Here is a 56,838-nt window from a genome sequence, read left to right as displayed (position 1 = left end):
CGACGGCCGGCAAGGTCACGTCGGCGGCGAACGGTCAGGGCGCGATCGCCGAACGAAGAAGGCGACCACTCCAGAAGCGGCCGAGTCAGAAGCGACGGGGCCAGTAACGGCCGGGCCAGAAACAGCGGGGCCAGAAGCGACGGGGCCAGGCCAGGAGCAGGTCATACGAGCAGCACGACCTGGCGCCGCGAGTCGTCGGTCAGCCGATAGCAGGCACTGCCCACGGTCAGGACCAGCGCCTCCAGCCGGGTGGCCCACACGACGTTGCCCACCTTCATCGGGCCGGCGGCGGCGTTCGAGAGCCAATCGGCGAAGATCCGCCGCGGCATCACGGCGACCTCCACCAATTCGTGCCGGACATGCACACTTTCGCGCCGGACCTCGACCTCGGCGGGTGGCGCGGGCCAGCCTCGACCGTTCACCAGGTCGATGCGGAAACGGCCCACCCATTCCCCGGCACCGTCCGACGCAGACCCGAGAATTCTCGGGATCAACGTCGAGACAACCGAATTGGCGCCGGAAACGGTGACACCGTTGACACCTCGACGGGTTACGGAGGCACGCGCCGCCTGAAGCGGAAGATCACGAACAGCGCTCGTTTCACCACCGGGATCACGGAGCAGCCGTTCACGCCCCACGACAATCCCAGCCTTCACATCAGGAACAGATCCCCCTGAATTCTCCACCACCGCGCCTCTCTCGCAGTTGGAGCTCGCAGCACGAGCGAAGATCAATCAACCCCGCACTTCTCGAGATGACGGCATCTAACTCCTTCCCCGGCGAATTGACAACTATCAGAAGCGGTTTGCTGAAAAACTGTCGGCAAATCACTGCAACCTAATCAGACTCGCTGGTAGATGGTGTTCAATTGCCTGACAAGATGAATCAGATGGAAAGGTCAAGCACCATGGCTGAACCTGCCGGGGCCATCGGAATCGCCTTGCTACGCCGCCACATCGGCCGCCAGTTCGAACGGTTGCGCGTACAGGCCGGGCTCACCCAGGACCAGGCCGCGGAACGGGTCGAGCTGAGCAAGTCCACTCTCATCCGCATGGAGAACGGCACCGACGGCGTGAAGTTCCGCGACGTCCAGGTGCGCCACATGCTGGAGCAGTACCGGGCCACCGACACCGACCGCGAGGTGCTCATGGCCCTCACCGCGGAGACGCGCCTCGGACCTCGCAAGTCCTGGTGGCACGACTACACCGAGACGTCACTGCCTCCGTGGTTCGCGATGTACGTCTCGCTCGAAGACTCCGCCGCCGTCATCCAGTACTACGAGCAGGAGCTGGTTCCCGGCCTGCTGCAGACCAAATCGTACGCGGAGCGGGTCATGCAGGTCCCTCCGGGCTTCGTCGCCGCCGACGAGGCCGCCCGCCGCGTTCAGGCCCGGCTCGAACGCCAGTCCCTGCTCACCCGCCCCATGGCTCCCCGTCTCGAGGTCGCCATGGGCGAGGCCGTGCTGCACCGCCTGCTCGGCATGGGCCGCGCCATCGCGGAGGAACAGCTCCAGCACCTGCTCGACGTGACCCAGCGCCTCAACGTCGAACTAAGCATCGTTCCCTGGGCGGCGGGAATGCACGGAGGCGTCGCGAGCGGCGCATTCATTCTGCTGCATTTCCCCCGCGACCCGATCACCGACGAACCGCTGGAACCACCAATGGCGTACTCTGACTTGCTGACTGGCGCCATGTATCTGACCAAACCCGCCGAGGTAGACAGTTACCGACTGGTCTGGTCGGACGTCCAGAAGAATTGCCTGGACCCGGACGCGAGTCGTCTGCTGATCATCACCTTCCTGGAAGGACTGCATAGTGACGGAGAACCTCACTCCCGAATGGTTCAAGAGCAGCCGCAGCGGTAATGGCAACGCGTGCGTCGAGGTAGCCACGAACCTGCTGCCAAGCACGGGGAACGTTCTCTTGCGTGACAGCAAGAACCCAGATGTCACACCGTTCACCTTCACTCGCGCAGAGTGGGAGGCGTTCGTCGGTGGCGCCAGGGACGGCGAGTTCGACATCTAGAGCAGCTCTTCAGACAGCGGAGAGTGAGCGGTGAAACCGGGGGCCGGTGAATGCACCGGAAAGTTCACCGGCCCCCGGCCCAGCCGGTTAAAGCGGCAAATATTCAAGCCTCAAGAAACAACGCACGAAAGCAGCCGCAATAACGATCGGCGCCGGTCAGCGAGCGGTTTCGACCTCGGCCCGAGCCTGTTTACGCACGTCACCCGACAACCGGTCGAGATAGACCTTGCCGATCAGATGGTCGGTCTCGTGCTGCAGGCAGCGCGCGACCTCACCCTCACCGGTGATCTCGATCTCCGCGCCGGTCTCGTCCTGCCCCACCACCGTGGCCCGCACCGCACGTGACGTGGGGTACTGGTGCCCGGACACCGACAGGCACCCCTCGGGCCCCGTCTCCCGTTCCTCGGACACGAAGGTCAGCCGGGGATTGGCCACGACCGCCACGACCCCCTCGCAGTCCATGACGAACAGCGAGTGACTCAGCCCGATCTGGTTCGCCGCCAGCCCGACCCCCTGGGCCTCGTACATGCTCGCGAACATCAGATCGACCGTCTCGGCCAGCGCCGCGTCGAACACTCTGACCGGGTCGGCCTTGGTGCGCAGCACCGGGTCACCGAGCTGACGGATCGAGGCCGGCCGTTTCGTCGTCTTCCGCTTCGCCACCCACCCAATCTAGATCACGATCGCTTGCTCAGTGCCTCCGCCCTGTGCGCCGCCCGGGCCCCGCTCTTCTCGCTCTCGACGATGAACATGGGCTCGTCCTCGTCGGCCGTGAACTTCTGCTTCGCGAGCTGGAAGTCCTTGGTGCGCACCTCCACCACCGTGCCGTGCGTCGGTCCCTGGGGCGTCTTCCAGGTGACCTTGTCCCCCACCGTGATCTGCGACATCGCACCAGGCTCGGACCCCGGCGAAACACCTGCCAGTCGAGGTTGCTCCTTCGTCCGGTGCAGCAACCAGTCCCGATCGGTACGGATCAACGCGTACCGCACCACCCCGACCCGGCCGTGCAGTGTGAACACGAATCGCTTCTCGTTGCGGTCGTTCTCCTCCCACCATCCGATGTCGGCGATGAACTTGTTCTCGTCCGTGTAGGTGAGATGGTCGAGCCCGTGATCGGGCACGGCCACCGCCAGGCGGTTGCGCCCGGGCGAGTCGGGCAGTCCTCTCGGCACCGCCCACGAGCGCAGCACGCCGTCCTGCTCGAGCCTCAGGTCGAAGTGGGGCCGGGGGACGCGGTGGTCATGGAGCACGAAGGCCGGCCGGTGAGATTCCACGGCTCATTTTGGGACGACGAACACCCCGGCGGCATCATGGCCCTGTGCCAGAAGTCGAGATCAGTGACGAGTACATCCCCCTCGGTTCCTTCCTCAAGCTCGCCGGGGCCATCGACACCGGTGGTGACGCCAAGCTCATGATCGCCTCCGGCGACGTGGACGTGAACGGCGAGCCGGAGACCCGCCGGGGCCGCAAGCTCCGCCCGGGTGACGTCGTCACCACCGCCAGCGGCAGCTGGACCGTGACCCAGGCCTGAGAGCTCAAGCCCCCGCCCCGCCGGGCCGATGGTCGCTCGACGGGGAGGGGGCATCCGGCGTGAGCGTCGACACTGACACCAGCGACACCGACCGACACACGAAACTCAGCCGGACGGACACGTCCCCCACCGCGTCCCCCATTCGCGTCACCATCACCTTCGTCTTCACCATCGCCCTGGTCCTGGCCGAGTTCGGTCTCCTGGTGGGCGTGTACACGCGGGACGAACCGGTGCAGCGCCAGCAGTTGCTCCAGGCCCGGCTCGAGCAGCAGGTCATCGACAACGGCCAGATCCCGGACATCACCCGCGAACTCGACGCTCTCGAGAGGGCGGGCGTCCCCCGCGAAGACCTCGAAGGCGTCCGTCAGGCCGGCCAGAACACCCTCGCCTCCCAGGTCCACGCCCTCGGCGTCACCCTCGCCGACCGCCAGCGCTCCCTCGACCGCCAGGCGAAACTGATCTACGCGTCCCTGCTGGTCATCGTCTCGATCGGCTGGTTCGCCTGGTTCCGCCGTCTGGTCCAGCGTCACCGCACCCTGCAGCAGGCCGTCACCGAGCAGGAAGCCGTGACCGCCAGCGAACAGCGTCTTCTCGCCCTGGTGCAGAACGGCACCGACGTCGTCACCGTCTTCGACCTCGACACCCGCACCAGCTTCGTCAGCCCCTCGGCCCGCACCGTTCTCGGCATCCCCGCCGACGACCTGCTCGGCACCCGCCTCGCCACCCTGCTCCAGCCCGAGGACGTCAACCGCCTCGTGCACCTCCTGGCCACCCTCAAGGCCGGTGAGGACGCCGCGGTCAAGTTCTGGATGCGCCACGCCGACGGACGCCTGCTCGTGGTCGAGGGGATGCTCGCGAACCTGCTGCACGAGGAGGTCGTGGGCGGATTCGTGCTGACCTTCCGCGACGTCACCGAACGCCACGCCCTCGAGGAACGCCTCACCCACCAGGCCTTTCACGACTCCCTCACCGGCCTCGCCAACCGCCAGCTCTTCGCCGACCGCCTCTCCCACGCCCTGGTGCGCCGGGCGGGAGCCACGCGTCCCCTCGTCGTCATGTTCATCGACCTCGACGACTTCAAGAACATCAACGACCGTCTCGGCCACGGCATGGGCGACCAGGTGCTGGAAGTCGTGGGCCGGCGCATCCGCCGTCACACCCGTCCCGGCGACACCGCAGCCCGCCTCGGCGGCGACGAGTTCGCCATCCTGCTCGAATCCGCCGGCCTGGCTGAGGCCGAGACCCTGGCCAACCAGCTCGTCGACGTGATCGCCGAGCCGGTCGTCATCGACGGCACCCGCATGCCGGTCACCGCCAGTGTCGGCCTGGCCGAGGCCGTCCCCGGTGAGATCAGCAGCGAGGAGGCCCTGCGCAACGCCGACGTGGCGATGTACTCGGCCAAGGACCGCGGCAAGTCGACGGTCGCGGCCTACGACTCCCGCCTGCACGCCGAGGCCCTCGACCGCCTGGAACTGCGCGCCGATCTGCAGCGCGCCATCTTCAGCAACGAACTGCTCCTGCACTACCAGCCGACCGTGGAGCTGGAGACCGGCAAGATCGTCGGCTTCGAGGCCCTGGTGCGCTGGCAGCACCCGGTGCGAGGCCTGCTCTCCCCCGCCGCCTTCGTGCCGATGGCCGAGGAGACCGGCCTGGTGGTGCAGCTCAACACCTGGGTGCTCTTCGAGGCCACCCGCTTCGCCGTGGTGCTGCAGAACGACTGGCGCCGCCCCACCATGGCCGTCAACATCTCGGCCCAGCAGCTGGTGCGGCCCGACTTCGTCGAGCAGGTCAACCGGGCGCTCGCCGAGTCCGGCCTGCCCGCCGACCGCCTCACCCTGGAGATCACCGAGAGCGTGGTGCTGCAGGATCTTGAGGACGTCATCCCGCGGCTCGCGCAGTTGCGCTCACGAGGGGTTCGGGTCGCCATCGACGACTTCGGCACCGGGTACAGCTCCCTGGCCTATCTGACCGAGCTGCCCATCGACGTGCTCAAGGTGGACAAGTCGTTCATCGACCGGGTCGCCTCCGACGCCCAGGGCGCCAGCGTGACCGAGGCGATCATCGCGATGAGCCACACGATGAACCTCTCCACCGTGGCCGAGGGGGTGGAGGTGGCCGAGCAGGCGGCCTGGCTGCGACAGGTGCGCTGCCCGATCGGCCAGGGCTACTACTGGTCACGCCCGGTGGACGAGGCCGGCGTGCACGAGCTCCTCTCCCGCCCGACGAACGAGCTGGGCGGCTCCGCCGACCTCGTCAGTTACCGCACGGTGGCGCCGTTCTGAGGGACTGTCCTGTGGTTGAGGTCCGACCTGCGGAGGTGCCAGGACTGCGGCTGGGGCGTCTGGAACACAGAGACACCCCCTATACCCGATCGGTATAGGGGGTGTCTCTGTCGTCGAGCGCACACCGGGTGGCCCGGGTGTCCCTCGTCAGGCAATGATCCGCAGGGAAGCCCTCAGTACTTCTCGACCTGCGGGAACGGCACGGTGAGCAGCTGGCGCCGCACCTGCACGTGGTAGCGCGTGCGGCCGATCTTGACCACCTTGCCCACGCTGTCGGCGTACTTGCCCGGGCAGATCAGCCGCACCCGGGTGCCGATCGGGAAGAGTGCGGCATCGCGGCCGGTGACCGGCGGCTCGGGCAGCGCACCCCGCGCCGCGACCGCCGGGGCGGCCCGCCGGTGCACCCGCTGCAGCACCCAGCGCCGCTCGGCCACGTAGCTCGGGTGCATCGGCACGACCTCGCCGTGACGCGTCCACTCCAGCAGCGTGGCCGGGTCGAACGACCGCGAGCACTCACCGCACGACTGCACCCGGATCGGCTGCCGGTGCCGCGTGATCGAGTGCCCGCTCGGGCAGGTGCCCTTCCACGGCCCGGGCGGGCGCGGCGCGTCTTGCGGCAGGCACCGGGTGCCCGAGCAGCCGATGGCCCGGGCCTGGGCCTGCCAGACCTCGTCGTGCCCGTGCGCCGGGCCGACCAGCGCGTGTGCGATCTCGTGCAGCACCGTCTCGGTCACCTCGGCCCGGGTGTGCAGCTGGATCAGCACCCGGCTGAGGCCGATCTCCCGGGGTACCGCCCGGCAGATGCCGGCCCGTGTCTTGGCGTTGTCGAACACGAGACGCCAGTCGGACAGCCCGTAGCGCCTCATGAGCCCGACAGCGAGCGCTCGCGCCTGGATGAGCTCCACCCTTGCCGCTCCCTCACCAAACGATCCGTAGGTGAGGATGAGAGTAGGCGCCCCCACCGACAACTTGGCACCACGGCACCGTATCTGCGGAAAAGTTCTTCCAGCGGCGAACATCACTGTCCGCTAGCACTTTTCAACGGGAGGCGACAGGCGCACAATGCGCTGCGAAGAGACTGCCGAGAGCTACGGGAGGGCTACTTGGAGGCCTTCGCCAGCCGGATCGCCGACTTGACCTGTTTGCGGTACTCCGCACGGCCCCGGGGGTTGAGGCTGAGCGCTCCGGCGTGCGCCGGATCGGTGTCGTTGAAGTACGCCTCGTAGGCCATGTTGCCGCGCTTCGACCGGAAGAACGAGAACATCTTCGCCATGTAGTTGGCATTGTCACCCCCGCCGTTGCCCTTCCAGGCATAGCCCGGGTAGAGCCCCCACTCGGGAACGCTGAGCCGCTTGCCCTTGCGCTTGGCGAACGCGGCCCAGTAGTTCAGCCCCTGGTTGCCGTTGAGCTGCTTCTCCCAGGCGGCCTTGGTCTTGACGGCGGGATACCCGTCGTAGCTGTCGACCCCGACGTAGTCCACGTACTTCTTGCCGGGCCAGGCCTTGGTCGCGTCACTGAGCGCGTCGCCGATGCCGCGGTTGACGGTCCAGTCCCAGCGCAGCCGCGGGGCCTTGCTCTCGGCCGCGTTGAAGATCCGGCGCCAGCACTTGACGAAGGTGTTCGGGTTGTACGCCGCCCACTCCACCCAGGTGCCGTTGAACTCCCAGGCCAGGCGCACGACGGTGCGGTCGGACATCCCCGCCTTGACGGCGTTGGCGCCGAACTCCTTCCAGTACTTGTCGTACTTGCCGTTGGCGCAGGCGGCCAGGGTGTTGCCCTGGTTCTCCGGGAACGGCGCGCTGCTGATGACCAGCGTCTGCGGCGCGTCTTTCCACTGGTGCCAGAGCCAGGCCGGGTTCTTGATGTCGTTCCAGGTCACGCGGCCCGAATAGGTCACCGCGACGTCGGACTTGGCCCCGCGCTGGGTGCCGAAGTCGACCTGGGCCGAGGGCACGAAGCTGGGCATGAACGAGCCACTGGCCCAGGGCATGCCGGACTGCTTCGACGAGATCCTGGGAGTCACCGCCGTGGCGGGCGCGGCGCCGGTCAGGGTGGTGACGGCCAGGACCGCGGCCACGCCGAGGCTGATGGACGAGACGACTCCGAACGAGAGCCAGCGTCTGTTTTTCACGACATCCTCGGGGGCACGAAGATCAGGAAGGGTTACCAGACGTGACGGTAGCACTCCACTCCGTAACCACAGAGGCTCCCGAGACCTCCGCGCGAAAAGACGTCTGATGAGACGTGCGAACCCTGCCCGAAGACCCGACTCAAGTACTCCTACGCCAGATCTCGGAGTCGTCCGGCCGTCATCACCACGACCGCGTCCGACCACGCCAGCGGCGCCGGACCAGCCGGCGCCCCGGTGCTGAGCACCTTCTCCGGAATCGCTCCGTAACCGGTGCGGTGGTCACGCAGCCAGTCCATCCACCCCCGCGCCGTCCCCTTCTCCCCCACCGACGCCGCGGTCAGCGCGAACAGCGAGGTCTGCGGGCTCCAGCTGATGCCGTCGTCGCGCCAGCCCACGCCCGGCGCCAGACCGCCCGCGGCCCGGCGCATCCCACGCGCCGCCCGGTGCCAGGCCCGCAGCACCGACGGTGCCGCCCGGTCGGTGAAGGGGGGCAGCAGGAAGGCGACGGACGCGTCCGGCACGTCACCACCCAGCTCGCGCGGATACCCGTGCACGCCGAACTCCGCGGTGATGCTCTCCTGCAGCTTGCGGGCCCGGCCCTCGGCCGAGCGGGACGTCGTGCGCTCGCCGAGCATCCCCTGCAGCCGTGCCGCCGAGCGCAGCCCCAGCGCGATCGGCGCGGCCGTGCCCAGACTCAGCCGGTACATCGGCACCTCCCAGTAGTCCTGGGAGGCGGGCGGCAGGGCGTCGGCGGTGTCGGTCAGGCGCAGGGCGGCATCGGTGGACGCGTCGATCATCGGTTCCAGCGTGGCCAGCACCTCGGCCGCCTCGGCCGTGGGCAGCGAGTCCACGAGCCGGAGGGTCGCCCACAGAACCCAGCCCACCCCGTCCGTCTGCTTGCCCCGGGCGTCCGGAACCCCGTCCTCCTCCGGCCGGTAGCGCGCCTCGAAAACCCCGTCGGAGGGCTGTTGTCGCTGCAGGAACTGCAGCACCCGCCGGGCGTCGTCCGGATGCCCGGACTCCACCAGCGCGACCGCCACGAACGCGGCGTCCCGGGGCCAGACGTACCGCCAGGCGGCCGGCCAGGCCGCCAGCGAGGCGCCGTTCGCGTAGAGCAGTGTGTGCATGTCGAGCAGCGCGGTCTCGACCATCTCCGCGTACGGCCCGTCCTCGCCGCCCGGGATCGTGCCCGCCTCGATCCACTGACGCTGGGCGCGAGCCTGCTCGGTCACCGACCGTGTGCTCTCCGGGGTGACCGTGGTGCGGGTCAGTGCGGCAGCCGAATCCGGTGTCAGCACCCGGGTTCCCGGGAAGAACTCCACCACCGAGGGGTCGGTGTCCGGCCCGATCGCGATCCGTGCACCATCCGGCCCGATCGCCACCACCGCGGTCATCAGCGGCACGGTCGCGTTCTCGAAGCGCTCGCGGTGCTGGCTGATGCGCGTCACCAGCCCCGTGATCAGCAGCAGCACGCCCACGATCGCCAGGGCCCGCAGAACCCGTTTGACGGTGGACGTTCCGGTTGACCGGGCGGGCACCTCGCCGGCCTGGGTGGAGACGTGCGTCGAGGGGGCGACGTCGAGCATCAGCCCTGTCGCCAGTCGTCCGACGTCAGGTGCGACCCGCCCTGCGGCCCCATCTGCAGCATGCCGCCGTCCACCGCGTAGGAGGCCCCGGTGACGTAGCCGGCCGCCGGGGAGGCCAGGAAGGCGATGACCGCGGCCACCTCCCGCGGATCACCGGGCCGGCCCAGCGGGATACCGGGCCGGTGCAGACCGTGCGGGTCCACGCCCTCCATCTTGTTCATCGCGGTCGCGATCTCGCCCGGGGCGACGCTGTTCACGGTGATGCCGTGCGACGCCAGCTCGAGCGCCGCGGTCTTCACCAGCGCGCCCAGCCCGGCCTTGGCCGCGTCGTAGGCCGACGCCCCGACCCGCGGCTGGTGCTCGTGCACGCTCGTCACCGCGACGATGCGGCCCCCGGCGCCGGCCGCGACCACGAGCCGCGCCGCGGCCTGCACGCAGGCGAACGCCCCGTCCAGGTCGACGGCCACGATCCGCCGCCACTCGCCCAGGCCCATCTCGAGAAACGGTGTGGCCTGGCCGGTCCCGGCGTTGTTGACGAAGACGTGCAGCCCGCCGAGCTCGGCGGCCAGCTCCTCGACCACCGCGGCGCAGGTCTCCGGAGCCCCGGTGTCGAGCCGGGCCACGGCCACCCGGCGGCCGAGCGCGGTGATGTCATCGGCGGTGCGGCGAGCGGCGGCCTCGTCGTCGAACCAGGTGATACCCACGTCGAGCCCGGCCTCGGCCAGGGTCAGCGCGGTGGCCCGGCCGATCCCCGACTGGGCCCCGGTGACGACGGCGGTGACCGGCTGGAACGGCATGGCGGGACCTCCACATTCCACGTGCGGCTGAGGGAACGGACCGGGCGTGATCACGAACAGCAAACCACCCTGCCGTGATCATGCCCGATCCGCCCCCTCGCACGAGGACCCGCTCAGATCGTCAGGAGCGGGTCTCCCGCACCCGGTCCTTCGCCTGCACGCCCTGCTCCTTCACGTCCTGCCCGGCCTCGACGGCCTCCTCCTTCACCGTCCGGGTGGCATCGAGGGCGGTCGACCTCACCGTCTCGGCCGCCTCCTGCGCGTCGCCCTGCAGGTGCTCGCCGATCTCCCTGGCGACCTCGGTGGCCGGGGCGGTCAGGGTGGACGCGTTCTCCTTCAGCGCCACCGCGGCCCGCTCCTCCGGGCGGGTGGCCGGCAGCAGTGACCCGAGCAGCCAGCCCGCGCCGAACGCGATCAGCCCGGCGGCCAGCGGGCTCCCCTCGGTGCGTGCCCTGACCGCCCCGGGAGCCGCGGCCACGGCCTGCTGCGACGACGAGGCCGCCGACGCCACGGCCTGCTGCGACGCCGAAGCCGCCTCGCCCACGGCCGATCTCGCGTCGCCGAGGGTGGAGGACGTGCCCTGCCCGGCGCTCGTGGCGGTACCCATGACCTTCTCCTTCGCGGTGCCTGCGGTTCCCATCACCCGGTCGCGGACGCTCCCGGCCCGGTCCTTCGCCCGGTCCACCTGGCGCCGGGCGACGTTCCCGGGCCGGACCGTCTCGGCCAGCGTGTTCACGTCGGTGCTCAGTTCCTGGCGGGTGTTCTCGATCTCCGCCCGGATCTCCTCCGGCGTCCGCGCCGGTGTGACACCACTCGTCGGCTGGCTCATCGGATGCTCCCCTCGTTGCCCTTCACGGCGTCCGGGATGTGTTTCACGCTCTCGGTCGTGCGCGGCAGGCCCGGCGCCGCCCTCACCTGGTTACGGCCGAGAACGCCCAGCCCGGCGGCGATCACGGCCAGCACGACCGCCACCACCAGACCGGACCAGCCGCGGCCGATCTCGTTGCCCAGCCCCCACCAGACGGCGATGAGCCCGAAGACGACCGCGAGATGGCCGACGACCCCGGCGGCGCCGAGCATCCCGGCCCCCCTGCCGGACTGCCTGGCCGACTGGCGCAGTTCGGCCTTGGCCAGCTCGACCTCCTGCCGCATCAGCGTGGAGAGGTCGCGAGTGACGTCACCGAGGAGCTCACCGACGGACGGCGACTCCCCCGAGGGGGTCGGTTGCGGTACCGGCGCGCCCGACGGGGTGGTCACAGTCCCTGCCTCCGGTCGGCCGGGAACCCGCTGCCGGGAACGGTTTCCTCGTAGCGCGGGATCTCGTCCTCGTCCTCGTACCGCTCGTAGGTGGGGTAGGTGACGGGCTCGGCCGGCACCGCCGGGACCGGCTGGGCGTAACCGCCCACCGGGGTGCCCGAGCTGCCCGCCACCGGTGCAGCGGCAGTTCCCGCAACCACCGGCGACCCGGCGCCCGAGTCGCTGCCGGAGTCGCTGCCGGAGGAGTCGTTGCGGGCCTCGCTGATCGCGCCCCGGGTGAGCCGGCCCACCACCAGGCCGGCCCCGGCGGCGATGGCCAGGAAGGTGCCCGGGCGGCGCCGCGCGAAGTCCTTGACCTCCTGTGCGACCGCGCCGGGATCGCGCTGCTCGAGCCATCCGGCCACGTCCTGGGCCCGTCCCGAGGCCTCGCGCACCAGGTCGGTGGCGATGCCGGACTCGGAGCGGTCGGCCATCGACCCCAGCTGGGTGCTCAGCGAGCGGACACTCCCGGCCAGGCGCTGCTGCTGCGAGGACGCTTGCGTGCCCAGCTCCTGGCGGGTCTGCGTGTAGAAGTTCCTCGCCTGGTCAGCGGCCTCCGAGGCGACCCCGGCAGCCTGTTCACCGGCCACTCCGGCCACGCGCCGGCCCGCGTCGGCGGCACCGTGCCCGACCCCGGCGGCCTGTTCCCTGGCCGCCTCCGTGGTGGTCGTGGAGGTGGAGTTCGAGGTGGAAGCGTTCGTGGCGTGCGTCGGCACACCGAATTCGTCGGCCATACAAGCCTCGCAAGGAATGTGATGCGCGATAAGCCGAGCGGCTGTCTGCACTCGCGCCGAGCCTTGCACCCGACAGGGATCATGCAACCGGACAAATTCCCCCCGCCGCACCGGATCAGCCGGGCGACGAGCCGGTGGATCAGCTGCCGAGCGTCCCCGCCAGCCGGTCGTGGAACGCCTCGCTGTTCGGGTTCATCCCCACGATCGTGACCTCCTTGCCGCGCCCGGCGTACTTGGTCTGGATCGCGTCCATCGCCGCGACCGACGACGCGTCCCAGATGTGCGCCGTGGACAGGTCGACCACGACCCGCTCCGGGTCGTTCGCGTAGTCGAACTGGTGCACGATGTCGTTGCTGGAGGCGAAGAACAGCTGCCCGTGCACCTGGTAGGTCTTCACCGACCCGTCCGGGCTCGTCTGCGACGTGACCGACACCAGGTGGGCCACCCGGCGCGCGAAGAGCACCATGGCGGCGACGACCCCGATGATCACGCCGTAGGCCAGGTTGTTCGTGGCCACCGTGACGGCCACGGTCACGACCATCACCGCGGTCTCGCTGCGCGGCATCCGCCTCAGGGTGGCCGGCCGCACACTGTGCCAGTCGAAGGTGGTGGCCGCGACCACGACCATCACCGCGACGAGTGCCACCATCGGCATCCGCGACACCACCGGCCCGAGCACGAGAACCAGCACGAGCAGCCAGAAACCGGCCAGGAAGGTGCTGAGCCGGTGCCGCCCGCCGCTCTTCACGTTGATCATGGTCTGGCCGATCATCGCGCAGCCGCCCATGCCGCCGAAGAACCCGGCCGCCAGGTTGGCCACGCCGAGACCCCACGACTCCCGGGTCTTGTCCGAGCCGGTGTCGGTGATGTCGTCGACCAGCTTGGCCGTCAGCAGCGTCTCGAGCAGACCGACCAGGGCCAGGCCGAGCGCGTAGGGCAGGATCGTGGTCAGGGTGTCGAGCGTCCACGGCACGTCGGGCAGACCGGGCAGCGGCAGGCCGTCGGGCAGGGCCCCCTCGTCCCCCACGGTCGGCACCTTCAGGCTGAAGCCGATGCCCAGCGCCGTCACCACGACGATCGAGATCAGCTGCGCCGGAACGGCGGTGAAGACCCGCGGCACGAACACGATGATCACGATCGAGAGCACCAGCAGCGGGTAGACCAGGAACGGCACGTCGACGAGATGCCGCAGTTGGGCGCTGAAGATCAGGATCGCGAGCGCGTTGACGAAGCCGATCATCACGCTGCGCGGGATGAACCGCATCAGCTTGGCCACCCCGAGCACCGCCAGCACGAACTGGATCGCGCCGCCCAGCAGCACGGCCGCGATGACGTACTGCAGCCCGTGCTCCTTCGACAGCGGCGCGATCACCAGCGCCACCGACCCGGCCGCGGCCGTCACCATGCCCGGGCGACCGCCGGTGAAGGCGATGACGACGGCCATGACGAACGACGTGAACAGCCCGACGCGCGGGTCGAGCCCGGCCACGATCGAGAACGAGATCACCTCGGGGATCAGCGCGAGCGCGGTGACCAGGCCGGCGAGGATCTCGATGCGCAGCACCGTCCACGAGCGCAGCCACTCGGGACGGCGAGGTCGTCCCGCCCCCGAACCGGTGGCCGACGGATCGGCGAGAACGGCGCTCATGGCCCTACCTTTCAGCGAAGTCCGCAGAACTCTAACGTCGCGGAAGTGTTGTCCGAACCAAATTCTAGAGCTCGGGCCCGGTGGCCTGAGTCACACGCGCCGGAGGAGGATTCCCCAGAGCGTGACGGCGCCCACCGCGTGCGCCACGACCAGCCCCACCGCCGCACCGCTCACCCCGCCGAGGTCAGCCCCGATCATGCCGAGCGCGAGCAGCAGAACGGCCCGCACCAGCGACGCGCGGCGCACCCGGTCACCTCGCCCCTGCGCCCGCAACGCAAGGGCCGGGCCGACAGCCAGACCCACCAGCACCACGCCGATCACGGCCGGCTCGAGCACCGTGCTGGCCCCCTCCCAGCTCTCGCCAGTGAGATGGAACCCGAGCCGGTCGGGCAGTGCCACCAGAGCCAGCCCCCACAGTGCGGTGACGGTGGCCAGCAGCAGCCCGGTGACCACGGCGGGACGCACCAGAGGACGTCCTTGTTCCGCCCGCCGGGCGAAGGGCTCGCGCAGCAACGCCACAGTGCCGCTGATCACGAGGTAGGCCGGCACCAGGAACATCTGCGCGGCCCAGAGCGCACCGATGGCCGAGATCCCCACCACCGCGCCGATCAGGCAGTAGGCGAGGTAGAGCGAGCCGAGGCCGAGCAGGTACTCCACGCTCAGGCGCACCGTGAGGTGACGGTTCAGGGCGAACCACACCGGGACCTGGCGCAGCGACGGGGTGAGCCGGGCCAGCGCGCAGCCGAGGGCGGCGGTGAGCAGGGCGGCCGTTCCCCAGCCGGCTGTGACCCCGACCGTCGAGTGCTGCCCGGAGCGGATGATCAGCGCGACCACGGTCAGCTGCACCGCGGACCCGGTCAGCGCGAGCACCAGGGCGGGCGCCGCGCGCCCGGCCGCGATGAAGACGAAGCGGAAGCAGTCCTGCACGAGCAGACCGGGCAGGGCCAGGCCGACGGCGAACACCGCCATCCGCGTCTGATGACCGGGCAGCACGGCCGACATCAGGCAGCACAGCGCCCCCGAGGCCAGACCCAGCGCCACGGCGGCGCCGGTCGCGTCCCGGGCGGCCTGACGCCGCACCCGCGGCATGACGTCACCGAACTGGATCAGATAGACGTCACTGACCAGGGCCCGGGTGATGCCGAGAGCGAACCCGGCCACCAGCAGCACCAGACCGAGCACCCCGAAGACGTGGGCCTCCACCGTGCGGGCCACCGCGAACGACAGCCCGGCCACGGTGAGGCTGGACAGCACCTGGTCGGCCACGCGCCATCCGGGCCGCGGACGCGCGAGGGTGACCACCCCGTCCCCGAGGACCTGCGTCAACCGTCACCCCCACCGCCGCCCGAACCCTTACGCGGCGAGAGATTAGACGGTCAGCGCTGAGAACGCGCCGACATCACGCGAATCCGGTTCCGGCAATCCGCCGGAAGGGTCACACCCGCTCGGAGGACTGACGCGCCCTGGGGTCGGTGCCGTGCCGCGACGGAGTGCGGCGGTACTGCACGATGCGGCGCCCGATGCCGAAGGCCAGCAGCCCGAGGACGGCGGCGTAGAGGATGTAGTCGAGCCAGCCCGCGTAGGCCTCGACCTTCTCGTACTGCGTGCCGAGGGCCATGCCGGCACCGATCAGGATCGCGTTCCAGATACCGGTGCCCAGCAGCGTCCACCCGGTGAACTTCCACAGCGACATGCCGGCGGCACCCGCCGGCAGCGAGATCAGGCTGCGCACCCCGGGCACGAACCGGCCGGTGAAGACGGCCACCGAGTCGTACTTGTTGAACCACTCGGCCGAGGCGTACACGTCACCCGGGTCGACCAGCGGGATCCTGGCCGCGAGCCGGGCCGCACGCTCCAGGCCGATCTTCGCGCCGAGCCAGTAGAGCACCAGCGAGCCGAGCACCGACCCGGCCGTGGCGAGTGTGAAGACGGCCACCAGGTTCAGCCCGCCGACCTGCACCTGGTAACCGGCCAGCGGCAGCACGATCTCGCTGGGGATCGGCGGGAACACCACCTCGAGGAAGCTGAGCGCGCCGACTCCGATCGCCCCCAGCTCGGCGGTCATGTCCAGCACCCAGCCGGTCAGACCCCCCATCTCCGAGGTGTGGGCCTCGGCCTCGGAGGAGTCGCGGCTGGACGCCAGAAGCGCCGGCGGCAGGGCTGTCGTCGGTGTCAGAGCGAGGGCAGTCACACCTTCTCGACGGCGCCGGGCGGCCGGAGAGTTCCCGATCCGTGGATTTCGTTACCGGGGTCACCCCGACGGGCCTCAGAAGGTGACAGGAGTGATCAGGCGTTCACGAGTCGTCGTTGTTCCACTCCAGCTCGCCCTGCACCACATTGATCGTCGGGTGCAGGCCGATGGCCCGGGCGACCGCCTTCGACGCCTTGTGCCGCGGGTGGATGTGAGCCGTGAACCGCTGCACCCCATTGCCCATCAGCCAGATCACCATCTCCCCGGCCGCCTCCCGGGCGAACCCGTGCCCCTGCGCCTCGAACGCCAGCACCCAGGCCAGGTCACCCTGCATCGCCCCGCCCCGGCCGCGCGTCACGGTGGCCTGCACCGTGCCCACGACCCGGCCCGTGCGGTGCCGGATCATCCAGTTCAGCCAGCCCTGCGAGCCGTCCGGCGAGTGCCCCTCGGCCTGCCGGCGGAACTGCGCGCGCAGCTCGTCGAGCGACGCCGGCGCTCCCCCGGTGAAGGCGTGGATGCGCTCGTCGCTCAGCCACGGGTACGCCTCCTCGGCGTGATCCACCCGCACCGGCTCCAGATCCAGGCGCGGCGACTTGAGAAACGTCGCGACCGGCCACGTGACCTGCATCCCCATGTACGCCTCCCCCAGACGTCGAACCTCTGCACCACTGTGCCCGAGGTCGCCCCCGGCCGCAGCGCACGTCACCGGTGCGGCCGAACGGCACACGGATCGCCCTCATCGGTCTCCGGCGCCGGTGAACCGTGTGCCGCGAGCTCGAGGGCTGGATCGGGCGGGCCCGCCGGGCCGGGCTCGACGACGAGGACATCGAGGCCCTGTTCCAGGCCGGTTCCACTCCTCCGCGCAGGAGGGCGTCGTGTGAACGCGCTTCCTTCGCCCGGCCTGCCCGATGCCCGGGTGGTGACGAACCGCGCGACGAGGGGCGGTCGCCGTCGAGGCCTGCTTCGACAGGGTGGCCTCCACCGGTCACCACCCGCTCATCCGCTGTCACCCCGGCAGTCGGTTCTGGACGCTGCCGTGGCGCGAGACCGGCCTCGCCATCTGGAGGATCAGGCAGGACCCTCTAGGGTTCGGGCATGGCAGAAGGATTCTGGGCAACCGTGGCACGCGTGCTCGGTCTGGGGCAGAAGCCTCGGGCCGGGCAGACGCGGACGCCGGAGAAGATCAAGACCCGTACGCGGAACCCGGGCACGGCCCGGCCCGGCCGTGGGCCGAGCGCTCCCAGGCCGGCCGCCCCCAAGCCGGCCGCCCCGAAACCCGCGCCCCCGCAGCCGCGTCCGTCCGCGCGTCCTCAAACCACCGCGGCCGGGCGTGCTTACGCGGGCGACTTCACCGGCCGCGCGAAACTGGCCTACGCCCCGAAGGACGACGGTGAGCCCGACCCCGGTGAAGTGGTCTGGGCCTGGGTGCCGTTCGAGGAAGACCACTCGCAGGGCAAGGACCGCCCGGTGCTGGTGATCGCCCGCCACGGCGGCCAACTGCTCGGCCTCATGCTGACCAGCAAGGACCACGACCGTGACGCGGCGGCCGAAGCCCGTCACGGCCGGATCTGGATGGACGTCGGGACCGGGGCCTGGGACCGCCAGAACCGGCCCAGCGAGGTGCGTCTCGACCGGGTGCTGCAGCTCGACCCGACCGCGGTGCGTCGCGAGGGCGCGGCGCTCGGCAAACCGCTGTACGACGAGATCGCCGCCGCTGTGCGCAAGGTCAAGGCCTGGTGATCACGGTCGGGTAGGCACGACCTTCCAGGCCAGCACCCCGGCCAGCACCAGCAGCACGGCCGCGATCCACGAGGTGGCCTGCATCGCCTCGGCGAACGCGTGCCGCGCCGCCACGAGCACCTCACCGTCTCCCACCACGGCACTGGCCCGGGCCAGGGAATCCGTGACCGCCTGCGCGGCGGCGTCCGGAAGCCCGGCCAGGCTGGGGAGATGGTTGCGGTACATCACGCCCTGCAGGCTGCCGAGCACGGCGATCCCCACGGCAACGCCCAGCTCGTAGGACATCTCGGAGATCGCCGAGGCCGATCCGGCCCGCTCGTGCGGCACCGAGCTGAGCACCGCGTCGGTGGCGGCGGCGAACACGATGCCCACTCCCAGGCCGATGATCACCAGGCCGAATGCCAGACCGGTGTATCCCTCGGCAGTCTCGAAGATCGCCAGCACGCCGAACCCGACCGCCGTGACCAGCAGCGAGATCCCGAGCGTGCGCCCCACCCCGAGCCGTGAGATCAGCGGCACGGCGAGCACGGCCACCACGATCGAGGCCACCGTCATCGGCATCTCGCGCAGACCGGCCTGGAACGGCGAGTACCCGTGCACCAGCTGCAGGTACTGCGAGAAGAAGTACAGCAGACCGCTGAAGGCGAAGATCGCGATGAACGAGGCCAGCACGGTTCCCGCGAAAGCCGGTCGCCTGAACAGGGTCACGTCGACCAGCGGATCCTTCAGCCGGCGCTGACGCTGCACGAAGATCACGCCGAGAGCCGCTCCGGCCAGGGCCGAACCGAGCCCGAACCCGTCGAGCCCCTCGTGCGCGGTGTGTTTCACGGCCCAGACCAGCGGCACGATCGAGATCACCGACAGCACGGCGCTGAGCAGGTCGAACCGCCCGGGCCGCGGGTTCTTCGACTCGGGCACGAGCCACCACACCGTGAGCACCATCAGGGCCATGATCGGCAGATTGACGACGAACACCGAACCCCACCAGAAGTGCTCCAGCAGAAGACCTCCCACCAGGGGGCCGAGCGCGGCGCCGCCGGCACCACCGGTCGACCAGATCGCCACCGCACGGGTGCGCTGACGGGCGTCCGGAAAGAGGTTGCGCACGATCGACAGCGTCGAGGGCATCAGCGTCGCGCCGGCGACACCGAGCAGGGCACGGGCCGCGATCAGCCAGCCGGCTCCCGGCGCGAAGGCCGCCACCAGCGAGGCCAGCCCGAACGCGGTGCCGCCGATGAGCAGCAGACGCCGCCGCCCGATGCGGTCGGCCAGCGTGCCCATGCTGATCAGCAGACCGGCCAGCGCGAACGAGTAGATGTCGCCGATCCACAGCACCTGCGTGGCGGACGCGTCGAGATCGGCGGTGAGCGAGGGCACGGCGAGCGCGAGCACGGTGCCGTCGACCGCGAGCAGTGTGACGGCGAGCGTGAGGGGCACGAGGGCCGCCCATTCGCGGGCCCCGGCGAGCCTGACCGGCCCCGGCGGCATGACGGTAGTACTCATACTCTCAAGCTACAGACCATATGGTCGGCTAAGCAATCCAATTGGTCGGCTATTAGGCTGTGGGGGTCGTCACGGGTTTCATGGGCGGCCAATGGTGGACGACGCGGTCGCCCCGAGCGGGTCCGTCCGGCTGGCCGGCGGGTCGGCATCTACGAGGAGGTCAGGTTGGCGGAACGCGAGCGCGATCCGGCGAGGACGCGACGCACGGTGCTGGACGCCGCGGCCCGGCTGGTGGCGTCGAAGGGGGCCGGGGTCAGCATCGACGCGATCGCGCGCGAGGCCGGGGTGTCGAAAGGCGGTGTGCTGCATCACTTCCAGTCCCGTGACGGGCTCATCCTGGCGGTGGCCGAGGACCTGCTCGAGCAGTTCCACCAGGCGGTGCAGGCGGCGGTCGAGCCCACCGACCGGGCCGAGGGACGGCTGCTGCGCGGCTACGTGCGGGCGTCGTTCAACGAGGTCTTCGAGGAGGCGTCCCCCGCCGAGCAGGTGGCCCTGGTGGCCGCCGTGGTGAAGGTGCCGGGCGTGGCCGAGGTCATGCGCAAGGACAAGACCCGCTGGCAGGCCTATTTCGCCGACGACGGCCTCGACCCACAGCGAGTGACCCTCATCCTGCGGGCCACTGACGGCGCCGCCATCGCCGGGCTCTACGAGGGCGGCCACACCCACACCGAACTCGCCCAGACCCGAGACCTGCTGCTGGCCCTCACCCGCGAGACCGGCCCGATGCACTGACCCCGCGACCCGCCACCCGCCACTCGCGACCGGCCACCCGCGACCGGCGACCCGCACCGCACCGCACCGCACCGCACCGCACCGCACCGCACCGCACCGCACACGATCCGGCCCCCACACGACCCCGCACCACACGACCCCGCACCACACGACCCCGCACCACACGACCCCGCACCACACGACCCCGCACCACACGACCCCGCACCCCACGACCCGGCGCCCCACACGATCACCTTGCACGACCCGAACCGCGCACGACCCGGCGCCCCTAGCCCTCCCACCACGGCACGCCCCACCACCGCACGCCCCACCACCGCACGGCCCACCACCGCACGGCCCACCACAGCACGGCCCACCACAGCACGGCCCACCACGGCACGGCCCACCACGGCACGGCCCACCACGGCACGGCCCACCACGGCACGGCCCACCACGGCACGGCCCACCACGGCGAGACGTCGCTGCTTTCGATTATCGATAATCGAAAGCAGCGACGTCCGCCGTCCCGAGCACATGCGCTCAAACCGAGTGCTGAGCGGCCGGGAGCATCCTCCGGGACCACCCCCTGGGCCGCTGCCCGGAACCACCCCCTCAGCCAGCCTCTCAGCCGCCCCCTCAACTGCCCCCTGAACCGTCCCCTGAACCGCCCGCCGAGCCATCCTCTGAACCGCCCCTTAGCTGCCCGGAACTGCCCTCGACCCCTCCCTGAGCCGCCGCCCGGAACCCGCCCCTGAGTCGCCGCCCGGGCCCGCCCCTCAGAAGTACAGTGAACGCCGTGATCTCCCGCGACGATGTCCTCACCGCCGGCACCCGCATCGCCCGCCACGTGCGCCGCACCCCGCTACTGCAGGCTGACGGGCTCTGGTTCAAGTGCGAGTTCCTGCAGAGGACCGGCGTTTTCAAGGCCCGGGGCGCGTTCAACCGGCAGCTCGCGGCACGCGAGCGGGGCGAGCTCGACGCCGGGGCGGGCGTGGTCACGGCGTCGGGCGGCAACGCCGGGCTGGCCCACGCCCACGCGGCCTCGGTGCTGGGGGTGCGGGCCACGGTGTTCGTGCCGCAGACCGCTCCCGCGGTGAAGGTGGCGCGACTGCGGGCCTACGGGGCCGAGGTGGTGCAGGTGGGCTCCGAGTACGCCGAGGCCTACGCGGCCGCGATCGAGCACGTGGCCGACACCGGCGCCCTGTTCTGCCACGCCTACGACCAGCCGGAGATCGCCGCCGGGGCAGGCACGGTCGCGGAGGAGATCCTCGACGACGCCGAGGTCGACACCCTCGTGGTCGCGGTCGGCGGCGGCGGGCTGTTCGCCGGGATCGCCGCATCCGCACAGGGCCGGGCCCGGGTGGTTGCGGTCGAGCCGGAGAACTGCCCCACCCTGCGGTCCGCACTGGACCACGGCGGGCCGGCCGACATCTCGGTGTCCGGCGTCGCCGCCGACTCGCTCGGCGCCCGCCGCATCGGCGACATCGGCTGGGACCTGGCCCGGCGCACGGAGCCGACCTCGGTGCTGGTCACCGACGAGGCGATCGTCGAGGCGCGCACCAAATTGTGGGCGGACTACCGCATTCCGGCCGAGCACGGCGCGGCGGCGGCGTACGCGGCCCTCACCTCCGGGGCCTACGTGCCGGCCGAGGGTGAGCGCGTCGCGGTGATCATCTGCGGCGCCAACACCGACGCCTCCACACTGGGCTGACTCAAGACCTGGCCCGCAGGCGTAAGACCACGGGCTGATCCGCGATCGCCCCACAGGCTGACGACACCCGGCTCGATCCGTCCGATCATGGTGAAATGAACCTGATCGAGAGCGCTTTGGCAGCCTGCGCGGTGCTCTGCCTGCTGGCCGCCCTGGCGCCCACCCCGGTGCGCGGGCGCGCCACGGTGACCACCACGTCCCTCTTTCTGGTCGTGGGCGCAGCGATCCTGGCGCAGCAGGGGCTGCGCTGGCAGCTCGTCGGGGTGCTGGTGGCCGGGCTGTCCGGCGCGGCTCTGGCGGGGTTCCGGGTGCGCACCGCCCGGCCCCGCAGCCGTCCCGGCGGCGTGGTCTTCGGGGCCGCGCTCACCCTGGCGTTCGTCAGCCTGCTCACCGGCGCCGCCGCGATCTGGGGATTCCGCCCGCTCGACCTGCCCGATCCGGGTGGCGACCACCCCGTCGGCACCCGAACCGCCTACTGGACAGACGCGTCCCGTGGTGAACCCGCCACCACCGACCCGCTCGACCACCGGCTCGTGGTCGCGCAGATCTGGTACCCCACCGACAGCCGCGGTGCGCCCGCGCCCTACCTCGGCCCACACCCGCAGACCACCCAGAAGGGGCTGGCCAACCTGCTCGGGGTGCCCGCCTTCCTGCTCGGCGAGGCGGCGAGGGGCCACGGCCACTCCACCCAGAACGCCGCCCTCACCACCGGCGGGGGCAAGCTCCCGATCGTGCTCTTCTCCCCCGGGCTGATCGGTGTGCGCTTCCAGAACACCGCCTGGGCCGAATATCTCGCGGCCCGCGGGTATCTGGTGGTGGCGCTCGATCATCCCTACGACTCGGCGGTCACGGTCGACGAGCAGGGGCGTCCACTGTGGTCGAAGGTCGGCGGCACGGGCAGCGACTCGTCCGACAACCGGGAGGCCGACCGTCTCACCGCGGTACGGGCCGACGACCTGAGTTTCGCCCTGACCCAGATCGAGGCGTCCCCGGAGTTCGGGAGCCGGATCGACACCGGCCGGGTGGCCGTCGCCGGGCACTCGGCCGGTGGTGCGGCCGCCCTGCTGGCCGCCGGCCGAGACGACCGGTTCCGGGCGGCCATCGACATCGACGGCAAGCCGCGCGACGGCGCCCGCCCCGATCAGCCGGTGCTCGCGCTGGTGGCCGGCGACGGCACGGGCAACGAGGACAACGACACCCGGTACGCGGCGGCGCTCGACTCCGCGCTGGCCGGGAACCCGAACAGCCGGCAGGTCACCGTGGCCGACACCAAGCACCTGAGTCTCACCGACGCCCCGTTCCTGCTGCCCCGCGTGCCGGTGCTGTTCGGGTCGGCGTCCCGCGAGAAGGCCTACGCCGCCGTCACCGGCGCGACGCAGGCCTTCCTGCTGGCCACCTTCAGGAACGAACCGGCTGATCTGACGAGCTACGGGACGGTGAAGAGCTCCTGACCCGCTGACGCACCACCGATCCGGAGGGGGTCTGCCGATGCGAACGCGACCACCGCGTCACCCATTCGGCGTTCTTGAAGCCCATCATCGGCTTCTCGACCAGGTTCCAGGAGAGCGCGGCCACGCCCGCCGCCAGAGCGACCGTGAGCAGGATGAAGGGCACGTGCGTGTACTGCGCCACGCCGAACCCGACCAGCAGCTGGGCGATCGGCCAGTGCCACACGTACATGCCGTACGACAGGTCCCACCGCGGTTCCCACGCCGGCAGCCGCACCACCGCGTAGAGCACCAGGTAGGCGAATGCCGGAGCCCCGGCGACGTGCCAGTTGTCGAGCAGGAAGAGACTGGCGACCACCACGGCGAGGCTGCCGAGGGCCAGGTACTTGCTGATCGGGATGCCGTCGGCGAACAGCCGGCCGGCCGCACCGAGCAGGAACACCAGGGCGAAACGCAGCATGTACGAAGAGCCCAGCGGATTGATGCCGGCCTCGGTCGCGACCGTGAGCCACCAGAGTGCGGCGATCAGGGCGAGAACCGTCCAGGGCCGACGACGCAGCACCCCGACGACCCCGAGCGCCGCCACCATCAGGTAGCAGAGGGCCTCGTAGAACAGCGTCCACAGCGACCCGTTGATCACCTCGGGATTGCCGCCCGCACCGGGCAGCCCCTGAATGCCGAACTGGCGCATCAGCAGGGCCGCATTGTTGATCAAGTAGCCGAACGACGAGTCGGTACCACTGAACACCGATGTCGCACTGCGCCCGGCCAGCACCGCCATCAGCGGGGCCACCACGAACGCGCCGGCCACCATCACCGTCCAGAACCCCGGCAGGATCCGCAACGCCCGGTGCCACAGGTAGCGCGGCAGCGAGTCGAGGCGCAGAAGGCTTCGGGTGACGAGGAATCCGCTGATCACGAAGAACGCGTCGACGAACAGCGAGCCGAGATCGGTGTGCCGGACGCCGGGCTGGTGCCCGAAGCCGAGAAACATGGAGTGCACCACGGCGACACCGGTCGCCAGGCCGAGCCGGATCAGGTTGAGGGAGTTGCGGCGGGGGTCGAACTCCGTAGCCAGGGTGGCTGTGCTGGTCACTGCCGTTTTTCGGCGCGCGAGGGTGATCAAGGGGTCCTCGTTCCGTCGTCTTCTGGAGGGGTCAGATCGACTTGGCGAGCGGGTCTGTGGTCACGGTCTGATCGGACTCCCGAACTCTAACCTCACGTAAGGGGAGAGGTAGCTGAGAGGCACCGCCAGTTCTCAGATTGCCTTCCTGCGGAGTAACCCCTTCTCTCGCGCAGTAATGACTTTCGAAAACCCTCGATCGGTTTACGGGGATAACGACCGGCCAGCCGTGACACAGAGCAACGTCAGGAGGGGCGCAAAATGAAGGACGCGGGTGGTCCCGTCACCGGGACCACCCGCGCCTCGTGCGTTGTGGACGCTTTCGCGCCTACACCGTCAGCCCGCTCGGCGCCGGGTCGAGGCCCGCCAGCTGCCGGGCCTCGGCGAGGATCGAGCGCACATGCTCGCGGCGCCCCTCGGTGACCGGGGTCATCGGCTCACTCAGCGCATCGCTGGTGATGACGCCCTGCTCGACCAGCGCCGACTTCAGCGCGCCGATCGCCGTGCTGTTGGGACCCCGCTCGACCTCGGTGGGCACGTAGATCTGCACCAGGATGTTGAGCACCCGCAGAATGCCGGACAGTTCGGCCCGCCGGCCCCCGGCGTGGGCGGCCATCGCCGCGACGAAGTGGTCGGCCGCGACGTTCGACAGACCCGTGACCGCACCGTTCGCCCCGATGTCGAGAGCACAGTCGAGCAGCGTGTCGGAGCCGGTGAAGATGAGTTTCTTGTCCACGTTCGGCACGTCGACGGTGACGCGGCGCAGGTTGGTCAGGTCGAGCGAACTGTCTTTGATGCCGACGATCAGGTCTTCGGCCATCAGCTCGATCATGTTGTGGGCCGTGAGGGCGTAACCGGTGTTGCTGGGCATGTTGTAGGCGAGAACCGGCACCGGAGAATGCTTTGCGACCAGCTCGAAGTGCCGCAGGATCTCCGGCTCACTGACGTTGGCGTAGAACGGCCCGGTGACGACGATGCCGTCGACCCGGTCGGACACCAGGCGGTCGATCCCCTCGAGCACGCGCGGAGTGGTGGGCTCCACGATGCCGACCAGGAGCGGCTCGTCGTTCTTCTCGGCGGCCAGGGTCTCGACGACCGTGGCCGACTCGCCCGGGGTGAGGTAGTGGCCCTCACCCATCGTGCCGAGCGCGAAGATGCCGCTCACTCCCTGTTTCAGCAGGTGGGTGCGCAGGTTTCGAAGCGAGTCGAGGTCAAGACGCCGATCGGGCGTCAGGGGTGTGCAGATCGGCGGGATGACCCCACCGATCGCACCGAAGAGGGCCGATGTGTCGCTACTGTCCGCCACCATGATCGTCGAATCCGATCTTCTGTTGTCGCGTGTGCATTTGTCCGAGGGCGCAAGGCATCTCAGAAGCGCCCTCGCTGTACTGATCGCGCACCAAGGACGTCTTGCTTCAATGCATCGGCACGCGGGCGTGGAAAGCCCAGAACATCGACAGTGATTTCACGCCACAGCAATACGTGACGCCGGGCCCCCGACGTGAGCGGCGGCCGGGCCTGGCGGATCTCGCCCGGCCTAGCAAAACTTTCCGTTCACGTCGCGCCATGTTAACCCGTTCGGCGGCCCCGCGACGACACAATCCGGCATCTACGCCCGATCATGCTGCCCTGCTGCCACTTTCGGAATACTCAACTCCGCGTTTCCGGTCTCGCGGGGAAGCGCCGGGGTGATCACGGCCGCGAGCGCGGCGAAGGCGATCATCCACCAGAACGCCTGCCGGTAGGCCGAGACCGGTTCAGCCCCCGAAGACATCACACTCTGCAACACCACACCGGCGACCGCGGTGCCGAGTACCCCGCCGACCTACTGGGCCGAGCGGGTGATCATCGCGGAGCGGGCGACGGCCCGTCCGCGCAGCCCGGGGTACGCCACCGACATCACCGGGACCAGCACCGCCCCGGCCCCAGACCCCGCAGCAGGAGCACGATTTCCAGCCACATCCGGGACGTCCCGGCATCCGCGAGGGCGGAGGGAACCGTGGTGACGGCGATCGGCGCGAGGCCCACCCGCGCCACGACCCGCGGACCGGCCGTGTCCCGCAGCCGCCCGGCCCCCGGCCTGCTCAGCGACGATCCCACCCCCTGCGGAACCAGCAGCAGGACGGTGTCGAGCACCCTCCCGCCGCGCCGGTTCCGCCCCTGGAGAGGGAGCAGGAGCCTGGCCCCGCAGATACAGAACCCGGTCAGGAACAGCAGAATTGAGGACGACGCCACGCCCCTTCCGCCCGGCAGGCGCACGTCGATCAGCGCGTTCGGCACGCGCACCGCCCGCACGGTGAACGAGACAGGCCCCGATCGACAGGACGAGCCCTGATCGACAGGTTGACGAGGAACAGCCGGCGCCGTTCGCCCCGGCCGAGGATCAACCCACCGAGCACCGGCACCTCCGGCCGGACCGACAGCACCTGGCGGATCTCACCGCGCGCGACATGGCGGCAGCACGGTGGCCCGAGACGAGGCGCGGACCGTCCCACATGTCCCGTCACATGTCCCGTCACGCGCCCCGCCACACACCCCACCACACGCCCCACCACACGCCCCACCACACGCCCCACCACACGTCCCACCACACGTCCCGCACGTCCCGCTACACGCCCCTGAACTCGTCTTGAACCGGACAGTAAGCTGAGCGCAACCGTGATCAGGCGGCCAAAGTCGACCGCAAGGGAAGCCATCGATGGCCCTCGTCGCCGGCGTGGACTCGTCCACCCAGTCCTGCAAGATCGTGATCCGAGACGCCGACACCGGGGAGCTCGTGCGCTCCGGCCGGGCGAAGCATCCGGACGGCACCGAGGTTCACCCCGACCGCTGGTGGGAGGCACTGCAGAGCGCGGCGGACGACGCCGGTGGCCTGCACGACGTCGCCGCCCTCTCGGTGGGCGGGCAGCAGCACGGCATGATCGCCCTCGACGAGAACGGCGAGGTGGTGCGCGACGCCCTGCTGTGGAACGACACCCGTTCCGCCGGCGCCGCGACCGATCTGATCGCCGAGCTCGACGAGCAGCAGTGGGCCGACGCGATCGGCTCGGTCCCGGTCGCCAGCCTCACCGTGAGCAAGCTGCGCTGGCTGCGCGACGCCGAGCCGGAGAACGCGAAGCGCACGCACGCGGTGGCCCTCCCCCACGACTGGCTGACCTGGAAGCTGGCCGGGGGCGGCTGGGAGAACCTGGTCACCGACCGCTCGGACGCGTCCGGCACCGGTTACTGGTCACCGGCGCAGGAGGCCTACCGGGAGGACCTGCTCGAGCGGGCGCTCGGCCGCGGTGCCGTGCTGCCGCGGGTGCTCGGACCGGCGGAACGGGCAGGAACGGGCACGGCCGGGTTGTTCGCGGGCAACGCCCCGGCTCTCGGCCCGGGGGCGGGCGACAACGCGGCCGCCGCTCTTGCCCTGGCGCTCCAGCCGGGTGACGTGGCGGTGTCGATCGGCACGTCCGGCGTGGTCTCGGCGATCGCCGGGGAACCCACCGCCGACGGCTCCGGCCTGGTCACCGGCTTCGCCGACGCGACCGGCCGCTACCTGCCCCTGGCCTGCACCCTCAACGCCGCGCGGGTGCTCGACTGGGCGGCGAACCTGCTCGGCGTCGACCACCAGGGCCTGGCCGACCTCGCCCTGCAGGCCCCCTTGGGCGCCGAAGGCCTGGTGCTGGTGCCCTATTTCGAGGGCGAGCGCACGCCCAACCGTCCGCGGGCCACGGCCTCGCTGCACGGGATGCGCCTGTCGAACACCACTCCGGCGCACATCGCCCGGGCCGCGGTCGAGGCGCTGCTGTGCTCGCTGGCCGACGGCATCGACGCGGTGCGGGCGGCGGGAGTGCCGGTGTCCCGGGCGTTCCTGATCGGCGGGGCGGCCCAGTCGCAGGCCGTGCAGCAGCTGGCGCCCGGCATCCTCGGGCTCGACGTGCTGGTGCCGACGCCGGGTGAGTACGTGGCCGACGGGGCGGCGCGGCAGGCGGCCTGGGTGCTGTCGGGTTCGGCCGAGCAGCCGAACTGGTCGGCCTCGGGCGAGCCGACGGTGCTGAGCGCGAAGGAGCTCACCCCGCAGGTGCGCGAGCAGTACGCCGCGGTGCGGGACCTCACCGCCTGAGCGGGGAGCGCAGAGGTACCCGCCATACCGAATCGGTATAGCGGGTACCTCTGCTCCCGGGCTCGATGTGGGACGCGTGGGGCCCCGGAGCGCCCACCTCTCGTGGGCGCCCGGGAACTCAGGCGCTCTTGTTCAGGATCGTCAGGAACTCCCGCGCCCCGACCTCGTGGATCAGCGCCAGCTGGGCCGTGTAGACCTCGGCGAAGCGCGGGTCGTCGGCCAGGTCACCGAACCAGCGGGTGGAGCGGGCCAGGGCCAGCGGGTCGTCCGTCTGGCGGGACGCCCGGGAGAGCACCTCGTCCTTCTCCACGTCGACCACGGTGATCGGCGCCCCCTGCTCGTCGACCGCCTCGGCGTAGCGCGCCCAGGTCACCGCGATCGCGATCGCCCGGGTGCTGACCAGCCCGGCCGCCAGGTTGTGACGGATCACCGGCACCACGAACTTCGGGATGCGGTCGGACCCGTACGAGCCCAGCCGGGCCAGCGTGTCCCGCACCTGGGGGTTGGCGAACCGCTCGATCAGGGTGTCGCAGTACTCGTCCACGTCGATGCCCTCGACCGGCGCCAGCGTCAGCCGGGCCTCGTGGTTCCAGTAGTCGCGCAGGAACTGCACGAACAGCGGGTCGGCGGCCGTCTCGTGGGCGTACGTGTACCCGACCAGGTGCCCGGCGTAGGCGATGGCCTGGTGCCCGGCGTTGAGCAGGCGCAGCTTCATCAGCTCGTAGGGCTCTACGTCGTCGACCAGCTGCACGCCGACGTCCTCGAAGGGCGGGCGCCCTGAGCCGAACGAGTCCTGCAGCACCCACTGCGTGAAGGGTTCACAGGCGACCGGCCAGGCGTCGTCGATGCCGAACGAGGCCACCGCCTCCAGCACGTCCGGCGTGGTGACGGGCGTGATCCGGTCGACCATGGCGTTCGGGAACGGCACCTCGTGGCGGATGTGCTCGGCCAGCGCCGGCGAGACCAGCCCCGCGAACGAGGCGATCGCCGAGCGCGCCACCTCGCCGTTGCTCTGGATGTTGTCGCACGACATCACCGTGAACGGGGCGATGCCGCGTTCCTGCCGCAGCCGCAGGGCCTCCGCGACGTAGCCGTACATCGTCACCGGCGGCTTCCCGGACGCGAACCCGGCCACCTCGTCCACGATCACCGGGTTGCTCACGTCGAACTCACCGGTGGTGTTGTCGATGTTGTAGCCCCCCTCGGTCACCGTCAGCGACACGATGCGGGTGGTGGGCGCGGTGAGCACGTCGAGCACCCGCTGCGGGTCGTCGGGGGCGTAGGCGTAGCCCACGATCGAGCCGATCACCCGGGCGTCGAGGTTGCCGTGCCCGTCCTTGACCAGCAGCGTGTAGAGGTGGTCCTGCTTCGCCAGGGCCTCACCCATGGCCCGGTCGGAGGGCATCACCCCCACCCCGAACACACCCCAGTCGAGCGCCTTGCCCTCGTTCATCAGGGTGTCGAGGTACATCGCCTGGTGCGCGCGGTGGAACCCCCGACACCGAAATGCACGATGCCCACGGAGACTTGGGATCGATCGTACCCCGGCCGCGCCACCCGCGCGTCGAGGTCGGGCAGCGTCTTGGCAGTCAGCGGCGTTGCTTTCACCCCAGAAACGATAGGACGCCCCGGGGCACCGATCACAGGTCCCCGGGCGAAGCGGTCACACAGGAGGCGCAAACGGTCAGACAGTCCCCGTTCCCCCGTAACCCTCCCGGACCAGCGGACTCGTCGGTACTGTGTCGAACGGGTGTCGGCAGTTGGTGAGTGAGAGGCTTCAGGCGGATGACGGTGGATCGGTCGGTGTTCCAGGCGCTGGAAACCGCGGCGGCGAACATGGCACCCACCGATCCCACGGGGGTTCCGCTCCGCGTGCACCTGGCCGGGCTGTACCTGTCCGCCGGCGACGCCGCCCTCGCGCTGCAGCACGCCACCGCCGCCCTCGCGGCCTCCCCGCACGACACCACGGCCCTGTCCGTGGCGGCCGCCTCCGCCTCCGCGGCGGGCAACGAGCAGCTGGCCGAGGGCTACCGGGCCGTGCACGCGGCGCTCCTCAGCGGCGGGACGGCCCCGGCCGAGGCCAAGACGCCCGGCAGCCCCGAACCGGCGGCCCCGGCGCCCACGGCGTCCCCGGCACCCGCACCGGTCCTCGACCCGGTCGTCCCACCCGCCGGCTGGGACTCCAGCGACCCCAACCTGGTCACGCTGGCCGACGTCGCCGGCATGACCGACGTCAAGCAGCGCCTGCACCGCTCCCTGCTCGGGCCGATGCAGAACCCGCAGCTGCGTGAGGCGTTCGGCAAGCAGCTGCGCGGCGGCCTGATGCTCTGGGGCCCGCCCGGCACCGGCAAGACCTTCATCGCGCGCGCCCTGTCCGGTGAGCTCGGCGCCAAGTTCTTCTCCGCCACCCCGGCCGACATCTACGGCAGCTACTTCGGCCAGAGCGAGCAGAACATCGCCCGCCTGTTCATCGAGGCCCGCCAGGAGACCCCCGGCGTGGTGTTCCTCGACGAGCTCGACGCCATCGGCGGCCGCCGTTCACGCCGCAACACCGACCAGGCCCGCGCCGTGGTCAACCAGCTGCTGGTCGAGCTCGACGGCATGGAGAGCAACGACGGCGTCTACGTTCTCGCCGCCACCAACGCGCCCTGGGACGTCGACGAGGCCCTGCGCCGCCCGGGCCGCTTCGACCGCACCGTGCTGGTGCTGCCGCCCGACGCCCCGGCCCGCGAAGCCCTGCTGCGCCTGCAGTTCGAGGGCCGCCCGATCGCTCCCGACGTCGATCAGGCAGCCGTGGACTCCCTGGTCCGCGGCACCGAGATGTTCTCCGGCGCCGACCTGGTGCGCCTGGTCGAGGCCGCCACCGAGCGCGCCCTCGAGCGGTCGATGCAGGTCGGCCTGGTCAGCCCGGTCACCGACGCCGACCTGCGGGCCGCGCTGCGCGACACCCCGCCCAGCACCCGCGCCTGGCTGTCCACGGCCGCCACCTACCTGGCGCACGCCGGCGCCGGTGAGGACTTCGACGAGCTGCGCGGCTACCTGCGCACCCACAAGATCGGCTGACGTGACCGCCCCCAGCCCCGTCTGGGCGATGAACTCCTGGTGCGACGGCACCTACCTCGGCACCTACCTGATCTCCACCACCTCCGGCTGGGAACGCTGGTACGACGCCCAGGGCGCGGTCGACGTGAACCGCATCGCCCTCGCCCTCGACGCCGCCCCCGAGGCACTGCACCGTCTGAGCGACATTCCCCAGCACCTGCGCGGCCTCTCGCTGGCCGGACTGCCCGCCACCGACGACGACGTGCGCTTCATCGCCCGCCGCTGCCGCGAGCTGCGCTGGCTCGACCTGCGCGGCACCCTGGTCACCGCCGAGGGCCTGGCCGCGGTGGCGAAGATCCGCAGCCTGCGGCACATCGGCGTCGATCCGCAGCTGCTGCTCTCTCGCAACCCCAACCAGCGGCCGCAGCTCGTCGCCGGGTCGCAGGCCCTGGTCCCGGTCGCGACCGGCCTGCCCGAGCTCGACCTCACCGCCCTGCACGAGACCGTGCGCAAGGCCGTGAAGGAACACCCGGACACCACCGCCTCCGGCCCGGACGAGGCCGTCGCCCGGGCCCGTGTCCTGCTCGACGCCGACCAGGCCGGCGCCGGGCTGGCGTGCGTGGCGCCGTTTCTCGCGAGCGGCGAACCGGCCGTGCTGATCGTGGCCGCCCGCTGCCTGCTCAAGCAGAACCTCCCGCTGCAGGCCCTGGCCGCGCTCGCCCCCGGCCCGCCCACCGGCGCCGTTCTCGCCTGGCGCGCGGTCGTTCTCACCACCATCCACCCGCCCGAAGCGGCGCGGGTGGCGAAGTCGGCGCTGCGTGAGACGTTCGAGAACCAGGTCGCCGAATGGGCTCTCGTCACCTCGTACCTGAACCGCGGTCAGCTGCCCCTGGCCCAGGAGGCGCTGGACCTGCTGCGCTCGCGCACCTACGACGAGATCGACGAGGCCAAGCTCTCGGCCCGGCTCGCCCGCGCCCGCAAGCAGTACCAGGAGGAGGCCGCCGCCTGGCAGCGCCTGCTCGCCGTGGTGCCCGACGACGCCGACGCCCTGGCCGGTCTGGCCCGCGCGCAGCGCTCGGCCCGCCCCTGGTCGTTCGGCTGGATGCGCACCCTGAACCGCGCCGCCCTGGCCGACATCGGCAAGTACGGCCGCCCGATGATGGGAACCCTTCGCGGGCACCGGCTCTCGATCTCGTTCGTGCTGACCGTGCTGTCCTGGCCGGTGTTCGTGATCGCGTTCGCCACCGGCGGGGTGTTCGAGCGGCACGTGTGGGGCGCCTCGATCGCTTTCGCCCTGCTGGTGGGCAATCTCGTCACCTGGGCCATCTGGTTCCGCACGCCCCGCGACGTGCGCCGGGTGATCCGCAACTCCGACCGGCTGACCCGCGACCGGCACGGGCCGAGCCGGCGCTGGCTCCTGGGCTGCGTCGTGGTGGGCGCCGCGGCCCTGTTCCTGATCCCGGCCAACAACCCACCCGAACGCTACGAACGGGTTCCCGAGCCCGGCTTCACCTTCAGCCCACCGACCGTGCCGACCCTGAATCCCGACGTCTTCAAGAGTTTTCAGGACGACCTGGACAGCATGGACGATCTGCTCGAGCAGCTCGACCTACCCACCGAAACGCCCTAGCACCTCGTCCACGTCCTGGTCGGTCAGCGGGGTGAAGTCCTCGTACCACTCCCCCACCGACCCGAACTCGTCCGGCTCGTGCACGTAAACCATCGCGTCCGCGTCCCCCGTCAGTGCCGCGTGAGCCCGCCGCGAACACACCGGCGCGGCCATCACCAGGTACGACGGCTCATGGTCGTGCAGCCGGCGCAGCGCCGCCCGGGCCGTGATCCCGGTGGCGAGGCCGTCGTCCACCACCACCACGACGCGTCCCCGCGCGTCCGGCGCCGGCCGCCCCCGCCGGAACCGCCGGATCCTCTCCCGCTCGAGCTCGACCGCGTCGCTCAGGTCGTGTTCGCTCAGGTCGTGTTCGCTCAGCCCGAGCGCGCGGAGTTCGGCCCCGTCGAACACCGGCGGCCCGTCGTCGGCGACCGCTCCGATGCCGTGACCCGGGCGCCCCGGAGCCGTGATCCGGCGAGCCACCACCAGGTCGAGGTCGGCGTCGAGCGCGGCCGCCACGTGCGTGGCCACCGGCACCCCACCGTGCGGAAGAGCCAGCACGAGAGGGCGCTTTGCGGACAGATGCGGCGACCGGGCGTGCGGGTCGTGGCCGTCGGAGGACTCGCCGGGAGCGTCGGGCACCAGGAACCCGAGCCGGTTCACCAGGTGCTCGCCCAGCTGGTAGCCCCCGTGGTCGCGGTCGCGGAACACGAGGTGTTCGGTGATCACGTCAACAGCCTGGCACTGCCGGGACTCCGGCACATCCACCCGTCAGGCGACTTGTGCCCCGCGGGTGAACGACGAGACTGGAAGCCATGTCCCTGACCGAGAAGGAACTGGACGAGGTCGTCGACGAGCTGCGCACCGACTTTCCCGGGGTCGACCGGGACGTCCTCGACCACAACGTGCACGCCGCCGCCTCGCGGTCCCCCCACGACACCAAGAACCAGATCGAGCAGGCGGTGCGCATGCGTCTGCATCTACGCCATCAGGGTGACCACTGACACCGGCATGATGGCGGTATGACGATCACCTGGCGCCGCGTCCGTCCGGATGATTTCCCGCTGATCCGCGGGTGGCTCACCGAGCCCCAGGTGCGCCGCTGGTGGAACCACGAGACCACTCCGGAGGCCGTGGAACGTGACTTCGGGGCCTCCGCCCGCGATGAGGAACCGAACCAGGACTGGCTGGCCCTGCTCGACGGTACGCCCTTCGGGCTGGTGCAGCGCTCGGTCTTCGACGACTACCCGGAGTACCGCGACCCGCTCTCGCTGATCGTCGAGGTGCCGCCCGGGGCCATGAGTCTCGACTACTTCGTGGCCGATCCGGGCCAGCGCGGGCAGGGCCTGGGAGCGCGGATGATCGTGTCGATGCTGGAGAAGACCTGGGCCGAGCACCCGCTCGCACCGTGCGTGATCGTTCCGGTGGCCGCGGGCAACCGGCGTTCGTGGCGGGCGCTCGAGAAGGCGGGCCTGCGTCGCGTCGCGGAGGGCGACCTGGAGCCCGACAACCCGATCGACCCACCGTTGCACGTCGTCTACCGGATCGACCGCGGAGAAACGGACGCGTGACCGGACGACGGGTCCGGGTTCCCGCCGCTTCCGTGCCCGGTTTCGACGGCGAGGGCTAGACCTCAGCCACCACCGCGTCGAACGCCGCGACCGCCGCCCCCCGGGCGCCGGCCATGTCCAGGTCGGGCACCAGCTCGAACGAGGCCACGGCCTTCTGCTCCACCCGCAGGTCGGTGTACTCCCGCACCTGGTTGAGGAACCACTGCCGGAACGACGGCGCGGCCTCGACCACTCCCCCGCCGATGAAGTACACGTCCGGGTCGGTGAAGTTCGCGGCGATCGTGAAGAGCTTGCCGACGGCCCGCGCCTGCTGCCCGAAAACGGCCAGGGCCAGCGGGTCTTCCTTCTCGCCGTAGCCCCGCAGCAGCTTGGCCGCGCGCTCGATCGGCTCGTCGTTCAGCGGGTGCTCGGGGAAGCGGGTGAGCCAGAACGGCAGCAGGTTCTTCTTGATCCCGGTCAGCGACGCGAAACTCTCCACGTCCCCCTCGAAACCGCAGTTGCAGCGCGGCACCGGCTGGCCGTCCTCGAGGATGTCCTGCACCGGGATCTGCACGTGCCCGAGTTCACCGGCCATCCCGGCGGCGCCCTTCACCACGCGCCCGTCGTCGACGACCCCGCCGCCGAAGCCGGTGCCGACGATGCCGGCCACCGACGATCGGCGCATCGCCTCGTCCGGGCCGAAGTGCCGGTGGTGGGCGTAGAGCGCCGCGGCGTTGGCGTCGTTGTTGTAGACGACCGGCAGGCCCAGACGCCGCTCCAGCGCGGCCCGGATGTCGAACCCGTGCCAGCTCACGGCCGAGAAGTTGGTCGAGCCCTTGCTCGAGATCACGCCCTCCGCGGTGGCCGGGCCGGGCGTGTCCAGCCCGACCGCCCGCACCAGCGTGAGCGGCGTGTTGGTGATGCGAATGATGTTCTCGAACGAGTCGGCCAGGGCCTCGACGGCCAGCTCGGGCCCGTCGAGCACCCGGCTCGGTATCTCGACCAGCTGGTCGACCAGGAACGACCCGGTCGCGTCCAGCACGGTCGCGTTGTCGGTCGTGCCCCCGTTGTCGAGCCCGACGACGACCCACGAGGCCGGTGTGCGAATGCCCTCCGTCTGCGTCACGAACCCGAGCCTAGGGGGCCACGCGCTTGTGAACAGGGGCTTTCGCCTCGGGCGTGTTGCCGACCTTCATCCCCCGGAACGACGACCGGGACGACGGCACCGGCACCCCCGACGACACTGCGATGATCTCCGCCGCGATCGCCACCGCGGTCTCCTCGGGCGTGCGGTCACCCAGGTCCAGGCCGATCGGCGAGCTCAGCCGTTCCAGCTCTCTCTCGCCCACCCCGGCCTCACGCAGACGACGCAACCGGTCGTCGTGCGTGCGCCGGCTGCCCATCGCCCCCACGTAGGCGGCCCGCGTGCGCAGGGCCCGCTGCAGCACCGGGACGTCGAACTTGGGGTCGTGGGTGAGCACGCAGATCACCGTGCGCTCGTCGACGGTGGTTTCGTCGAGGTACTGGTGCGGCCACTTCACCACCAGGTCGTCGGCGTCCGGAAAACGCTTGCGGGTGGCGAAGGTCGCGCGGGCGTCGCAGACCGTGACGTGGTAGCCGAGGAACTTGCCGATGCGGGCCACGGCGGCGGCGAAGTCGATGGCGCCGAAGACCAGCATGCGCGGCGGCGGGGCGAACGACTGCACGAAAACCATGACGTCGTCGAGGCGTTGCTCGCCGTCGGCGCCCAGATGCACCACGCCGGTGGCGCCGTGGGCCAGCATGCCCCGCGCGCGCTGGGCGACGGCGACATCGAGCCCCTCGGAGCCCAGCGACCCCTGCACCTCGGATCCGCGCACCGTCAGACACCCCGACGCCCCGCTGAGACCCCAGGCCACCGCGACCGGCCGCCCCTGGGCAACGTCTTCGCAGACCTCCGAAGAATAGGCCGAAAACCCCGGCTGCACGAAGATCTCGACGATGCCGCCACAGGTCAGCCCGATCGAGAAGGCGTCGTCGTCCGACACCCCGTAGGTCTGCAGCACCGGCTCACCGGTGGCCAGCGACTGTGTGGCCAGCTCGAAGACCGCGCCCTCGACACAACCGCCGGAGACGCTGCCGAGCACCTCGCCGTTCTCGGCGACGGCCATGGTCGCCCCGGGGCGGCGCGGCGCCGATCGCCAGGTGCGCACGACGGTGGCCGTCGCGTACCTCGTTCCGGCGGCCTGCCAGGCGGCGAGACCCTCAACGATGTCGCGCACGCGCGCCTCCTCGAAAACCCAAGCAGCATGCGCAGTGCCGCAGAACCCTGTCAAGCTTAACCATTTGCTTAATCCGTCGTTGACAGCTCCGCAACCCGGGGCGATCAATGGGGACATGCAGGTACCCGGTCAGTTCGAGTACGAGCGCGCCACCAGCGTCGAGCATGCCATCGGGCTGCTCGACCGGCTCGGCGACACGGCCCGCCTGGTCGCCGGCGGGCACAGCCTGCTGCCGATGATGAAGCTGCGCCTGGCCAACTTCGACTACCTCATCGACATCAACGACCTGCACGCCGAGCTGGGCCACATCACCGTCGAGCCCGGCCGGATCCGGATCGGCGCGATGACCCGGCACCGCGAGCTGCTCGAATCTCCCGACCTGAGGCAGCATTTCCCGATCTTCGCGGACGCCGAGCGGGTCATCGCCGATCCGGTGGTGCGCAACCGCGGCACCCTCGGCGGCTCGCTCTGCCAGGCCGACCCGTCCGAAGACCTGTCCGCCGTCTGCACCACGCTGGGTGCGAGCTGCGTGATCCGGGGCCTCGACGGCGAGCGGGTCGTGCCGATGGAGGACTTCCACCGCGGTCCGTACGAGACCGCCGTCGGCGACGCGGAAATGCTCACCGAGGTTCACTTTCCGCTGCGTCCGGGCGGTTCGAGCGCCTACGAGAAGGTCGAGCGGCGGGCGGGCGACTGGGCGGTGGTGTCGGCGGGTGCCGCCGTCTGGCTGCAGAACGGGGTGATGACGGACGCGCGGGTCGGGCTGGCCGCGGTCGGTCCCGACACGGCCGGGTTGCCGGAGATCTCGCAGGCCCTGCGCGGCCGGGAACCGTCGGAAGCCCTGTACGAGGAAGCCGGTGACATCGCCGCCCGCAGCTGCGACCCGGCCACCGACACCCGCGGATCCGCCGACTACAAGCGTCATCTGGCGAAGGAACTCACCCGGCGCACACTGCGAAAGGCCGTGCGGAGACTCGAGGGGCGCGCATGAAGGTCACGATGACCGTCAACGGCGAAGAGGTCACCGCCGAGATCGAGGGCCGGCTGCTGCTCGTGCACTTCCTGCGCGACCAGCTGGGCCTGACCGGCACGCACTGGGGCTGCGACACCAGCAACTGCGGCACCTGCGTGGTCTGGCTCGACCGCGAGCCGGTGAAGTCGTGCACCGTGCTCGCCGCCATGGCCGGCGGGCACGACGTGCGCACGGTCGAGGGGCTGGAGCAGGGCGGTGAGCTCGACCCGGTGCAGAAGGGTTTCATCGCCTGCCACGGTCTGCAGTGCGGCTTCTGCACGCCGGGCATGATGATGACGGCCCGGGCGCTGCTCGACAAGAACCCGGATCCCTCGGAAGGTGAGATCCGCGAGGCCATCTCGGGTCAGATCTGCCGGTGCACGGGCTACGCCACCATCGTGCGCTCGATCCGGTGGGCGGCTTCGGCATCATGACCACACTTCAGCGGGAGGACAACGACCAGCACCCGGTCGGCCACGGCCGCATGCTCCGCAAGGAAGACCCCCGGTTCGTGCGGGGCCGCGGCCGTTACTGCGACGACGTGCAGCTGCCGGGCATGCTGCACCTGGCCATCCTGCGCTCACCGGTCGCCCACGCCCGCATCGTCAGCATCGACACCAGCGCCGCCGAGGCCCTCCCCCGGGTGAAGGCCGTGATCACCGGTGAGGGCCTGGCCGCCCAGGGCCTGGCCTGGATGCCGACGCTGTCCAACGACGTGCAGGCCGTGCTGGCCACCGACAAGGTGCGCTTCCAGGGCCAGGAGGTGGCGTTCGTGGTGGCGGAAGACCGCTACGCCGCCCGCGACGCACTCGAGCTCATCGACGTCGAGTACGACCTGCTCGAACCGGTCGTCGACGCCCGCACCGCCCTGGCGCCCGACGCCCCGGTCATCCGCACCGACCTCGAGGGCAAGACCGACAACCACTGCTTCGACTGGGAGACGGGCGACGAGGAAGCGACCGCCGAGGTCTTCGAGCGGGCGGACGTGGTGGTCACCGAGGACATCGTCTACCCCCGCGTGCATCCGGCCCCGATGGAGACGTGCGGGGCGGTCGCCGACTACGACCGCGTCGACGGCAAGCTCACGCTCTGGTCGACCACTCAGGCCCCGCACGCCCACCGCACGCTCTACGCCCTGGTGGCCGGTCTGCCCGAGCACAAGATCCGGGTCATCTCCCCCGACATCGGCGGCGGCTTCGGCAACAAGGTCCCCATCTACCCGGGATACGTGTGCGCCATCGTGGCCTCGATCGTCACCGGCAAGCCGGTGAAGTGGATGGAAGACCGCTCGGAGAACCTGATCAGCACCGGATTCGCCCGCGACTACATCATGCGCGGCGAGATCGCGGCGACCCGCGAGGGCAAGATCCTGGCGATCCGCACCCACGTGCTGGCCGACCACGGTGCCTTCAACGGCACGGCCGCCCCGGTGAAGTACCCGGCCGGCTTCTTCGGTGTCTTCACCGGCAGCTACGACCTGGAGGCGGCCTACTGCTCGATGACGGCCGTCTACACCAACAAGGCGCCCGGCGGGGTGGCCTACGCCTGCTCGTTCCGGATCACCGAGGCGGTGTACCTCGTCGAGCGCATCGTCGACTGCCTGGCCCACGACCTGGACATGGACCCGGTCGAACTGCGCCTGAAGAACCTGCTGAAGCCCGAGCAGTTCCCCTACACCACCAGGACCGGATGGGTCTACGACTCGGGCAACTACGAGCCCACCCTGCGAGAAGCACTGCGCATCGCGGACTATCAAGCTCTCCGGGAGGAGCAGGCTCGAAAGCGCGAACGCGGCGAGCTGATGGGCATCGGCGTCTGCTTCTTCACCGAGGCCGTCGGCGCCGGTCCCCGCAAGGACATGGACATCCTCGGCCTGGGCATGGCCGACGGCTGTGAGCTGCGGGTGCACCCGACCGGCAAGGCCGTGGTGCGTCTGTCGGTGCAGAGCCAGGGACAGGGCCACGAGACCACGTTCGCGCAGATCGTGGCCGAGGAGATCGGCATCCCGCCGGCCGACATCGACGTGGTGCACGGCGACACCGACAACACCCCCTTCGGGCTCGGCACCTACGGCAGCCGGTCCACCCCGGTCTCGGGCGCCGCCGCCGCGCTGGTCGCCCGCAAGGTGCGCGACAAGGCCCGGATCATCGCCTCCGGCATGCTCGAGGTGTCGGTGGCCGACCTGGACTGGGTGAAGGGCTCGTTCCAGGTCAAGGGTGATCCCGGCAAGGCGGTGACCATCCAGGACATCGCCCTGCGGGCCCACGGCGCCGGTGATCTGCCCGACGGCATCGAGGGCGGGCTCGAGGCCCAGATCTGCTACAACCCGTCCAACCTCACGTATCCGCACGGCGCCTACATCTGCGTGGTCGACATCGATCCCGGCACGGCGGCGGTGAAGGTGCGCCGGTTCGTCGCGGTCGACGACTGCGGCACCCGCATCAACCCGATGATCATCGAGGGGCAGGTGCACGGCGGGCTCACCGACGGCGTGGGCATGGCCCTGATGGAGATGATCTCCTTCGACGAGGACGGCAACTGCCTGGGCGGCTCCCTGATGGACTACCTGATCCCGACCGCCCTCGAGGTGCCGGACTGGGAGACGGGTTTCACCGTCACGCCGTCGCCGCACCACCCGATCGGGGCGAAGGGCGTGGGCGAGTCGGCGACCGTGGGGTCACCCCCGGCGATCGTGAACGCGGTGGTGGACGCGCTGAAACCGTTCGGGGTGCGGCACGCCGACATGCCGCTCACCCCGTCGCGGGTCTGGGAGACCATGCGCGGCAACCACACTCCGCCGGTGTAGGGCATGTCGATCCAGGAGCGGGCCCGCGACCTCACGAACAGCCGCACGCCGTTCGTCGAGGCCACCGTGGTGCGGGCGCAGGTGCCGTCGTCGGCCCGGGCGGGCGATCAGGCGGTGGTGCTGACGGACGGGACGATCGAGGGTTTCGTGGGCGGTCAGTGCGCCGAGAGCTCCGTGCGCACAGCCGCTCTCGGCACGCTGGAGAACGGCGAGACTCTGCTGCTGCGGGTGCTGCCCGAGGACCTGAGCTTTCCCGAGACCCCCGGCGCCGAGGTCGTGGTGAATCCGTGCCTGTCCGGCGGGGCTCTGGAGATCTTTCTGCGGCCGGTGCTCCCGCCGCCGCTCGTGCGGGTGGTCGGCGACACCCCGGTGGCCGACCACCTGGTGCGGATCGGCGAGATCCTGGGGTACACCATGGTCCGGACCTCGACCTCGACCTTGACCTCGGACACGCCGGACGCGGTCATCATCGCCAGCCACGGTCACGACGAGGAAGAGCAGATCCGTCGAGCAACGGACGCGTCGGTCGCCTACGTGGCCCTGGTCGCCAGCCGTCGGCGCGGGTCGGCGGTGCTGGACGGGCTCGGCCTGACCGACGAGGAACGCGAGCGGGTGAGCACCCCGGCCGGCCTGGACATCGGCGCCCGCACCCCCGGCGAGATCGCGCTGTCGATCCTGGCCGAGGCGATCCCCCGGCTGCGCTCCGGCCGTAAGGCCTCGAACCCCAGCACCGCTCTCGACCCGGTCTGCGGCATGACCGTCACCATCACCCCGGAAACCCTTCACCTGGGCGATGTCTGGTTCTGCGGGGAGCACTGCCGCGCCACCTACGCCAAGGCCTCCGCGCGGTGAGTCCTCTCACCCCCGAGGAGATCCGGGCCCTGCTCGACGAGGTGGACCTGCTCGTCGACGAGGGGCTCTCGACGGCGATCTTCCTGACCCTCACCCTCGGGCAGCCCCTCCTGCTCGAGGGTGAGCCCGGCGTGGGCAAGACCGCCACCGCCAAGGCCCTGGCCCGGGCGCTCGGCACCCCGCTGATCCGGCTGCAGTGCTACGAGGGCCTGACCGTGAACGAGGCCCTGTACGAGTGGAACTTCCAGCGGCAGCTGCTGGCGATCCGCCTGGCCTCCGGGTCCGCGGTGACGGAGGCCGACCTGTTCACCGAGGAGTACCTGCTGGAGCGCCCCATCCTGCGGGCCGTGCGGCATCCGGGCCCGACCGCGCCGGTGCTGCTGATCGACGAGATCGACCGCGCCGACGACGAGTTCGAGGCCATGCTGTTCGAGTTCCTCGGCGAGGGCTCGGTCACCGTTCCCGAACTGGGCACGTTCACCGCCGCCCGCCGTCCGCTCGTCGTGCTCACGTCCAACCGCAGCCGCGAACTGCACGACGCCCTGCGCCGGCGCTGCCTGTACCACTGGATCGCGTTCCCGGACCCGCCGCGAGCGGTCGAGATCCTGCGCCGGAAGGTCCCCTCCGCCGCCTACCCCCTGATCTCCTCGACCACGCGGTTCATCACGCAGGCCCGGGGGCTCGACCTGGACAAGGCACCCGGCATGGCCGAGGCGATCGACTGGGTGAGCGCGCTGAGTGCGCTCGGCGCCGCGGATCTCGGGCGTGACGACGCTGTGCGCACTCTGGGCTGCATCGCCAAGACCCCCGACGACCAGGCCGCGATGCTCGACGCACTGGAGAGGACGCCATGAGGATCGACCACGAGTTCACGGTCAGCACCGGGGTCGACGAGGCCTGGCGGGTGCTCACCGATCTGGAGGGCATCGCCCCCTGCATGCCCGGGGCACGGCTCACCGGCGTCGACGGAGATGTCTACTCGGGCACGGTGAAGGTCAAGGTCGGGCCGGTGGTGAGCGAGTACGCCGGAACGGCCCGCTTCGTCGAGAAGGACGACGCGGCACACCGGGCGGTGATCGACGCCAAGGGCAAGGACTCGCGCGGCACCGGCACTGCGGCCGCCACCGTCCGCGCCGGTCTGCGCCCCGACGCCGAGCCCGGGCGCACGGTCGTGACCGTCAGCACCGACCTGAACATCAGCGGCAAGATCGCGCAGTTCGGCAGCGGCATGATCAAGGACGTCTCGACGAAGCTGCTCAACCAGTTCGTCGAGAACCTGGAGGCGAAGATCCGCACCCCCTCTCCCTCTCCGGAACCGGCGCCCGAGGTGACGCCCGAACCCGGGGCGCCGTCGCGTCCGTCATCATCGCGGCCCGACGACGACACCGCACCGCTCGACGTGCTCTCGCTCGCCGGGGACTCGCTCTACAAGCGGGCCGTGCCCGCGGCGGTGGCGGTCGCCGCGGCAGCCGTGATCATCTACGTCGTCTTCCGCTGAGACACCGGTGCAACCCGTCCCGCTGCGTGGCATCGACACGGCCGCGTTCGTGGTTTCGCTGGCCGACCGTCTGCGGACGCGCGGGGTGCGGGTCGGTCTCTCGGCGATGGAAGACGTTTCGGTCGCCCTGGGGGCCGAACCGATCCGCACGCGGTCGCAGCTCTACTGGACGACCCGGATCACGCTGGTACGGCGCTACGAGGACCTGGCCGTGTTCGACCAGGTCTTCGAGGCCGTGTTCGACGCGGTGATGCCCCTGGATCCGGTGGCCCGCCGCAACGCCCGCCGTGGTGATCGCGGCCGGAACGCGGCCGTGCCGGGCGATTCTCACGGGGAGGAAGCCGGGTCCGGACTGCCCTGGCTCACTCTGCCACCCGCCGTCGGTGGGGCGAGCGACGCCGGTGAGCAGCGCGTGCCTCGCCGGAACCCGAGTGCCCTCGACGAACGGGCCGGACTGCCGTTCGAGAGACTCAGCGACGACGACCTGCGTGAGCTCGGCGACCGACTGGAGGAAGCCGCGCTCAGTCTGCCGCGGCGCCGCTCCCGCCGGCTGCGGGTGAGTTCGACCGGCGGCCGGATCCAGCTGCGCGACACCATGACACGGGCACGCCGCACCGGATGGGATCCGGTCGAGCTGGTGCGCGCGACCCCCCGGCCGAAACCCCGGCGCGTGCTGATGATCTGCGACGTGAGCCAGTCGATGCAGGCTCCCTCGGTCGCCTTCCTGCACCTCATGCGAGCGCTGGTCCTCCGCTGCGACGCCGAGGGATTCGCTTTCGCCACCTCACTGACCCGGCTCACGCACAGACTCGCCCACCGTTCCGCCCCGGAGGCCTTCGACCGCGCGAGCGCGGCCGTGACCGACCGCTTCGGTGGCACCCGGATCGCCGCGAATCTGCAGTCACTCATGGCTTCTCATCACGGAGGCCTGCTGCGGGGAGCGGTGGTGATCATCGCGAGCGACGGCTGGGACAGCGAGCCGCCCGAGAGGATGACCGCCGCGATGGCGAGGTTGAAGCGGCGTGCTCACCGCGTCCTCTGGCTGAATCCCCGTTCTGGAGCACCGGGTTACGAGCCGAAGGTGGCGACGATGGCGGCGGCCCTGCCGTTCTGCGACGCGATGCTGCCGGCCGACTCCTTCCGCTCGCTGGAGAACGTGTTTCGTGAGCTCAGTTCCAGAGGGTCACATGGATCGACGGCCGGAACCGCCCGGCGGTGACACCCGCGCCACGCAGCATCGCCTGGGTGGCGCGTGGGGTGGCGACGAAGCGGGTGAACTCGGCGGCCTCGGGTGCACAGCCGGTGCCGGTGAGCGACATGACGCCCCAGGTGCCGATGGCGGGCTGGGTGAGGCGCACCAGGTCCTGACGCGAGATCTCCTGCCGCACCGCGAAAGCCAGGGCGAGCGTGAGTCCCTTGCCCCGCTTCACCTCCTCGACGGCGGCGACGTGACTCTGGAAGATCTGCTGGCGTTCCTCGGGGATCTGCAGGCGCTGCAGGATGTCCGGCACCAGACCGATGCGGCCGATGGCGGAGGGGCCGAGCAGCCAGGTCTGATCGCGCAGCCGGCCCGGGCTCGGCGTGACCTGGCTGAGCGGGTGCTGCGGGCCGGCGACCAGCACGACCTGGAAGTTGAGGAACGGCTGGTAGCTGACGGAGCCGTCGAGGTCGGGCGGGCGCGGGCCGATCGCGACGTCGACGGATCGGGTCAGCAGGATCTCGCTGAACTCGCGAGGGCTGTGCACGCCGAGCTCGACGTCGAGATCACGGGCGCGGCCGGCGAAGAGCTCGAGCAGGCCGGGGGCGCAGTGCTCGGCGAACAGGCTGGAGGCGGCCACCCGCAGGAAGCGACGCCCACTGCCGGCCCGGCTGACCTCGAGCACCGTGCGGTCTTGCAGTCCCAGCAGTTCGGCGGAGCGGCTGGCCAGGCGCAGGCCGCCGGGCGTGAAGGCGAGACCGGAGGCGGTGGGCGCGAACAGCCTGTCGCCCAGCTCCTTTCGCAGCTGACCGACGTGCGCCGACACCGCGGCCTCAGTCACGCCGAGGTCGGCGGCGGCCTTGCGGACCGACCCCAGGCGCACGATCGCCGTGAATGCGCGCAGTTGTGCAGGTGTCACGGTCGACTCCCCACGTCCGCCGAGAGACAGGGGTCAAGATATCCCGAACCGGACGGCCGGGGTTCTGCCGGCTGTCAGCGGATGCGGATCCTTGGGGCCAGATGCGCGGCTTCTGCGCACCAGCAGCCGCACGGGAGACGCGACTGCGGTCGGCGTTCCGTTCGGCTATTGGTCGTCCCCGTCGCCCAGCATCTCGCGCAGACCCGGGTTGCCGGGGTCGGTGCTGCTCAGCGCGGCCGGGTTGTAGGGCAGCCAGCCCGCCTCGGTGATCCGGTCGGCCGCGTCCTGTGCGAACCGGTGGATGGCCATGCGCAGGATCGAGTCGTTCCAGGTCTGGCGGGACACCACGAGCAGACCGTGGGCCGGGGCGTAGAAGGCCATGCCCTCGGGCATGAAGGCGTGGCCGGTGATGCGGGCCCGGCCCAGGCCGGAGACCGGCAGGAACACCTGGAAGTCACGATCTGCCTCGACGGCCTCCAGCGCGGCCGCGGTGGCGGCCGGAAGGTCCTTCAGGTTCAGGTGGATCGTCGCCCGGGCCAGCGCCTCCTCGACGAGCTGGGCATTCTCGGAACTACCCGCTCGGGGGCGCATCTCAGCCATGCCGACCACCGTAGGCAGCCCTCGGCGTGACTCCGGCCCAGGTCAGCGGCTTTTCACCCGGTCACCGCACCGAGCCGTACCGGTCCGGGCCAGGGCGGCGACGCTGAGTGAGGCTCCGGTCACAGCCTTCCTGGCCTAGTCTGAGCTCTTCGGAAAGACGGAGAGGACCACGTTGAAGCTCGGTGAACATCTAAAAGGTCTCTCGCGTCAACCTCACTCGATGGCCAAGCCGGCCCTGGTGGTGCAGGGCGGCGGCATGCGCGGTGTCTATTCGATCGGTGCGCTGGCGGAGCTGGAGAGCGAAGGACTCCGAGATGCCTTCTCGGTGGTCGTGGGCAGCAGTGCGGGCGCCATCAACGGCGCGTATTTCCTTGCGGGGCAGGCCAATGTCGGCGAGCGCATCTACGTCGACGACCTGAGTCACAAGGCGTTCATCAACCCGGCGCGGCTGTGGAAGGTCGTGGATGTCGACTACCTCATCGACGAGGTGGTCAAGGAGCACTACCCGCTCGACGTCGTCGCGCTGAAGTCGGCCCCGGCCGAGCTGCTCACCGTGCTCACCGATGCCGAGACCGGTGAGGCGTTCGTGGTGTCGAACCGCGAGGCCGACGACCTGCACGAGGTGCTGCGCGCCACGGCCGCCCTGCCCGCGCTCTACAACAAACGCATCCCACTGGGCGGGCGGCGGTACATCGACGGCGGCATCGTGGCGCCGGTGCCGGTCGACCAGGCGCTGGAGGCCGGCGCCACGCAGGCGCTGGTGGTGATGACCCGGTCGTTCACCTTCCTGCAAGACGATCTCGGGGCCGCGATGAAGTGGCTCGGCCGGCGTCTGGCCCGGGGCCAGGCCGACTTCGTCAAGGAGAACATCAGCCGGCCCAGCCCTCACTACGCCGCACTGCTGCAGCGTCTGGCGGCCGAGCACACCGTCACGCCCCGCGTCACCTGGACCGTCGCACCGTCGGAGATCCGGGCCGACCGCACCGGCATCGACGCCTCGGTGCTGGCCGCGACGGCTCGGCTCGGGCGCTCGGACATGCGGGCGATGCTCGACCAGGAGTTCACGCCCGGGCAGTGATCCCGTCGAGGGCGGCGATCCCTTCCACCTCACGGATCTCGGCGAGGGTGCGGATCCGGTGCACCAGCTCGGCCGGATCGTGCTCGGTGGAGAAGAGCTCGTCCACGCCCCGCAGTCCCGCGACGTCGAGCAATCGCTTCTCGTTGGTCACCCAGATACCCCGCGACGCCGCCACGGCGTGGGCGTACTGGGTGACCGCGAGAGAGATCAGCCCCAGGGCCTGCGCGGTGCGAGTGCTGTTCTTCTCGGCGTACCCCAGCGTCAGCCGCGCCCTGCCCGACCACACGCTCACGGCGGCCTCGCGCAGCCGGGGCGGATAGGCGTCGACCCGGGGCAGACCGCCGCGCAGCGTGCGGTTGCTCGCGAGCTCGGCCACGACGAGGTAGGTCGGGATGCCGGCCAGGTGGAACATCAGCGGCTCGATGTCGAACTTTCCCTGCCCGGCCCGTCGCACCTCGGACTCGACCACGTCGAGGTCGCGGTAGTGCACGTCGACCGGCTCCCCGGCGACGCGCCACCAGCACCCGCCGTTGAACACCCCGCCGCCCCAGCCGCCCACCTCGGAGACCTGCCCCTCGTGCCCGAGGGACCGTAACGTCCGCACGTCCAGGCTCTTTCGGTAGTAGATCCCGAGATCCCAGTCGCTGTCGGGACGCGCCGTGCCCTGCGCCCGGGAGCCCCCGAGCGTGACGGCCTCGACGTCGGGCAGGGCGGCGAGCTGATCGGCGAGGGCCTCGAGGAAGTCCATGCCGCCACCCTGCCCCGTGACCACCGCTCCGGCATCCGATTAAAGCGTCACCGGAAGATCGCCACGACTGCCTCCACCGTGACGCCGGCCGAGACCACGGCCAGAAGCAACAGAGCCCGGAACCACCAGATACGACTGCGCCGGGCGGCGAACCATTCGCTCAGGCCGTCAGTACTGAACCGGAAGGGAATGCGAACCGGCTTGGGCTTGTCGTGGGCGGGCTGCATTCCTCGCTTCTTCTCGATCCGCAGCAGATCTTCGGAATCCGAGATCTGGCTCTTCGAATGCTTGGCCATGAGCTGGGCGCTGATCACGGCGATGACGAAACTCAGGGCCGCCGCCAGTGCCCGCATCCAGGAAGCGCTCTGCCCCAGGGCGATGGTGAGCAGGAAGGCCATGGCGGTCATGGCCAGAACCGGCGTCTGCCACATCAATTCGTTGTGAGAGATGTACCGGTCGCTGATCGACTGGTAGGTGAGGACCTCGTCGTGCCATCCCGACGTCGTCACCTCCGGCCGCCGGATCATCAGAAGGCTTCCCGGCCAGAAATCGTCGTCATCGGGAAGCGCGTCGACGGGGAACCACTGAAAGTTCAGGGCCTCGGATCCTTGGGCCCGCGGCGCCGATCCCGACGGGAAGAGGGCGAGGTAGCAGACCGCGACGGCATGCTTGCGCGGGTCCACCCCCATACCGGCGCGGGGCGAGGGGAAGTACTGATTGACGAAGTAGGGCTCCGTCTCCACCACCACGCCACCGATGTCCCGCAACGAGTCCTCGAGATGCCGTCGACCGGCCTCCTGCAAAGACTCGTCGTAGCCCACCCGGCCACCGAGGTGACACCACCGTCTCCCCATCGGCGAATCACGCTCGATGAGACCGACGTGCGAGACCCGCCCGGTGTCGTCCCGCTGTACCGGCAGCAGGTCGACACAGGCGATCGGCAGGTTCATGCTCGCCCACGCCCAGTCCTCGGCGGGCAGGTGGAGCTTCGCCTAGTTCTGTCCGGCAAACGGCCATTTGCCGGAAACCCCCCGATCAGACGTGGATCAGCACCTCACCGTGCAGGATGCTGATCCAGCCGTCCGGGGCGGCGACCCACTCGCGCCAGCCGGCCGCGATCTCGGTGATGTCGTCGGGTGTGGCCAGCCCACTGCCCAGCACCTGCTCGGTGATCGCCGAGTTCGCGATCCGGTCGGCCCACATGCCGCCCCAGCCCTCCCGGGCCTCGGGATCGGCGTGGCACCAGGTGGACGACGAGGCGGTCACCTTCGCGGCCCCGGCCTCGCGCGCCCAGGCGAGCAGACGGCGTCCCGCATCGGGTTCCCCCTGGTTGGCGCGGGCGGCGGCCCGGTAGACGTCCAGCCACCGGTCGAGCGCGGGAATCTGCGGGTACCAGACGAATCCGCTGTAGTCGGCGTCGCGCACCGCGACCACGCCGCCCGGACGGCAGACCCGGATCATCTCGCGCAGCGCCCGCACCGGATCGGCGACGTGCTGCAGCACCTGATGGGCGTGCACGATGTCGAAAGAGTCGTCGGCGAAATGGAGTTCGTGCACGTCGGCGACCACGAAGCTCACGTTGCCTTCCTGCACCCCGGCCCGGGTCACCTCCAGCGCCGCGTCCGACACCTCGACGGCGGTGAGCCTCGCCGGTGCGACCCGGCGGGCGAGGTCGGCGGTGATGGTGCCGGGACCACTGCCGATGTCGAGCAGTTCGGCACCCGGACGCAGGTGCGGCATCAGGTAGGCGGCCGAGTTCCGCACGGTGCGCGTGCGGTGCGAACGCAGCACGCTCTCGGCGTGGCCGTGGGTGTACTTGGCACTACTCATGTGCGGCAGGTTAACCCGCTCTTCTCATCATTCGAGAGAGCCGTCTTTCATAGTGAGACTGGACAGCCGTGAGGATCGGGCGTTCCGCGACCGGCGTCGTGACCATGTCGCGGTCACCGGAGGGCACAGCGCGCTGCGGTCCGGATGGGGGGAACGCCGCCGGCACTCCCTGCGCGGTCAGAGAGCACAAGCGTCTTCAGCCAACCTTCAGAGGATGCTGACACGCTATGGGTCATGGCTCAGGGTGCTCGCGTAACTACCTGGCGTCAGGGATTTATCGGGTCGATAGGGTGACCTCCGGGGGTCCGCGGAGAACGCGGACCGGGTGATGTGCGTGGGGTGGGCTGTGACGACGTCGTACGTGAAGATCGAACTGCCGGTGCTGGAGTCCACGGCCTCGCGGCTGGGCCAGGTCGCCGGTGACCTGACCAATTCCCGGTCGCTGGCCGATCAGGACGCGCGGGTGCTGGGTGAGGGTTCGCTGGCCTCGGCGCTCGGTGAGTTCTCGGACAACTGGCACCGGCGCCGCGAGAACCTGATCACGGGGGTGCAGGGGGCGCAGAAGTTCGTCTCCGACGCGGTCACCGCCTATCGCGAGCTCGACCGGCAGCTCACCGAGGCCGTCACGATCAACGACGGGCAGGGCGCGAAATGAGCCGCCCCACCGACTGGATGCCGTTGCGCGACACCGACCCGGTTCCCGGCGATCAGGTCCAGATCCAGGCGATGGCCAAGCGGTACCGCGACTTCGCGGCCGAGCTCGAGGCCCAGGCCGCGTCCCTGAACCGGCTGGCCAACGCCGAGGGGTGGGACGCGATCGGCGGCCGGGCGTTCGCGTCCACCGCCACCGACGTCGCCGGGCAGCTGAGCAAGGCCAAGGGCCGCTACCAGGCGGTCGGCGACGCGATCAGCACCTACGCCACCGCGCTGGCCCAGGCCCAGCAGGAGGCCGACGACGCCGCGCGTGAGGCCAAGCAGGCCGAGGCCGAGGTCAAGGCCAAGCAGGCTGCCGGAGACGCCACGAACGCCCTGGACGACCCGATGGCCCAGGCGCTCAACGGGCCCACCCGGCGCCTGCGCGCGGCGATGGACCGCCGCGACTCCGCCGACCGGCAGGCCGCCGCCCAGGTGCGCGACGCGATCGACAGTGACGGCCTGAAAGACAACTGGTGGGACCGGGTCAAGGACTGGACCTCCAAGAACTGGAACTCGTTCATCGACTGGGTGCACAAGCACGCCGGCACGATCAACGGCATCGCCGACTGGATGGGCAAGATCTCCTCGGCCCTGGCCGTGATCGGCACCGTGCTCTCGTTCATCCCGGTCGTGAATGCCATCGCCCCGGCCTTTTTCGCGGTCGCCGCCGGGTTGACCGTGATCAGCCTGGTCTGCCACATCCTGACGGCCCTGTCGGGTGACGGGTCCCTGGTCTCGATCGGGCTCGACGTGCTGGGCCTGGTGACGTTCGGCTGGGGCAAGGCCGCCACCGCGGGTGCGAAGACGGCTCAGGCCGGGCTGAAGGCCGCCGCGAAGACCGGTTTCGTGCGGCAGGCCAAGGGAGCGGCAACGAAGAAGGCGGCGGCGAAGATCTCCGAGAACGCCCGCAAGGCCGTGGTCAACGGGGGCGTGCGCCGGGCCAGGGCGGAGGCCGGCAAACTCATCGACGAGGCGCTCTCGAAGCCCGCGTCCTCGTTCATCGCCAACACGAACAAGTGGCTCGTGCCCCGGCAGGCCAAGGTCGACAAACTGGTGAACTCCCGCATCGGCAAGTTCCTGCAGATGGACTCGGACGTGGTCTACACCACCGCACAGCACAAGGCCATCGAGGCGCTGGCCCCGAAGTACAACGGGGTCAAGAACGCCATGGCCGAGGTGCAGAAGAAGGTGGGGCAGGCCGACCTGGCCAACGCGATCGGCATCGCCGGCGACATCGCCGACAAGTCCAAAGCCGCGTCCCTGCTCGACAAATACACCACGTTCGGACGGTACGCGAACAAGTGACGACATCGACGACAGGCTGGTCCCTTCTCCTCCCCGAGACCTGGCACCGGGTCCGGCTCGACGAGAACCGCCGTCAGCAGGTGACTTCCGTGGTGGGCAAGGCGTTCGCCACGGTCTCCCGTGACGAGTCCGCCTCCGCGCGGCGTTCTCTCGAGAACGACCTGGCCGGCCTGGTCGACCGGGCCCACGACGGCGGTGGGCGTGAGTTCTACCTGCTGATGGACGTTCTGCGCGGCATTCCTCTCGCGGCCACTCTGGTGGTCACGGTGGTTCCGGAACCGGTACCGGCCGACGTGGCGCCCGAGATCCTGGCGCGGGTGCTGGCGAACGACCCGAACAGCGAGCCCGCGGTGCTCGAGGTCGCCGGTGAGAATGTGCCCGCGGTGAGGCGTTCCGAGGCCAAGATCATGCGCGAGGAGATTCCCGGGCTCGGGCCGGCCCGGCTGACCTTCACCGGTCTGGACGTCTTCGTGCCCTTCCCCGACCGGTCGCAGATCCTTCTGCTGACCTTCCGCACCCCGATGGAACCGATCGCCGCCTCGATGATGGTGCTCTTCGAGGCGGTCGCCGGATCCCTGCGCTGGCGAGAGGCCTGACATGACGAGCGTTCTGGTGGATCTCGCGGACATCTGGGTGATGGCCGACCTGGAGGCCGATCCGCACGAGTGGGCCCGGGCGGCGGTGAGTTCGGCCGACGTCCCCGAAGAGCGGGCGGCGCTCCTGGCGAACGTCCTGGTGCCGGCCCTGGAGTCGGCGCGCCGCGAGGAGGTGCCGCCGGTGATGGTGCTGTTCCTCATGCCCCGTCCGGGCGATCCGGCGATCTGCAGCGTGAGTGTCCGGGCCGAGGGGCTGGCCGACGAGGTGACGCTCGAGGACCTGGTCGAGGAGTTCCGGCTTCCCGAGGAGATGCTCGAGCTGCCGGCGCAGGAGGAGTCGATCGAGACCGAGGCCGGCCCGGCGACGCACCTCGTGCAGCGCTACCGCTCCCCGGTGAACCCGGAGTACGAGGTGGTGCAGGAGCACGAGGTCTTCGTCTGGCGGGTCAGTGATCCGGGCGGTGACCTGGGCGTCTACCTGTCCACGAGCCACGTCGACCTGGTCGAGGCGGGGTACTGGCGGCCGGTGCTCGTGGAGCTGGCGAAGAGCCTGGAACTGGCGGCGGACGAGACCTGAGGCGAAGCTGGGGGCGTGCGTCCCCCCGCCTACGTCTCCTCGGTCGCGGCCCCGGTGCTGCTCATCGGCGGCTGGCTGCTGGCCGAGTCCCGTCAGCCGCCCGGTTTCGATCCGATGGTGGACGCGATCAGCGACCTGGCTGCCATCGGTGCCACGGATCGTGTGGTCATGACGGTTGCGCTGATCGGGGTCGGCGTGGCTCATCTGGTCACCGCGTTCTGCCTGACGGAGGCCGCCCGGCCCGGCCGGTTGCTGCTGGCGGCCGGTGGGGTGGCGACCGTGCTCGTGGCGGCGTTCCCCCTGCCCGGCGGTGGGGGCAGCTCGGCGGCGCACACTCTCTGTGCCACGGCCGCTTTCGTGGCGCTGGCGGTGTGGCCGCTGGTGGCGAACGGACGTTCGGGAGACCGGGTGCTGAATCCACCGGTCTCGCTGGTGGCGGGGTCGGTTCTGCTCGTCCTGGTCGGCGTCTTCGGTTTCACCCTGTATGTCACCGGACCTCTGGGACTGACGGAGCGGGTGGCGGCAGGAGCGCAGGCGTTGTGGCCGTTGGCGGTAGTGCTGGGCTTACGCCGGCGCCCCGCAGCAAGACCGGTGTCGTGAGCAGGATCAGCAGGCCCAGCACCGCCGAGGCCGTTCCGGGGCTGCTCAGGTCGGCGAGGGGGCCGGCCACCAGCGGGCCCAGGCCCTGGCCGGTCATCAGCCCGACGCCCAGCAGGCCGAATCCCAGGGCCTGACGTCCGGGCGGCAGAGCGTTGCGGAACGCCGCCTGCCCGCCCGTCTCGAAGGCCAGCCCGACCCCGGCCAGAGCCATCAGCACGGCCGCCACAGGCGCCGAGGGGGTGAGGGCCAGCGGCAGGAGGGATACGCCGAGCAGGGCCAGCAGCACGGGTACGAGCCGTTCGCGGGTGGCGGGCCGGCACAGCCTTCCCACCACGGTCGTCCCGACCAGAGCACCCAACGGGGTGGCGCCCATCAGCACGGCGGTGGCCGCCCCACCCGCCTGCGTCTGCCCGGCGTAGGACACGGCCAGCGATTCGACGCCCGCCAGCAGCGCGAACGGCGTCCACCACAGCAGCAACAGCGGCCGAACCAGGCTGTGACCGAACAGGTCCCGGTATCCACGCAGGGTCTCGCCGGGCGTCCACGGGCTCCGGGAGCCGGGGGCCGGAACCGACGGCAGGCCCAGCCAGCTGATCAGCAGCGCCACACCGTGCATGGCCGCGGCCAGCACCAGCACCGCACCGGCGCCCAGGGCCTGGAGCACCAGACCACCCACCGCGAGTCCCGCCAGCTGCGCCAGCATCGAGGTCATGGTGAACAGCGACCGGCCCAGCACGTAGCGGTCGCCCTCGAGAAGGCGCAGCAGCAGACCGGACTGGGCGGCCGAGACCAGCGGGTGCAGCAGGGCTCCCAGGGCCACCACCGCGATTCCGGCCGGCACCGACGAGCTCGACGCCAGAACCGCCAGCAGCAGCCCGAGCCCGAGACGCACCAGGCTCCCGACGGCGATCAGAGGTCGGGCCGGCCACCGGTCGGCCAGCGAGGGCAGCAGCAGACCGCCCACGACGCCGGGCAGGAAGCCCGCCGCGAAGGCCGCCGATGACCAGGTCGAGGAACCGGTCGTCTCGAAGACCACGACCGAGAAGGCGAGGATCTGCAGCGAAATGCCCAGCACGGTCAGGGTGGTGGTGGTGAACAGGGCGGCGAAGCCCGGGGTGGTGAAGACTTCACGGTAGGTCGTTCGGGCAACGGTCGAGGTGCTCATGGCGCCAACCTGGCAGCGTCGTCAGGACGGAGCTACTGTTTCGCCGGTGGCCGAAACCTCGTTATGGATCATGGCCGGGGCCGAGGACATCGTGTCGTCCCGGTTCGCGGTCTCCCCCAGCGACGAGACCGTCCATCTGATAGCCCAGCTCGCTCACCGGCGTTCGACCGCGTCGCCGCTGCTGGGCCGGTTCACGCACCGCTGGGGCACCATCCGCGACGACCCGGGCGTGCGGGCTCTGGCCGCCCTCCAGCGTGAGCGCGAGGGCGTCGACTTCACCACTCCCCCGCCCGCCGGGATGGGTCAGAGCATTCAGGACGACGTGGCGGCGATGCGGGCCAGTTCCCTTGCGGACGCCCGACGCGAGATCGCGTACATGATCGCCGGCGCTCCGGTGGCCGAGGAGGTGGCGACGGTTCTGCACGCCCCCGATGTCCTGAACCGGCTGGCCGACGCGATCGAGCTGGCCTGGGACGTGTTGCTGCGCCCGGACTGGCCGCGGGTGCTGGCGGTGCTGCAGCGCGACGTCCAGCATCGGGCCGGGCGCCTGGTGGCTCACGGCTGGAGCGCCGGCCTGGAAGACCTGCATCCCAAGCTCAGCTGGGAGGAGGGCCGGATCCGGGTGCGGGACCGGGGACCGCAGACGGTCGACCTGGCCGGGCGAGGGCTGCTTTTCGTCCCCTCGGTCTTCCTGGCCCAGGGACTGGCGATGAGCCTGGACGGACCGCACCGCCCCTGGATCCGCTATCCCTCCCGTGGAACGGCCACGCTGGCCGAGACCGTTTCGGCCCCAGCGACTTTGGCCCCGCTGATCGGGGCCGCCCGGGCCCGGCTCCTGGAGAGCCTGGCCGACCCCGGATCCACCACCCAGCTGGCCGGCGTCCTCAATTCGTCGCTGGGAGCCGTCGGGGACCACCTGAAAGTGCTTCTGGACGCGGGTCTGGTGACCCGTGAGCGGGTCGGCCGCTCAGTCCTTTACCGCCGTACCGAACTGGGTGACGAGCTGATCGGAGGGCGACGGCTCAGCTGAGACGCCGTTCCGGATGCTCGAGCCAACCGACGACTTGAGATGCCCCAGCGCCAGAGTGCGATGCTTTCGATGATCGATAGCCCGGAACAAGATCCGCGCAACCGGGGCACCGCCACTCGCCGCCTCATCCGGGCTATTTCTCTAGCAGCATGCAGGCGCCGTAGAGCATGACGATGGTATTCACCTTACTGCCCACCTCCACACTGGCTCCATCATCATCAAGGATGGCCAGCGAGACGTTCCCCGGCTCGTCAACCAACGAGTTGACCGTGGTAAAGCCGTATTGCGCGGCGACATCGACGATCTTGGGCTTGGCCCGGGCCCAGTCTTCCTGCCCAATGCCGCCCTTCGCGGAACCGCCCTGGAAAGTCGCCGAGTCGGCCTCGATGCCGGCCGCCGGATCCCCGCAGTAGCTTCTGCCACCGGCCTTGACCTCGGCGACCCACTCAAGATCCGGGACCTCCTCCTCCAGGATCCCCCGGATCTCGCCGAGCAGGGCCAGATACGTCCGGGCACCTTCGTCGAACGAGGGACGCGCCCGGAGCACGGCCTCACTGTTGTCATCCTCTGCGCCCAAGATGTTCGCACCTCCACATGCTGCTACGCATAAAGCGACGACAGCGACCGACATCAGAGCCCCGGCACGCCGGAACCAGCGGCCCGATAGCCTATTTTGATACGCCATGAAAACTGACTCTCGTAACTAGAAGCCTCGCAGCACTTCACCAAGAGGTGGCCCGCTCCAGCCGGTGATCAGCGCATTTGGTTCACCGATCACAAGATTGGCCAGGTTGTACTGGTTGGTCGAACCGTCTTTGAGATACGAGGTATGACCACTGATGCCCGAAAGCCCCTCGCCGTTGGCGAGCTTCGCTGCGTCTGTGTTGATGTGGGTCATTCCATCGATCTTGGTCGGATCCTTTCCGAAGGTCGCGAAATCTCCGACCGCGTCGCCGTCCGCTTCTGCATAGAAGGAACTGTGCGAAGGGACATCCAGCTTGCCCAGGTCGTCCACACTGATTCCCGGGGATCCGAAGAAACCGACCCGGTCCACCCCGGTGTCGTTCTGCTGCAGCGCATATCCGGTGGTGGTCGATCCGTAGGAATGCCCCAGTGCGGTGAGATTCACGTCGTCATCGCGCGACGCCGTGATACCGGAGTAGAACTCCGCGAGGTTCTTTCCGCCATCACTGGCGCTCTTGGCCGAAGCGACCGAGTCACCCGTGAGGTTGAACAGACTGTCCGGCGTCGTCTGCGGTGACTGATACCCGAGCCAGACCACCGTCGCCACGTTGTCCAGGGCCG

58 protein-coding genes and 2 pseudogenes (1 of these 60 only partly in view) are annotated in these 56,838 nt (G+C 70.3%); 27 read left to right on the top strand and 33 right to left on the bottom strand.

The features are described from left to right. Window positions 1–161: 161 nt before the first annotated feature. Window positions 162–689, bottom strand: coding sequence for a hypothetical protein (locus tag J2S57_RS18600; protein WP_307244658.1), 528 nt, complete (start codon window positions 687–689; stop codon window positions 162–164). A 218-nt stretch (window positions 690–907) separates the two neighbouring features. Here J2S57_RS18600 and J2S57_RS18595 point away from each other — a divergent pair, with 218 nt between their 5' ends. After that, the gene (locus J2S57_RS18595) at window positions 908–1,864 is read left to right on the top strand and encodes a helix-turn-helix domain-containing protein (protein WP_307244656.1); all 957 of its coding nucleotides are present in this window, start codon (window positions 908–910) and stop codon (window positions 1,862–1,864) included. Beyond that, complete coding sequence (locus tag J2S57_RS35370; protein WP_370882486.1) at window positions 1,815–2,024, top strand: DUF397 domain-containing protein; 210 nt, start codon at window positions 1,815–1,817, stop codon at window positions 2,022–2,024. The genes J2S57_RS18595 and J2S57_RS35370 overlap by 50 nt, the downstream gene beginning before the upstream one ends. 156 nt (window positions 2,025–2,180) lie before the next feature. Here J2S57_RS35370 and def read toward each other — a convergent pair whose 3' ends face one another. The 3 genes and pseudogenes from def to J2S57_RS35360 form a co-directional block, all read right to left on the bottom strand. Further along, window positions 2,181–2,687 (bottom strand): peptide deformylase, encoded by a 507-nt coding sequence (gene def / locus J2S57_RS18590; protein WP_307244653.1) that lies wholly within the window; start codon window positions 2,685–2,687, stop codon window positions 2,181–2,183. A 14-nt stretch (window positions 2,688–2,701) separates the two neighbouring features. Further along, entirely contained in the window at window positions 2,702–2,911 is a 210-nt protein-coding gene (locus tag J2S57_RS35365; protein WP_370882673.1) for a hypervirulence associated TUDOR domain-containing protein, read from the bottom strand. Between the two features lie 39 nt (window positions 2,912–2,950). Continuing rightward, a pseudogene (locus tag J2S57_RS35360) lies at window positions 2,951–3,298 on the bottom strand (DNA polymerase ligase N-terminal domain-containing protein); the annotation flags it as partial. Window positions 3,299–3,342: 44 nt separating this feature from the next. Between J2S57_RS35360 and J2S57_RS18580 the strand changes: the two are divergent. Both J2S57_RS18580 and J2S57_RS18575 read left to right on the top strand, forming a co-directional pair. After that, on the top strand, window positions 3,343–3,555 hold the full coding sequence (locus J2S57_RS18580) for an RNA-binding S4 domain-containing protein (protein WP_307244648.1): 213 nt from the start codon (window positions 3,343–3,345) through the stop codon (window positions 3,553–3,555). Window positions 3,556–3,614: 59 nt separating this feature from the next. After that, on the top strand, window positions 3,615–5,837 hold the full coding sequence (locus tag J2S57_RS18575) for a putative bifunctional diguanylate cyclase/phosphodiesterase (protein ID WP_307244646.1): 2,223 nt from the start codon (window positions 3,615–3,617) through the stop codon (window positions 5,835–5,837). Between the two features lie 173 nt (window positions 5,838–6,010). Here the strand turns inward: J2S57_RS18575 and J2S57_RS18570 are convergent, their stop codons facing one another. The 11 genes from J2S57_RS18570 to J2S57_RS18520 all read right to left on the bottom strand — a co-directional run bounded on the left by J2S57_RS18570 (window position 6,011) and on the right by J2S57_RS18520 (window position 16,854). After that, the gene (locus tag J2S57_RS18570; protein ID WP_307244645.1) at window positions 6,011–6,742 is read right to left on the bottom strand and encodes a SprT-like domain-containing protein; all 732 of its coding nucleotides are present in this window, start codon (window positions 6,740–6,742) and stop codon (window positions 6,011–6,013) included. 194 nt (window positions 6,743–6,936) lie between these two features. Beyond that, entirely contained in the window at window positions 6,937–7,968 is a 1,032-nt protein-coding gene (locus J2S57_RS18565; protein WP_307244643.1) for a glycoside hydrolase family 26 protein, read from the bottom strand. Between the two features lie 149 nt (window positions 7,969–8,117). Then, window positions 8,118–9,554 carry a glycoside hydrolase family 15 protein gene (locus tag J2S57_RS18560; protein ID WP_307244641.1) on the bottom strand — a complete coding sequence of 479 codons (1,437 nt, stop codon included), beginning with the start codon at window positions 9,552–9,554 and terminating at the stop codon, window positions 8,118–8,120. Then, on the bottom strand, window positions 9,554–10,351 hold the full coding sequence (locus J2S57_RS18555) for an SDR family oxidoreductase (protein ID WP_307244639.1): 798 nt from the start codon (window positions 10,349–10,351) through the stop codon (window positions 9,554–9,556). The genes J2S57_RS18560 and J2S57_RS18555 overlap by 1 nt, the downstream gene beginning before the upstream one ends. Window positions 10,352–10,472: 121 nt before the next feature. Continuing rightward, window positions 10,473–11,180 (bottom strand): DUF3618 domain-containing protein, encoded by a 708-nt coding sequence (locus tag J2S57_RS18550; RefSeq protein ID WP_307244637.1) that lies wholly within the window; start codon window positions 11,178–11,180, stop codon window positions 10,473–10,475. After that, entirely contained in the window at window positions 11,177–11,608 is a 432-nt protein-coding gene (locus tag J2S57_RS18545) for a phage holin family protein (protein WP_307244635.1), read from the bottom strand. The genes J2S57_RS18550 and J2S57_RS18545 overlap by 4 nt, the downstream gene beginning before the upstream one ends. Beyond that, entirely contained in the window at window positions 11,605–12,381 is a 777-nt protein-coding gene (locus J2S57_RS18540; RefSeq protein WP_307244633.1) for a hypothetical protein, read from the bottom strand. The genes J2S57_RS18545 and J2S57_RS18540 overlap by 4 nt, the downstream gene beginning before the upstream one ends. Before the next feature lie 139 nt (window positions 12,382–12,520). Next, entirely contained in the window at window positions 12,521–14,029 is a 1,509-nt protein-coding gene (locus tag J2S57_RS18535) for a SulP family inorganic anion transporter (RefSeq protein WP_307244630.1), read from the bottom strand. A 90-nt stretch (window positions 14,030–14,119) separates the two neighbouring features. Beyond that, a complete protein-coding gene (locus J2S57_RS18530; protein WP_307244628.1) occupies window positions 14,120–15,355 on the bottom strand; it encodes an MATE family efflux transporter in 1,236 nt (411 codons plus the stop codon). Window positions 15,356–15,464: 109 nt separating this feature from the next. Continuing rightward, window positions 15,465–16,220 (bottom strand): DedA family protein, encoded by a 756-nt coding sequence (locus tag J2S57_RS18525; protein WP_307244626.1) that lies wholly within the window; start codon window positions 16,218–16,220, stop codon window positions 15,465–15,467. 103 nt (window positions 16,221–16,323) lie between these two features. Further along, window positions 16,324–16,854 (bottom strand): GNAT family N-acetyltransferase, encoded by a 531-nt coding sequence (locus tag J2S57_RS18520; protein ID WP_307244625.1) that lies wholly within the window; start codon window positions 16,852–16,854, stop codon window positions 16,324–16,326. A gap of 461 nt (window positions 16,855–17,315) precedes the next feature. Between J2S57_RS18520 and J2S57_RS18515 the strand changes: the two genes are divergently transcribed. Further along, complete coding sequence (locus J2S57_RS18515; RefSeq protein ID WP_307244623.1) at window positions 17,316–17,960, top strand: type II toxin-antitoxin system PemK/MazF family toxin; 645 nt, start codon at window positions 17,316–17,318, stop codon at window positions 17,958–17,960. On the opposite strand, the gene J2S57_RS18510 is transcribed toward J2S57_RS18515, so the two are convergent. After that, window positions 17,961–19,463, bottom strand: coding sequence for an MFS transporter (locus tag J2S57_RS18510; protein WP_307244620.1), 1,503 nt, complete (start codon window positions 19,461–19,463; stop codon window positions 17,961–17,963). It abuts the gene before it with no gap. Window positions 19,464–19,628: 165 nt separating this feature from the next. Between J2S57_RS18510 and J2S57_RS18505 the strand changes: the two genes are divergently transcribed. Further along, window positions 19,629–20,195, top strand: coding sequence for a TetR/AcrR family transcriptional regulator (locus J2S57_RS18505; RefSeq protein WP_307244618.1), 567 nt, complete (start codon window positions 19,629–19,631; stop codon window positions 20,193–20,195). A gap of 268 nt (window positions 20,196–20,463) precedes the next feature. Here J2S57_RS18505 and J2S57_RS18500 read toward each other — a convergent pair whose 3' ends face one another. Continuing rightward, window positions 20,464–20,634 carry a hypothetical protein gene (locus J2S57_RS18500; RefSeq protein ID WP_307244616.1) on the bottom strand — a complete coding sequence of 57 codons (171 nt, stop codon included), beginning with the start codon at window positions 20,632–20,634 and terminating at the stop codon, window positions 20,464–20,466. Window positions 20,635–20,970: 336 nt separating this feature from the next. On the opposite strand from J2S57_RS18500, the gene J2S57_RS18495 reads away from it, so the two are divergent. Both J2S57_RS18495 and J2S57_RS18490 read left to right on the top strand, forming a co-directional pair. Further along, window positions 20,971–21,885, top strand: a complete 915-nt coding sequence (locus tag J2S57_RS18495; protein ID WP_307244614.1) for a threonine/serine dehydratase — start codon at window positions 20,971–20,973, stop codon at window positions 21,883–21,885. Window positions 21,886–21,980: 95 nt separating this feature from the next. After that, a complete protein-coding gene (locus J2S57_RS18490) occupies window positions 21,981–23,336 on the top strand; it encodes an alpha/beta hydrolase (RefSeq protein WP_307244611.1) in 1,356 nt (451 codons plus the stop codon). Here J2S57_RS18490 and J2S57_RS18485 read toward each other — a convergent pair. The 4 genes from J2S57_RS18485 to J2S57_RS18470 all read right to left on the bottom strand — a co-directional run bounded on the left by J2S57_RS18485 (window position 23,284) and on the right by J2S57_RS18470 (window position 26,742). Further along, on the bottom strand, window positions 23,284–24,429 hold the full coding sequence (locus tag J2S57_RS18485) for an acyltransferase family protein (RefSeq protein ID WP_307244610.1): 1,146 nt from the start codon (window positions 24,427–24,429) through the stop codon (window positions 23,284–23,286). The genes J2S57_RS18490 and J2S57_RS18485 overlap by 53 nt on opposite strands. 355 nt (window positions 24,430–24,784) lie before the next feature. Further along, a complete protein-coding gene (locus tag J2S57_RS18480) occupies window positions 24,785–25,765 on the bottom strand; it encodes a dihydrodipicolinate synthase family protein (protein ID WP_307244608.1) in 981 nt (326 codons plus the stop codon). 300 nt (window positions 25,766–26,065) lie between these two features. Further along, complete coding sequence (locus J2S57_RS18475) at window positions 26,066–26,248, bottom strand: hypothetical protein (RefSeq protein WP_307244606.1); 183 nt, start codon at window positions 26,246–26,248, stop codon at window positions 26,066–26,068. A 107-nt stretch (window positions 26,249–26,355) separates the two neighbouring features. Then, a complete protein-coding gene (locus J2S57_RS18470) occupies window positions 26,356–26,742 on the bottom strand; it encodes an MFS transporter (RefSeq protein ID WP_307244604.1) in 387 nt (128 codons plus the stop codon). A 412-nt stretch (window positions 26,743–27,154) separates the two neighbouring features. On the opposite strand from J2S57_RS18470, the gene xylB reads away from it, so the two are divergent. Then, window positions 27,155–28,561, top strand: coding sequence for a xylulokinase (gene xylB / locus J2S57_RS18465; protein ID WP_307244602.1), 1,407 nt, complete (start codon window positions 27,155–27,157; stop codon window positions 28,559–28,561). Window positions 28,562–28,679: 118 nt separating this feature from the next. Here the strand turns inward: xylB and J2S57_RS18460 are convergent. After that, a pseudogene (locus J2S57_RS18460) lies at window positions 28,680–30,169 on the bottom strand (mannitol dehydrogenase family protein). Window positions 30,170–30,346: 177 nt separating this feature from the next. Between J2S57_RS18460 and J2S57_RS18455 the strand changes: the two are divergent. Both J2S57_RS18455 and J2S57_RS18450 read left to right on the top strand, forming a co-directional pair. After that, window positions 30,347–31,624 (top strand): ATP-binding protein, encoded by a 1,278-nt coding sequence (locus tag J2S57_RS18455; protein ID WP_307244599.1) that lies wholly within the window; start codon window positions 30,347–30,349, stop codon window positions 31,622–31,624. A 1-nt stretch (window position 31,625) separates the two neighbouring features. Next, window positions 31,626–33,233, top strand: coding sequence for a tetratricopeptide repeat protein (locus tag J2S57_RS18450; RefSeq protein ID WP_307244597.1), 1,608 nt, complete (start codon window positions 31,626–31,628; stop codon window positions 33,231–33,233). Here J2S57_RS18450 and J2S57_RS18445 read toward each other — a convergent pair. Further along, window positions 33,213–33,941, bottom strand: coding sequence for a phosphoribosyltransferase family protein (locus tag J2S57_RS18445; protein WP_307244594.1), 729 nt, complete (start codon window positions 33,939–33,941; stop codon window positions 33,213–33,215). The two genes, J2S57_RS18450 and J2S57_RS18445, sit on opposite strands and share 21 nt — an antisense overlap. 86 nt (window positions 33,942–34,027) lie before the next feature. Here J2S57_RS18445 and J2S57_RS18440 point away from each other — a divergent pair, with 86 nt between their 5' ends. Together J2S57_RS18440 and J2S57_RS18435 are read left to right on the top strand one after the other, a co-directional pair. Then, window positions 34,028–34,216, top strand: coding sequence for a hypothetical protein (locus tag J2S57_RS18440; RefSeq protein ID WP_307244592.1), 189 nt, complete (start codon window positions 34,028–34,030; stop codon window positions 34,214–34,216). Between the two features lie 18 nt (window positions 34,217–34,234). Then, the gene (locus J2S57_RS18435) at window positions 34,235–34,783 is read left to right on the top strand and encodes a GNAT family N-acetyltransferase (RefSeq protein ID WP_307244590.1); all 549 of its coding nucleotides are present in this window, start codon (window positions 34,235–34,237) and stop codon (window positions 34,781–34,783) included. Between the two features lie 55 nt (window positions 34,784–34,838). Here the strand turns inward: J2S57_RS18435 and J2S57_RS18430 are convergent, their stop codons facing one another. Beyond that, a complete protein-coding gene (locus tag J2S57_RS18430; RefSeq protein ID WP_307244588.1) occupies window positions 34,839–35,888 on the bottom strand; it encodes an ROK family protein in 1,050 nt (349 codons plus the stop codon). A 10-nt stretch (window positions 35,889–35,898) separates the two neighbouring features. Further along, window positions 35,899–37,023, bottom strand: a complete 1,125-nt coding sequence (locus tag J2S57_RS18425) for an XdhC family protein (protein ID WP_307244586.1) — start codon at window positions 37,021–37,023, stop codon at window positions 35,899–35,901. 115 nt (window positions 37,024–37,138) lie between these two features. Here J2S57_RS18425 and J2S57_RS18420 point away from each other — a divergent pair, with 115 nt between their 5' ends. From J2S57_RS18420 to J2S57_RS18390, 7 genes are read left to right on the top strand one after another with little or no spacing between them, the layout of a single operon-like run. Beyond that, window positions 37,139–38,014: an FAD binding domain-containing protein gene (locus J2S57_RS18420; RefSeq protein WP_307244584.1), complete on the top strand. Its 876-nt coding sequence runs from the start codon at window positions 37,139–37,141 to the stop codon at window positions 38,012–38,014. Further along, a complete protein-coding gene (locus tag J2S57_RS18415) occupies window positions 38,011–38,469 on the top strand; it encodes a (2Fe-2S)-binding protein (RefSeq protein WP_307244582.1) in 459 nt (152 codons plus the stop codon). The genes J2S57_RS18420 and J2S57_RS18415 overlap by 4 nt, the downstream gene beginning before the upstream one ends. Then, window positions 38,466–40,841, top strand: coding sequence for an aerobic carbon-monoxide dehydrogenase large subunit (locus tag J2S57_RS18410; RefSeq protein WP_307244580.1), 2,376 nt, complete (start codon window positions 38,466–38,468; stop codon window positions 40,839–40,841). Before J2S57_RS18415 ends, J2S57_RS18410 begins: the two co-directional genes overlap by 4 nt. A 3-nt stretch (window positions 40,842–40,844) precedes the next feature. Further along, window positions 40,845–41,693: an XdhC family protein gene (locus J2S57_RS18405; RefSeq protein ID WP_307244578.1), complete on the top strand. Its 849-nt coding sequence runs from the start codon at window positions 40,845–40,847 to the stop codon at window positions 41,691–41,693. After that, window positions 41,690–42,547 (top strand): AAA family ATPase, encoded by an 858-nt coding sequence (locus J2S57_RS18400; protein ID WP_307244577.1) that lies wholly within the window; start codon window positions 41,690–41,692, stop codon window positions 42,545–42,547. Before J2S57_RS18405 ends, J2S57_RS18400 begins: the two co-directional genes overlap by 4 nt. Next, on the top strand, window positions 42,544–43,191 hold the full coding sequence (locus tag J2S57_RS18395; protein WP_307244575.1) for an SRPBCC family protein: 648 nt from the start codon (window positions 42,544–42,546) through the stop codon (window positions 43,189–43,191). Before J2S57_RS18400 ends, J2S57_RS18395 begins: the two co-directional genes overlap by 4 nt. A 7-nt stretch (window positions 43,192–43,198) precedes the next feature. Beyond that, entirely contained in the window at window positions 43,199–44,410 is a 1,212-nt protein-coding gene (locus J2S57_RS18390) for a vWA domain-containing protein (RefSeq protein WP_307244573.1), read from the top strand. Here the strand turns inward: J2S57_RS18390 and J2S57_RS18385 are convergent. Together J2S57_RS18385 and J2S57_RS18380 are read right to left on the bottom strand one after the other, a co-directional pair. After that, a complete protein-coding gene (locus J2S57_RS18385; protein WP_307244570.1) occupies window positions 44,361–45,308 on the bottom strand; it encodes a LysR family transcriptional regulator in 948 nt (315 codons plus the stop codon). The genes J2S57_RS18390 and J2S57_RS18385 overlap by 50 nt on opposite strands. 165 nt (window positions 45,309–45,473) lie before the next feature. Then, window positions 45,474–45,908 (bottom strand): hypothetical protein, encoded by a 435-nt coding sequence (locus tag J2S57_RS18380; protein WP_307244567.1) that lies wholly within the window; start codon window positions 45,906–45,908, stop codon window positions 45,474–45,476. A gap of 220 nt (window positions 45,909–46,128) precedes the next feature. Here J2S57_RS18380 and J2S57_RS18375 point away from each other — a divergent pair, with 220 nt between their 5' ends. Then, the gene (locus J2S57_RS18375) at window positions 46,129–46,986 is read left to right on the top strand and encodes a patatin-like phospholipase family protein (RefSeq protein ID WP_307244565.1); all 858 of its coding nucleotides are present in this window, start codon (window positions 46,129–46,131) and stop codon (window positions 46,984–46,986) included. On the opposite strand, the gene J2S57_RS18370 is transcribed toward J2S57_RS18375, so the two are convergent. Genes J2S57_RS18370 through J2S57_RS18360 form a run of 3 tightly spaced genes read right to left on the bottom strand, consistent with a single transcriptional unit; the run spans window position 46,970 to window position 49,564 of the window. Continuing rightward, window positions 46,970–47,734 carry a nucleotidyltransferase domain-containing protein gene (locus tag J2S57_RS18370; protein ID WP_307244563.1) on the bottom strand — a complete coding sequence of 255 codons (765 nt, stop codon included), beginning with the start codon at window positions 47,732–47,734 and terminating at the stop codon, window positions 46,970–46,972. The two genes, J2S57_RS18375 and J2S57_RS18370, sit on opposite strands and share 17 nt — an antisense overlap. Before the next feature lie 47 nt (window positions 47,735–47,781). Next, window positions 47,782–48,714, bottom strand: a complete 933-nt coding sequence (locus J2S57_RS18365) for a DUF4916 domain-containing protein (RefSeq protein ID WP_307251073.1) — start codon at window positions 48,712–48,714, stop codon at window positions 47,782–47,784. Window positions 48,715–48,769: 55 nt separating this feature from the next. Beyond that, a complete protein-coding gene (locus J2S57_RS18360) occupies window positions 48,770–49,564 on the bottom strand; it encodes a methyltransferase domain-containing protein (protein ID WP_307244561.1) in 795 nt (264 codons plus the stop codon). 346 nt (window positions 49,565–49,910) lie between these two features. Here J2S57_RS18360 and J2S57_RS18355 point away from each other — a divergent pair, with 346 nt between their 5' ends. Genes J2S57_RS18355 through J2S57_RS18335 form a run of 5 tightly spaced genes read left to right on the top strand, consistent with a single transcriptional unit; the run spans window position 49,911 to window position 53,338 of the window. Then, window positions 49,911–50,219: a hypothetical protein gene (locus J2S57_RS18355; RefSeq protein ID WP_307244559.1), complete on the top strand. Its 309-nt coding sequence runs from the start codon at window positions 49,911–49,913 to the stop codon at window positions 50,217–50,219. Further along, the gene (locus tag J2S57_RS18350; RefSeq protein ID WP_307244557.1) at window positions 50,216–51,565 is read left to right on the top strand and encodes a hypothetical protein; all 1,350 of its coding nucleotides are present in this window, start codon (window positions 50,216–50,218) and stop codon (window positions 51,563–51,565) included. The genes J2S57_RS18355 and J2S57_RS18350 overlap by 4 nt, the downstream gene beginning before the upstream one ends. Then, window positions 51,562–52,161, top strand: a complete 600-nt coding sequence (locus J2S57_RS18345; protein WP_307244555.1) for a hypothetical protein — start codon at window positions 51,562–51,564, stop codon at window positions 52,159–52,161. Before J2S57_RS18350 ends, J2S57_RS18345 begins: the two co-directional genes overlap by 4 nt. A gap of 1 nt (window position 52,162) precedes the next feature. Beyond that, window positions 52,163–52,738: a hypothetical protein gene (locus tag J2S57_RS18340; RefSeq protein ID WP_307244553.1), complete on the top strand. Its 576-nt coding sequence runs from the start codon at window positions 52,163–52,165 to the stop codon at window positions 52,736–52,738. Window positions 52,739–52,753: 15 nt separating this feature from the next. Next, on the top strand, window positions 52,754–53,338 hold the full coding sequence (locus J2S57_RS18335) for a DUF998 domain-containing protein (protein ID WP_307244551.1): 585 nt from the start codon (window positions 52,754–52,756) through the stop codon (window positions 53,336–53,338). Here the strand turns inward: J2S57_RS18335 and J2S57_RS18330 are convergent. Further along, window positions 53,226–54,503 (bottom strand): MFS transporter, encoded by a 1,278-nt coding sequence (locus J2S57_RS18330; RefSeq protein WP_307244549.1) that lies wholly within the window; start codon window positions 54,501–54,503, stop codon window positions 53,226–53,228. The genes J2S57_RS18335 and J2S57_RS18330 overlap by 113 nt on opposite strands. 46 nt (window positions 54,504–54,549) lie before the next feature. Between J2S57_RS18330 and J2S57_RS18325 the strand changes: the two genes are divergently transcribed. Then, window positions 54,550–55,533, top strand: a complete 984-nt coding sequence (locus J2S57_RS18325; RefSeq protein ID WP_307244546.1) for an ArsR/SmtB family transcription factor — start codon at window positions 54,550–54,552, stop codon at window positions 55,531–55,533. 133 nt (window positions 55,534–55,666) lie between these two features. On the opposite strand, the gene J2S57_RS18320 is transcribed toward J2S57_RS18325, so the two are convergent. Together J2S57_RS18320 and J2S57_RS18315 are read right to left on the bottom strand one after the other, a co-directional pair. Continuing rightward, entirely contained in the window at window positions 55,667–56,110 is a 444-nt protein-coding gene (locus J2S57_RS18320) for an LppA family lipoprotein (RefSeq protein ID WP_307244544.1), read from the bottom strand. Window positions 56,111–56,236: 126 nt separating this feature from the next. Continuing rightward, window positions 56,237–56,838, bottom strand: partial view of an alpha/beta hydrolase gene (locus J2S57_RS18315; RefSeq protein ID WP_307244542.1) — the final stretch only. The gene runs 1,234 nt beyond the window's last position; only the last 602 of its 1,836 coding nucleotides appear in the window; its start codon lies beyond the right edge, outside the window — the gene reads right to left on this strand; it ends in the stop codon at window positions 56,237–56,239.

This window comes from Kineosporia succinea, from assembly GCF_030811555.1.
Lineage (GTDB): Bacteria > Actinomycetota > Actinomycetes > Actinomycetales > Kineosporiaceae > Kineosporia > Kineosporia succinea.
This window is presented reverse-complemented; position numbering and strand designations above follow the sequence as displayed.

Coding starts and splice junctions, on each gene's coding strand:
- J2S57_RS18595 (WP_307244656.1), top strand. CDS start 908: ATGGCTGAACCTGCCGGGGCCATCGGAATCGCCTTGCTACGCCGCCAC.
- J2S57_RS35365 (WP_370882673.1), bottom strand. CDS start 2,911: ATGTCGCAGATCACGGTGGGGGACAAGGTCACCTGGAAGACGCCCCAG.
- J2S57_RS18560 (WP_307244641.1), bottom strand. CDS start 9,554: ATGCTCGACGTCGCCCCCTCGACGCACGTCTCCACCCAGGCCGGCGAG.
- J2S57_RS18555 (WP_307244639.1), bottom strand. CDS start 10,351: ATGCCGTTCCAGCCGGTCACCGCCGTCGTCACCGGGGCCCAGTCGGGG.
- J2S57_RS18550 (WP_307244637.1), bottom strand. CDS start 11,180: ATGAGCCAGCCGACGAGTGGTGTCACACCGGCGCGGACGCCGGAGGAG.
- J2S57_RS18540 (WP_307244633.1), bottom strand. CDS start 12,381: ATGGCCGACGAATTCGGTGTGCCGACGCACGCCACGAACGCTTCCACC.
- J2S57_RS18535 (WP_307244630.1), bottom strand. CDS start 14,029: ATGAGCGCCGTTCTCGCCGATCCGTCGGCCACCGGTTCGGGGGCGGGA.
- J2S57_RS18520 (WP_307244625.1), bottom strand. CDS start 16,854: ATGGGGATGCAGGTCACGTGGCCGGTCGCGACGTTTCTCAAGTCGCCG.
- J2S57_RS18515 (WP_307244623.1), top strand. CDS start 17,316: ATGGCAGAAGGATTCTGGGCAACCGTGGCACGCGTGCTCGGTCTGGGG.
- J2S57_RS18510 (WP_307244620.1), bottom strand. CDS start 19,463: ATGAGTACTACCGTCATGCCGCCGGGGCCGGTCAGGCTCGCCGGGGCC.
- J2S57_RS18490 (WP_307244611.1), top strand. CDS start 21,981: ATGAACCTGATCGAGAGCGCTTTGGCAGCCTGCGCGGTGCTCTGCCTG.
- J2S57_RS18480 (WP_307244608.1), bottom strand. CDS start 25,765: ATGGTGGCGGACAGTAGCGACACATCGGCCCTCTTCGGTGCGATCGGT.
- xylB (WP_307244602.1), top strand. CDS start 27,155: ATGGCCCTCGTCGCCGGCGTGGACTCGTCCACCCAGTCCTGCAAGATC.
- J2S57_RS18455 (WP_307244599.1), top strand. CDS start 30,347: ATGACGGTGGATCGGTCGGTGTTCCAGGCGCTGGAAACCGCGGCGGCG.
- J2S57_RS18440 (WP_307244592.1), top strand. CDS start 34,028: ATGTCCCTGACCGAGAAGGAACTGGACGAGGTCGTCGACGAGCTGCGC.
- J2S57_RS18435 (WP_307244590.1), top strand. CDS start 34,235: ATGACGATCACCTGGCGCCGCGTCCGTCCGGATGATTTCCCGCTGATC.
- J2S57_RS18420 (WP_307244584.1), top strand. CDS start 37,139: ATGCAGGTACCCGGTCAGTTCGAGTACGAGCGCGCCACCAGCGTCGAG.
- J2S57_RS18415 (WP_307244582.1), top strand. CDS start 38,011: ATGAAGGTCACGATGACCGTCAACGGCGAAGAGGTCACCGCCGAGATC.
- J2S57_RS18410 (WP_307244580.1), top strand. CDS start 38,466: ATGACCACACTTCAGCGGGAGGACAACGACCAGCACCCGGTCGGCCAC.
- J2S57_RS18405 (WP_307244578.1), top strand. CDS start 40,845: ATGTCGATCCAGGAGCGGGCCCGCGACCTCACGAACAGCCGCACGCCG.
- J2S57_RS18395 (WP_307244575.1), top strand. CDS start 42,544: ATGAGGATCGACCACGAGTTCACGGTCAGCACCGGGGTCGACGAGGCC.
- J2S57_RS18380 (WP_307244567.1), bottom strand. CDS start 45,908: ATGGCTGAGATGCGCCCCCGAGCGGGTAGTTCCGAGAATGCCCAGCTC.
- J2S57_RS18375 (WP_307244565.1), top strand. CDS start 46,129: ATGGCCAAGCCGGCCCTGGTGGTGCAGGGCGGCGGCATGCGCGGTGTC.
- J2S57_RS18370 (WP_307244563.1), bottom strand. CDS start 47,734: ATGGACTTCCTCGAGGCCCTCGCCGATCAGCTCGCCGCCCTGCCCGAC.
- J2S57_RS18360 (WP_307244561.1), bottom strand. CDS start 49,564: ATGAGTAGTGCCAAGTACACCCACGGCCACGCCGAGAGCGTGCTGCGT.
- J2S57_RS18350 (WP_307244557.1), top strand. CDS start 50,216: ATGAGCCGCCCCACCGACTGGATGCCGTTGCGCGACACCGACCCGGTT.
- J2S57_RS18340 (WP_307244553.1), top strand. CDS start 52,163: ATGACGAGCGTTCTGGTGGATCTCGCGGACATCTGGGTGATGGCCGAC.
- J2S57_RS18330 (WP_307244549.1), bottom strand. CDS start 54,503: ATGAGCACCTCGACCGTTGCCCGAACGACCTACCGTGAAGTCTTCACC.